The sequence below is a fragment of the Superficieibacter sp. 1612_C1 genome (genome assembly GCF_015234305.1).
Taxonomy (GTDB): Bacteria; Pseudomonadota; Gammaproteobacteria; order Enterobacterales; family Enterobacteriaceae; genus Superficieibacter.
Genome location: NZ_JADGMI010000006.1, coordinates 438,434 through 490,815, shown reverse-complemented (window position 1 = coordinate 490,815; position 52,382 = coordinate 438,434). Strand labels below are relative to the sequence as shown.

Annotated in this window: 41 protein-coding genes and 10 pseudogenes; 26 read left to right on the top strand and 25 right to left on the bottom strand. The window is 48.3% G+C overall.

Features of this window, described 5'->3' with window-relative positions:
- Together INT84_RS24485 and INT84_RS21460 are read left to right on the top strand one after the other, a co-directional pair.
- The coding region (locus INT84_RS24485; RefSeq protein WP_131023897.1) for an IS3 family transposase at positions 1 to 109 on the top strand (109 nt) is incomplete at its 5' end.
- Positions 110 to 264: 155 nt separating this feature from the next.
- Positions 265 to 561 carry a hypothetical protein gene (locus tag INT84_RS21460; protein WP_053090088.1) on the top strand — a complete coding sequence of 99 codons (297 nt, stop codon included), beginning with the start codon at positions 265 to 267 and terminating at the stop codon, positions 559 to 561.
- Between the two features lie 641 nt (positions 562 to 1,202).
- Here the strand turns inward: INT84_RS21460 and INT84_RS21455 are convergent.
- Together INT84_RS21455 and INT84_RS21450 are read right to left on the bottom strand one after the other, a co-directional pair.
- Positions 1,203 to 1,430: a YgdI/YgdR family lipoprotein gene (locus tag INT84_RS21455; RefSeq protein WP_049006220.1), complete on the bottom strand. Its 228-nt coding sequence runs from the start codon at positions 1,428 to 1,430 to the stop codon at positions 1,203 to 1,205.
- Between the two features lie 15 nt (positions 1,431 to 1,445).
- Positions 1,446 to 1,679 carry a YgdI/YgdR family lipoprotein gene (locus INT84_RS21450; RefSeq protein WP_049006222.1) on the bottom strand — a complete coding sequence of 78 codons (234 nt, stop codon included), beginning with the start codon at positions 1,677 to 1,679 and terminating at the stop codon, positions 1,446 to 1,448.
- Positions 1,680 to 5,113: 3,434 nt separating this feature from the next.
- On the opposite strand from INT84_RS21450, the gene INT84_RS21445 reads away from it, so the two are divergent.
- Positions 5,114 to 5,272, top strand: a complete 159-nt coding sequence (locus INT84_RS21445; RefSeq protein ID WP_158414358.1) for a hypothetical protein — start codon at positions 5,114 to 5,116, stop codon at positions 5,270 to 5,272.
- A gap of 530 nt (positions 5,273 to 5,802) precedes the next feature.
- Here INT84_RS21445 and INT84_RS21440 read toward each other — a convergent pair.
- Positions 5,803 to 6,045 (bottom strand): hypothetical protein, encoded by a 243-nt coding sequence (locus INT84_RS21440; RefSeq protein WP_053090089.1) that lies wholly within the window; start codon positions 6,043 to 6,045, stop codon positions 5,803 to 5,805.
- A gap of 1,040 nt (positions 6,046 to 7,085) precedes the next feature.
- On the opposite strand from INT84_RS21440, the gene INT84_RS21435 reads away from it, so the two are divergent.
- Both INT84_RS21435 and INT84_RS21430 read left to right on the top strand, forming a co-directional pair.
- Positions 7,086 to 8,314 (top strand): IS3 family transposase gene (locus INT84_RS21435; RefSeq protein ID WP_194208366.1). Its coding sequence is split into 2 segments (ribosomal slippage): positions 7,086 to 7,401 and positions 7,401 to 8,314, totalling 1,230 coding nucleotides; the frame shifts between segments, so codons are not numbered across the junction.
- 191 nt (positions 8,315 to 8,505) lie between these two features.
- Positions 8,506 to 8,838, top strand: a complete 333-nt coding sequence (locus INT84_RS21430) for a four-helix bundle copper-binding protein (RefSeq protein WP_075212340.1) — start codon at positions 8,506 to 8,508, stop codon at positions 8,836 to 8,838.
- Between the two features lie 100 nt (positions 8,839 to 8,938).
- Here INT84_RS21430 and INT84_RS21425 read toward each other — a convergent pair.
- Positions 8,939 to 9,546, bottom strand: a pseudogene (locus INT84_RS21425) (hypothetical protein).
- Between the two features lie 888 nt (positions 9,547 to 10,434).
- On the opposite strand from INT84_RS21425, the gene INT84_RS21420 reads away from it, so the two are divergent.
- From INT84_RS21420 to INT84_RS21410, 3 genes and pseudogenes are all read left to right on the top strand, one after another.
- Positions 10,435 to 10,599 carry a hypothetical protein gene (locus tag INT84_RS21420; protein WP_158414359.1) on the top strand — a complete coding sequence of 55 codons (165 nt, stop codon included), beginning with the start codon at positions 10,435 to 10,437 and terminating at the stop codon, positions 10,597 to 10,599.
- A 94-nt stretch (positions 10,600 to 10,693) separates the two neighbouring features.
- Entirely contained in the window at positions 10,694 to 10,918 is a 225-nt protein-coding gene (locus tag INT84_RS21415) for a hypothetical protein (RefSeq protein ID WP_103678308.1), read from the top strand.
- 635 nt (positions 10,919 to 11,553) lie between these two features.
- Positions 11,554 to 12,749, top strand: a pseudogene (locus tag INT84_RS21410) (IS256 family transposase).
- A gap of 277 nt (positions 12,750 to 13,026) precedes the next feature.
- Here INT84_RS21410 and INT84_RS21405 read toward each other — a convergent pair.
- Positions 13,027 to 13,239: a hypothetical protein gene (locus INT84_RS21405; protein ID WP_151200467.1), complete on the bottom strand. Its 213-nt coding sequence runs from the start codon at positions 13,237 to 13,239 to the stop codon at positions 13,027 to 13,029.
- A gap of 706 nt (positions 13,240 to 13,945) precedes the next feature.
- On the opposite strand from INT84_RS21405, the gene INT84_RS21400 reads away from it, so the two are divergent.
- The gene (locus INT84_RS21400; protein WP_151200468.1) at positions 13,946 to 14,146 is read left to right on the top strand and encodes a hypothetical protein; all 201 of its coding nucleotides are present in this window, start codon (positions 13,946 to 13,948) and stop codon (positions 14,144 to 14,146) included.
- A gap of 310 nt (positions 14,147 to 14,456) precedes the next feature.
- Here the strand turns inward: INT84_RS21400 and INT84_RS21395 are convergent, their stop codons facing one another.
- Entirely contained in the window at positions 14,457 to 14,849 is a 393-nt protein-coding gene (locus tag INT84_RS21395) for a hypothetical protein (protein WP_151200469.1), read from the bottom strand.
- A gap of 374 nt (positions 14,850 to 15,223) precedes the next feature.
- Between INT84_RS21395 and INT84_RS24480 the strand changes: the two are divergent.
- Positions 15,224 to 15,543 (top strand): annotated as a pseudogene (locus tag INT84_RS24480) (transposase); the annotation flags it as partial.
- On the opposite strand, the gene INT84_RS21390 reads toward INT84_RS24480, so the two are convergent.
- The 10 genes from INT84_RS21390 to INT84_RS21345 form a co-directional block, all read right to left on the bottom strand.
- A protein-coding gene (locus INT84_RS21390) for an IS3 family transposase (protein ID WP_148245229.1) occupies positions 15,540 to 16,687 on the bottom strand; the annotation gives its coding sequence in 2 pieces (ribosomal slippage) (positions 15,540 to 16,450 and positions 16,450 to 16,687; 1,149 coding nt in all). The pseudogene INT84_RS24480 and the gene INT84_RS21390 overlap by 4 nt on opposite strands.
- Before the next feature lie 60 nt (positions 16,688 to 16,747).
- Entirely contained in the window at positions 16,748 to 16,999 is a 252-nt protein-coding gene (locus INT84_RS21385; RefSeq protein WP_192830758.1) for an FAD-dependent oxidoreductase, read from the bottom strand.
- 266 nt (positions 17,000 to 17,265) lie between these two features.
- Entirely contained in the window at positions 17,266 to 18,444 is a 1,179-nt protein-coding gene (locus INT84_RS21380) for a YgeY family selenium metabolism-linked hydrolase (RefSeq protein WP_151200461.1), read from the bottom strand.
- A 27-nt stretch (positions 18,445 to 18,471) separates the two neighbouring features.
- Positions 18,472 to 19,671 carry a diaminopropionate ammonia-lyase gene (locus INT84_RS21375; RefSeq protein ID WP_049005930.1) on the bottom strand — a complete coding sequence of 400 codons (1,200 nt, stop codon included), beginning with the start codon at positions 19,669 to 19,671 and terminating at the stop codon, positions 18,472 to 18,474.
- 24 nt (positions 19,672 to 19,695) lie between these two features.
- Positions 19,696 to 20,427, bottom strand: coding sequence for an amino acid ABC transporter ATP-binding protein (locus INT84_RS21370; protein ID WP_151200462.1), 732 nt, complete (start codon positions 20,425 to 20,427; stop codon positions 19,696 to 19,698).
- 8 nt (positions 20,428 to 20,435) lie between these two features.
- The gene (locus tag INT84_RS21365) at positions 20,436 to 21,092 is read right to left on the bottom strand and encodes an amino acid ABC transporter permease (protein WP_204372501.1); all 657 of its coding nucleotides are present in this window, start codon (positions 21,090 to 21,092) and stop codon (positions 20,436 to 20,438) included.
- 23 nt (positions 21,093 to 21,115) lie between these two features.
- Complete coding sequence (locus tag INT84_RS21360) at positions 21,116 to 21,892, bottom strand: ABC transporter substrate-binding protein (RefSeq protein WP_049005923.1); 777 nt, start codon at positions 21,890 to 21,892, stop codon at positions 21,116 to 21,118.
- A 32-nt stretch (positions 21,893 to 21,924) separates the two neighbouring features.
- Positions 21,925 to 22,875 carry an N-carbamoyl-D-amino-acid hydrolase gene (locus INT84_RS21355; protein ID WP_049005921.1) on the bottom strand — a complete coding sequence of 317 codons (951 nt, stop codon included), beginning with the start codon at positions 22,873 to 22,875 and terminating at the stop codon, positions 21,925 to 21,927.
- 17 nt (positions 22,876 to 22,892) lie between these two features.
- Positions 22,893 to 23,771 (bottom strand): MurR/RpiR family transcriptional regulator, encoded by an 879-nt coding sequence (locus INT84_RS21350; protein ID WP_049005919.1) that lies wholly within the window; start codon positions 23,769 to 23,771, stop codon positions 22,893 to 22,895.
- A 261-nt stretch (positions 23,772 to 24,032) separates the two neighbouring features.
- Complete coding sequence (locus INT84_RS21345) at positions 24,033 to 25,001, bottom strand: IS5 family transposase (RefSeq protein ID WP_194208365.1); 969 nt, start codon at positions 24,999 to 25,001, stop codon at positions 24,033 to 24,035.
- A 98-nt stretch (positions 25,002 to 25,099) separates the two neighbouring features.
- Between INT84_RS21345 and INT84_RS21340 the strand changes: the two are divergent.
- Positions 25,100 to 25,455: pseudogene (locus INT84_RS21340) on the top strand (IS3 family transposase); the annotation flags it as partial.
- 754 nt (positions 25,456 to 26,209) lie between these two features.
- On the opposite strand, the gene INT84_RS21335 reads toward INT84_RS21340, so the two are convergent.
- The 8 genes and pseudogenes from INT84_RS21335 to INT84_RS21300 form a co-directional block, all read right to left on the bottom strand.
- Positions 26,210 to 27,085 (bottom strand): ankyrin repeat domain-containing protein, encoded by an 876-nt coding sequence (locus INT84_RS21335; RefSeq protein WP_194208364.1) that lies wholly within the window; start codon positions 27,083 to 27,085, stop codon positions 26,210 to 26,212.
- A gap of 707 nt (positions 27,086 to 27,792) precedes the next feature.
- Positions 27,793 to 29,031, bottom strand: a complete 1,239-nt coding sequence (locus tag INT84_RS21330; protein ID WP_194208363.1) for an ankyrin repeat domain-containing protein — start codon at positions 29,029 to 29,031, stop codon at positions 27,793 to 27,795.
- Positions 29,032 to 30,275: 1,244 nt separating this feature from the next.
- Positions 30,276 to 30,596, bottom strand: coding sequence for a helix-turn-helix transcriptional regulator (locus INT84_RS21325; RefSeq protein ID WP_158414361.1), 321 nt, complete (start codon positions 30,594 to 30,596; stop codon positions 30,276 to 30,278).
- 182 nt (positions 30,597 to 30,778) lie between these two features.
- Positions 30,779 to 31,315 carry a sugar O-acetyltransferase gene (locus tag INT84_RS21320; protein ID WP_204372503.1) on the bottom strand — a complete coding sequence of 179 codons (537 nt, stop codon included), beginning with the start codon at positions 31,313 to 31,315 and terminating at the stop codon, positions 30,779 to 30,781.
- 67 nt (positions 31,316 to 31,382) lie between these two features.
- Positions 31,383 to 31,556: pseudogene (locus INT84_RS24275) on the bottom strand (integrase core domain-containing protein); the annotation flags it as partial.
- 463 nt (positions 31,557 to 32,019) lie between these two features.
- Positions 32,020 to 32,721 (bottom strand): oligogalacturonate-specific porin KdgM family protein, encoded by a 702-nt coding sequence (locus tag INT84_RS21310; RefSeq protein ID WP_064757824.1) that lies wholly within the window; start codon positions 32,719 to 32,721, stop codon positions 32,020 to 32,022.
- A 420-nt stretch (positions 32,722 to 33,141) separates the two neighbouring features.
- The gene (locus INT84_RS21305) at positions 33,142 to 34,407 is read right to left on the bottom strand and encodes an MFS transporter (RefSeq protein ID WP_049006752.1); all 1,266 of its coding nucleotides are present in this window, start codon (positions 34,405 to 34,407) and stop codon (positions 33,142 to 33,144) included.
- 56 nt (positions 34,408 to 34,463) lie between these two features.
- Complete coding sequence (locus INT84_RS21300) at positions 34,464 to 37,571, bottom strand: beta-galactosidase (RefSeq protein ID WP_194208362.1); 3,108 nt, start codon at positions 37,569 to 37,571, stop codon at positions 34,464 to 34,466.
- 206 nt (positions 37,572 to 37,777) lie between these two features.
- Here INT84_RS21300 and INT84_RS21295 point away from each other — a divergent pair, with 206 nt between their 5' ends.
- Positions 37,778 to 38,848: a LacI family DNA-binding transcriptional regulator gene (locus INT84_RS21295; protein ID WP_194208361.1), complete on the top strand. Its 1,071-nt coding sequence runs from the start codon at positions 37,778 to 37,780 to the stop codon at positions 38,846 to 38,848.
- Positions 38,849 to 39,568: 720 nt separating this feature from the next.
- On the opposite strand, the gene INT84_RS21290 is transcribed toward INT84_RS21295, so the two are convergent.
- Positions 39,569 to 40,861: an integrase arm-type DNA-binding domain-containing protein gene (locus INT84_RS21290; RefSeq protein ID WP_194208360.1), complete on the bottom strand. Its 1,293-nt coding sequence runs from the start codon at positions 40,859 to 40,861 to the stop codon at positions 39,569 to 39,571.
- A 320-nt stretch (positions 40,862 to 41,181) separates the two neighbouring features.
- Here INT84_RS21290 and INT84_RS21285 point away from each other — a divergent pair, with 320 nt between their 5' ends.
- The 14 genes and pseudogenes from INT84_RS21285 to INT84_RS21225 all read left to right on the top strand — a co-directional run.
- Entirely contained in the window at positions 41,182 to 42,057 is an 876-nt protein-coding gene (locus tag INT84_RS21285) for a ParA family protein (RefSeq protein ID WP_006777717.1), read from the top strand.
- The gene (dnaB-PI, locus tag INT84_RS21280; protein ID WP_006777718.1) at positions 42,050 to 43,420 is read left to right on the top strand and encodes an SPI-7-type island replicative DNA helicase; all 1,371 of its coding nucleotides are present in this window, start codon (positions 42,050 to 42,052) and stop codon (positions 43,418 to 43,420) included. The genes INT84_RS21285 and dnaB-PI overlap by 8 nt, the downstream gene beginning before the upstream one ends.
- A pseudogene (locus INT84_RS21275) lies at positions 43,417 to 44,475 on the top strand (ParB family protein); the annotation flags it as partial. The gene dnaB-PI and the pseudogene INT84_RS21275, both read left to right, overlap by 4 nt.
- A 12-nt stretch (positions 44,476 to 44,487) precedes the next feature.
- Positions 44,488 to 44,745, top strand: a pseudogene (locus INT84_RS24270) (AcaB family transcriptional regulator); the annotation flags it as partial.
- Between the two features lies 1 nt (position 44,746).
- On the top strand, positions 44,747 to 45,301 hold the full coding sequence (locus tag INT84_RS21270) for a hypothetical protein (RefSeq protein ID WP_006777724.1): 555 nt from the start codon (positions 44,747 to 44,749) through the stop codon (positions 45,299 to 45,301).
- Between the two features lie 15 nt (positions 45,302 to 45,316).
- Positions 45,317 to 47,338, top strand: a complete 2,022-nt coding sequence (locus tag INT84_RS21265) for a DNA topoisomerase III (protein WP_006777725.1) — start codon at positions 45,317 to 45,319, stop codon at positions 47,336 to 47,338.
- 637 nt (positions 47,339 to 47,975) lie between these two features.
- Positions 47,976 to 48,446 carry an STY4534 family ICE replication protein gene (locus tag INT84_RS21260; RefSeq protein ID WP_006785950.1) on the top strand — a complete coding sequence of 157 codons (471 nt, stop codon included), beginning with the start codon at positions 47,976 to 47,978 and terminating at the stop codon, positions 48,444 to 48,446.
- Between the two features lie 60 nt (positions 48,447 to 48,506).
- On the top strand, positions 48,507 to 49,043 hold the full coding sequence (locus INT84_RS21255; protein ID WP_006785953.1) for a single-stranded DNA-binding protein: 537 nt from the start codon (positions 48,507 to 48,509) through the stop codon (positions 49,041 to 49,043).
- A 133-nt stretch (positions 49,044 to 49,176) separates the two neighbouring features.
- Positions 49,177 to 49,614: a DUF29 domain-containing protein gene (locus tag INT84_RS21250; RefSeq protein WP_006785955.1), complete on the top strand. Its 438-nt coding sequence runs from the start codon at positions 49,177 to 49,179 to the stop codon at positions 49,612 to 49,614.
- Positions 49,615 to 49,752: 138 nt separating this feature from the next.
- Positions 49,753 to 50,418 carry a PilL N-terminal domain-containing protein gene (locus INT84_RS21245; protein WP_006785957.1) on the top strand — a complete coding sequence of 222 codons (666 nt, stop codon included), beginning with the start codon at positions 49,753 to 49,755 and terminating at the stop codon, positions 50,416 to 50,418.
- A 236-nt stretch (positions 50,419 to 50,654) separates the two neighbouring features.
- The gene (locus INT84_RS24265) at positions 50,655 to 51,173 is read left to right on the top strand and encodes a hypothetical protein (protein WP_237764975.1); all 519 of its coding nucleotides are present in this window, start codon (positions 50,655 to 50,657) and stop codon (positions 51,171 to 51,173) included.
- 11 nt (positions 51,174 to 51,184) lie between these two features.
- Positions 51,185 to 51,559: pseudogene (locus INT84_RS21235) on the top strand (TIGR03759 family integrating conjugative element protein); the annotation flags it as partial.
- 218 nt (positions 51,560 to 51,777) lie between these two features.
- Positions 51,778 to 51,990, top strand: a pseudogene (locus tag INT84_RS21230) (conjugative coupling factor TraD, PFGI-1 class); the annotation flags it as partial.
- Positions 51,984 to 52,376: pseudogene (locus tag INT84_RS21225) on the top strand (integrase); the annotation flags it as partial. The pseudogenes INT84_RS21230 and INT84_RS21225, both read left to right, overlap by 7 nt.
- Between the last annotated feature and the right edge of the window lie 6 nt (positions 52,377 to 52,382).

The window sequence follows — 52,382 nt, the reverse complement described above, 5'->3', positions numbered from 1 at the left end:
TGATTACATCGAAATGTTTTATAACAGTAAGCGTCGGCATGGTTCTAGCGATCAGATGTCACCGACAGAATATGAAAACCAGTATTATCAACGGCTCGGAAGTGTCTAGATTATCCGTGGCGATTCACTTTTGCAGGAGCATACTCTGCACCCAAACATGCTCTGGAAGCCTTTGCCGGGGCTTTATATAAAGAGCTACATGAATTTGACATCCAGGTGGCAACCGTCAATTCTGGTCCTATACTAACCGGATTCAATGATCGTATGTTTGAAGCGTGGAAAAACTGGAGAAAAGAAGACCTTCTGGACAGTATATTTGATTATGAGGAAATTTCATTCCCTCATGAGCAGTACCAGCCTCGTCAGGTATCAGAAGTTATTGCGAAAGTGGCGATTGGCGAGATCGACACTTACCGTAACGTTACTCCGTCTGAAATCATCGAAGATACAAAAAAACAGATTGATGAAGCCTGGGGCCGTAAAGTCCATCAGGAAGCAAAACGCGATCCTCTTGTACAGAAAGCATATGATATCAGGCCAGAAACCCCAAACGGAAAATAAATAATGCTTAATTAGTAGCTGAGCTCACAACATTACGGCAGCCTCTGAAGAATATACCACTGTATATCTCTCCGGAGATATACAGTCTCATTCGAATTTGAATTTGAATTTGAATTTGAATTTGAATTTTCTGCCCTTTTTTAATTTTATTGGAGAAGGGCGATGCGGCTTTATCTTAATCATGGAAAAAGCATGAATACATCTGGTTCCGCACCCGTTTATTCCCGGGAGATCAGTTAGATATACTACCGTAAAATGGTTTACCTGCCTGACCTTTTTTTATTTCGCCTGCTTTCAACTTCCATTGATACTTGCCATTACGTAATTGTTGATTATTATTTTAACTTTTGTAATATATAAATTTTGTGGTATACCTATATTTTATTTTTCCAATGACTCTTTAAGGGATAGAGGTGTAATTTATTCCAAGTTATAATAATTTATTTTGCTTTAAATTTGGCTTGGTGTTTTTAATTGAGACTGCTGGCTTTTGATTATGAGAAAAAGGCAATGGAGAGCATATATAATGTTAATATTGTCTGATTGTACTTAATAAGGCAACAGGTATGCTGTAATTTTAACATATTAAAAGGAAAGCCTGAACGTAAAAAAAGCCGCCAGTGGCGGCTTTCATGAGAAAATTAATGCGGTATTTCCGCAACTTCTTTGACATCTGCTTTGTTAATTTGTTGTTTCACACCGTTGGCATCAGTGTAGCCGAGGAGGCCCGTTTCTGATTCACTGGGTTTTCCGTCACTGACTATCGTTCGCCCGTCATTGGTATGTATCGCATAACTGGTACGTGTGCAACCCGTCAGCGCAGACAGTACAATCGTTGCCGCAAAAGCCGTAAGAAAAAATTTTTTCATAGTACTTCTCCTTTACTAATTATCAAGCTCACTCATGTTAGTAATCTTGTCCCGATTGATCTGCTCAGTTCTACCGGTCTGCGCATCCTTATAGGAGACCAGTCCGGTATCATCGTCGATCTGGGGCTTGCCATCAGTCACGATGGTTCGTCCATCTGTAGTTTTAATAGCCTGGTTAGAAGAACAGCCGGAAGTTGTGATTGCAAGGAATGCAACTATAACTGCCGCTAGAGGAGTTGTTTTATTCATGATAGTTCCCTTATGTAACAAGTTTAACAGTAACAGCCAGTAGCGTTAAAAGTATAGGCTATATAATTTCATTAGCCAGCTTTTCAAAAATGCTGATTGCTGATTAAGGGACATTAATGGAAACCCATGGCCACATAGCAAAAGTATATAATACAGAACAAAACTTGATAACTATCTGTCTCGGAACAAAATGCTTCTATGCATGCAGTAAATTACCTGACAGAATATCATCATGTCCAGGGCCAGCCTTCACGATCTGACTGACGCTTTTGTAGCAAGAGGCTTCCCCTGTTAAACCGTTATCAGGTTAAGCAGAAAACAAGCAACTCTGGCTATGTTCGTTTGCCTGGGGTGTCCATGCTGGCTGCATACTGAAGCAGAGGATTATAGGCGGTATGGTAACTTTCGTTACAGCCTGAACTGGAAACTATTCTGTATTGACGAGCATACATAAAATGGTATATTTTCTTTCTGCCGCACAAAGCGTGTTATATAATAATACTGTCAAGTCTACAGACTTGTTAATGAGACATTCTGAACTAACCTGGCCAGCGGGCTTAAGCTTATGCTGGTCTTTTTTTTATCATTAGATTATCGGGAAAGTGTATGGTGCTTTGCCTGTCTGGTTCAGTCCCGGGCCTTTGACGACTGACTCTGTAACTGTATGATTTCTGACTGCCTCCGGCGGTCTTCGAACGCCATAAGCTATTTGAAGCTCACTTTAACGGCCTAGTTTAACATTCTCGCTGTTATGCCAGATTTCTTAAGGACGTATTGATTACGTTGCTTAATATTTGTTGTGTAAAGACCGTATCAGTTCCTGTAAAACTTCGGCTAAGGAAGGATGCCGCGGCATCCGGTCTTTTAAATATCAAGAGCATATGTTCTACAAATAAAAAGCGGCTGCTCATAAATCGCGTGGTAAGTTACAAATATAGTATAAATTACAATTAATTACGTTTTTTTTGTGTCGATTGAGGAGATGCCAGGTAAATGGTCTTACGATTTCTTAAATGACTGAACAGAATTGGGCTGTGTTGTGGAGCGGAGGGGGACTTCAGTCAGACTTTAATTATTCAACGTCGCGGATTCTCAGACATCATCGTGATGTGGATGGCAACACATTTTTTGTTATCGTTTCTCAATTAACCTTTTGTGCGCTCAGAAGGGTGTTTTTTAACTTCACGAGGGCAACTACGGTAAAACAGTCTAAAGTAAAAGAGTGGTGTATCCTACTCAACGGTGGGGCGTAACTGGCTGTTGTTACCTTACCAACCACGCGGTTCATGGTCAGCCAGCCAAAGAATCATCGGGAGGCACCCGACACCACATTCATCTGTAGGATTACAAAACCTTTTGCCTGCCTGGACTTTCTGTTGTGGCGGGCTTTTTTTAAGCGTTACAGCTATATGTTACTAACAGGCTGATATTTTTGTTCTGTCATGATGAATCATGAAGAAAAGGCTCAGTTTACGGAATAAGGTGAATCGCCTGTGGTGAAGGGGCATAGTCAGGAGTCAGCCGAGTGGAAAAATCTTACACTTAGTTTTCGGTCGCTGACCGGTCCTTACCGGGAGGCGCGAAGCATAACTCCTCTGGTCAGATTCCTGATCCATATCGTGTCCGGCCTTCCTGCGATAACGTTCTTAACGATGTTCAGATAAACTTGCCCTGTATGAAAAGAGCACCGTCATCCTCATATCAAAGACTCACCGGAAGACAGCATTCACATCTCCAGGAAGGCAACTTTATTAACATTCTGTGCGTTTGAACTGGCTTTTTTGCCTGTACACAGCAAAACGCGAAAAAACGTCTAAGCTTGAATAAAGGTGAATCCCCTTGCGCGGAGGGGCGAACCGGTTATTAATTTGGAGTTATTTGCTATCGTTCGCAGGCCTGCTTGCTGGAGAAGGAACATGGGAGGCAATTGACACCATATTTCAAATGATCCTTTATTTAGATAGAGGTTCCGGATGACCATGGCTCTGCTGAGTTTATCCGGGACCACGAGCGGGTGCAGACTTTGATTTTCACTCAAAGCCTGCCGGTGCAACAGTCATCCCCATTTATGACTTTAATAAAACAGTGGTGACGGCAGGGAAAGACCTGCATTATCATTTATGATTTGGTCGGTTTCTTTCCAGGCGGTCGACTTTTATTGTCCTCTGGATGCATCTGAGAGCGATCACCTTTAAATTAAGCATATAATTACAATGAATCACCCGCATTGCAGGATAGTGTCAGTTTGTTTTTGCGTTCATTCCTGACTATATTAAGGATGGTGGCGGTTTTATCAAGCTCATACTGCTCCACGATTTCCTGGTGTAAGTTATCCTGTGGTAATTTCTGTGACCGGACCGCTGTTAATGTTTCCATTATACGAAAATCACGAAACACTCTAAAATAATAAAGTGGTGAATCCCCCTGAGCGGAGGGGCGAACCAGGAATGGCTCATCTGCTGTAGTATGCATTGCGAGAATCGCGGGTTATGCGTACTGGCGCAGGCTCACCGGGAGGCACCCGGCACCACACCTCCTTCGCGAACCTCTCTTTATTGACATTTTGTGCTTTTGGACTGACATTTTTGCCCATATACAGGAAAGAAGCGGTAAAATTGTCTATGTTTAAAAAGTGGTGAATTCTCCTGGGCGGAGGAGCGTAATCAGCAGCCCGTTTACGAGGGTTAACCGTCATCAATACGCAAGTTTCAGATGCTGATCTGGACTTACCGGGAGGCACCCGGCACCATAAACGTTTCGCTTTAGCTTCTTTTCTCGTGCTTCTTTGATGCCTGCTTGCCCGAGCAGGCTTTTTTTATCCCATAATGCTTCCCCTGAACCGCACCGATAAAATGACATTTATAGATATTAATAATGTTATCTGACTGATAGTATCCACGGTCTGGTATAATGAGAAAGTTTATTATGCTGACGTTTCGCGTCGCCCTGTTCGTTTCAGGAGCGGTTGTGATGATCTGCCTACAGACATAGCTGTTTAATTACAGGAAATTAAAGCAGCATTGATGAAGAGTATAACTATACCGGGTTGTGAAAACGGACTGTCCCCGGGACAGTCCCTTATAAGAAAGTTGGTTGCACAGAACTGAATAATATCGAAGGTGCCAATGACGGGGTGAAATTTTTCCACTTACATTTCCACCGACAGTCTAATATTGATTCACCGTTTTACTCAGGATTAACTTCAGCGGTATTAATGGTCTTTCGTGTCTGTTTCAGTCGATAGTTTTGTCCTTTTATTTTAATCGTATACGAGTGATGAAAGATCCGAACCAGCGTCCTCGATGTTAGTGCAGCAACCCCGTCAATACCTCGTCCCATACACCACGGTGGTATAAACCGGAGATGAATTATATACCGATCACCGGCAGTCTGTGTAATAAACGAAGAGCGATAAACATGCTGGTGATTATTACATGCTGCCGACACCCGACTGGATGATAAATCACTACCGAGATAATACCCTTATCTATAACAAGCAGCACGTTAAAGCGAAAGGCAACCTGCAACTGGCGAACGATACCATTAATATCCAGCGTGATGCCACAATGCCCGATGAGAAATACATCAGATAACCAGCAAATGCTAAAGGATTATTGAGCAGTCTGAGCCTCGCGATATTGTTCCTGGCAGCCGCAGCGGCTCAACGACATCTGTACATCGAATGGCCGACAGACTCCAGAGACATGGCTGATACTTTCTCCTTTAACCTACCTCCGATGCTGAAAAGTATTATTGACGTCTCCGAAATAAAATCAATATTGTTAAAAAAGAAGTAAATCTCTTGAAAAGCTAAAATACATCCATTTCTTTAAGAAATTAAAATTCCTGACGGTTTGCAAAAAATTTCGTTGCTACTTCGTCAAGAAAGCTGAGGGTAAATCATTGCGTCTCGTTCACCTGAACTCGTTTTCCGCTGACATATCTAAAACAAAACCTGGTCGTCATATATTTCTTGCAATCTTTTGCAGATGTATATTTCAGCCCTACTACTTTCTATAAACCTTAACAGGACAAAGAATATTACACGGACAGCCAGCAGGCCAGGCGACTAGCTCAAATCGTATTTACGGAGGCACCTGATTATACCACGCTGTCAACATGATTACGGTTGCGGTTTTAGTTCATCAGGATGGTCAGTATTGGATTTTTGCTCAGATATTGACGTGAAGTGTTGAATGATGCCGCACCCCCACCAGTTGATGATTAGTGCGACTAAGGAGCTGATCACCCATGGTGTCTGAGAGCCATCGAAATACTGCTCTGCAAAATATTTACCCATGGTGAAGCAAGTAAAGATGGTTGTACCAATAAACCATCCCAGAAAAAGATTAGTTTTTAATGTCATAATATTTCCTCATCGTTTTGATCCGTTACTATCTCTCTAATGATCACGAAAATCAATCGTCATGTTACATCAGTTTATGATTTTTATATAAACACAGCTTGCACAACTTCGAAGTTTTTTAGCCGTAAAAGCTGAAGGCCGTTGAGCCCATGCACATTTGTGGTTTAACCGGAGCCTGCCAACTTAACAGGAAGGCAAACCTATGATTGAAAGACACCACAAAATAGTAACATATTGAGAGACTATGACCTTCCCCGGTATTTGATAAAATCGTCAGTTAGTAGTGTCGGTTTGAACAGACTATCTGCTGTAAAGCCAGGAGGAAGCAAAGTTGCTCTTACGGTCATCACTAAACACTACGCAACCTGCCGTTCGGGCTATGCCTTAGGCAACCGCAGTTTTGTATTGACACCCTTTTGCTTGAAGTACCAGTTAATGCTGGTGATGATTCTACCCGTGAAAACATCCGGCACGTTGGCATGCTCCACTTATATTCCACTCCTAAGGGCTCAGTACTGTCAGAACTCCTTTCAGGGAAGAGCATTCGGACGTGCGGGGCACAACACCGCTTATGGGTCTGCCATGGGATATCCATTACCTCCGCTATGGGAGTGATTAAGTAAAAGTATGGATAAAAAAGCCTGCTTATCCAGACAGGCGAAAGAGTTTGTAACCTTAGACATAAGCGTGGTGCCGGGTGCCTCCCGGTGGGTTTATGCCAGTACATATAACCCGCGAGCGATAACAAATAACACAAGTTGATAACTGGTTCGCCCCTCCGCACAGGGGGATTCGCCACGTCTGTATTTTTACCAGAAAAATTCACTCTGTCAAAGGCATCAGCAGTTGCCTTTTGCACAGCGCTAATTACTGAAACCAGCCACAATCTTGATTTATGCTGGTTTTATATGAAATTTATATCCAGTTATATGTTACGTCTTGTCAAGTGTTAGACTGGCCCCATGAATCTCCAGACAGCTGGTATCACTTAAATAAGTGATAGTCTTAATACTAGTTTTAAACTGGTCGTTGGAGTCCGGATGATTGACGTTTTAGGTCCAGAGAAGCGCAGACGGCGTACCGTTCAGGAAAAAATCGCCATTGTTCAGCAGAGTTTTGAACCCGGTATGACTGTTTCAGTCGTCGCCCGTCAACATGGCATTGCAGCCAGCCAGTTGTTTCTCTGGCGCAAGCAATATCAGGAGGGCAGTCTCGCTGCCGTGGCAGCGGGTGAACAGGTGGTTCCAGCCTCTGAGCTTGCCTCAGCAATGAAGCAGATCAAAGAGCTTCAGCGCCTGCTGGGCAAGAAAACAATGGAAGTTGAACTTCTTAAAGAAGCTGTCGATATTGGCCGCCAAAAAAAGTGGATAGCGCATGTACCCTTGTTGCCAGAGGATGGCGAATAAGCTTCGTCAGCCGCTGCCTTCGGGTCTCACGTGCGCAGCTTCATACCCGGTTAAGACGCCCGGACAACTGGCAGGATCGTCGCCGCAAACGTCAGCCGGATGATACTGATGCCCTGTCGCGGATACATGCTGTTATCGGCGATCTGCCTACGTATGGTTATCGCCGGGTGTGGGCTCTGCTACGCCGTCAGTCGGAAGCCGAAGACCTTGCTGTAATGAATGCCAAACGAGTGTACCGGATCATGCGTCAGAATGCGCTGCTGCTCGAACAGAAACCTGCAATACCGCCCTTGAAACGGGCGCATACAGGAAAAGTGGCCGTCGGGGAAAGTAACCAGCGGTGGTGCTCTGACGGGTTCGAGTTCCGCTGTGACAATGGCGAAAAACTGCGGGTCACGTTCGCGCTGGACTGCTGCGATCGGGAAGCGTTGCACTGGGCAGCCAGTACCGGTGGATATGACAGCGAAACGGTTCAGGACGTCATGCTGGGTGCGGTGGAGCGACGCTTCGGCAGCACCCTACCAGCCTTCCCCGTTGAGTGGCTGACAGACAACGGTTCAGCGTACCGTTCTCGTCAGACGCGTCAGTTCGCGAGAATGGTAGGACTGGAGCCTAAACATACGGCGGTACGCAGTCCGGAAAGCAACGGGATGGCAGAGAGTTTCGTGAAAACGATGAAGCGGGATTATATCAGCATCATGCCGAAACCAGACGGATTAACGGCAGCAAAAAATCTTGCGGAAGCGTTCGAGCACTATAACGAATGGCATCCGCATAGTGCACTGGGGTATCGCTCGCCACGGGAATATCTGCGGCGGCGTACCAGTAACGGGTTAAGTGATAAAAAGTGTATGGAAATATAGGGGCCAATCCAAGTGTATTTCTTCTATCGGTTAAATCCGCAGCCATTAGTTGTCATTAGCGCACAGGGGAATCACAAAAATGCTTTGTGAATCAATTAGATGAAGTGCTGGAAAGGTTATTAACTAATTCCAGAGTTGCATAAACAATTATTTCTTCCATGCTTAATACGTAACCTAGCTAAGGAGAAATCATGTTAGACGAATATAAAAAATGCATTGAGACTTGCTACCTGTGTGCAGTTGCATGTGATAATTGTGCGGCTTCATGTCTCGAAGAAGAGAGCCTTGAAATGATGCGCACGTGCATAAAACTGGATATACAGTGTGCAAATATCTGCCGTTTTGCAGCTCAATCCATGACGCTTAATAGTGATAGCACGTATGTCCAGGAACTCTGCCGACTTTGCGCCGATGTTTGTCAGAAGTGCGGTGATGAGTGCGCAACGCATGAACATGAGCATTGCCAGGACTGCTCCAGAGCTTGTCATCGCTGCGCTGAACAATGCAGAAAGATGGCCGCCTGAGAGAAATTGAAATTACCAAACCCGCTTAGGCGGGTTTTTATGTTGTGCCAGATATCCCAGCCGCTCGGGTGTGAAAGTCGCCTTGTCCCGCCTGATGGTATCACGTACTGCTATTTAGCAGGCGTTTCTTTTCATCCTTCATAACATCCAGAGATACTTCAAAAAGACCCAGCATAAAAATAGTCTCGTAAAGCTCCTCGATTAAATCGGTGTATCGCGTATCATGCAAAAATAATGGAGCGATAAATCTATGATGCTCTACCGAATCGGCGATAAGATAAGTTGTCACAACTAACAGGGACATCCATACTGGTAACCGAACAGACCGGAATTTAATGATAATCTTTTTACGCAAAATGTTCGAAAAAATAACTGGCAGGATCAATATTGAAATTAGCAGCACTGAAATAGCTCTAAAAATAAGTCTGGGTTCATCAGGAAAATAGTTTCTTCCCCAACTGGTACTTCTTCCTAAAAGAACGATCCACCATACCATAGCCAGAACACTTTTTCCTCGTGTGGCATCGATTTTATATACCAGGCAGTAAAAATGGCACAAAACAGGAGCCAAACTGCCTGGCCGTTTTCAATCAAGACAACCACTTCACCATGTTTCAAAGGAACATGCAGTTCTACCAGAAATGGAAAAAGAAGTGAAATGGTAAAAAGGGAAAATGCCGATATGGAAAATTGAGTTTTCATTTTCATACTTAGTGGTTACCCTAAAAAATAATTATATACATTCCATGCCAGTAATCTTTAACTTTGGATGCCAGATTTAGTTTTTACAGACTGAATGCCATAAATATAAGATGTTTTACCCCTTCACGGCAAGGTCTGTTGTAGCGACAATACTCTTAAGTATGGGTTTGAACTTACTACTGAACCTGCGTAAGCAGTTCCGCTTTGTTTATGGTAATGCTGTCCGCAAGGCATTTAGTGTCGTAAAAAAGACACGGCGCGTAGTGCCTTTCGGAGGAGCTTTCGACGTACAGCAGCATGCCCATTGCTGAAAGTCTGTGTTGTAAGGTATTGTGGGCCAAAGTTCAGAAATGGCGGAGTTAACAAACCTGAAGCTTCCGGATGTCAGATCCCTTACACGATACAACGTCCTGACTCCCCATCCAGAGAGGCGCTCAATGATAATGAGGCACTTCATTCAGTCTCCCCTGCAAAGTACCAGGCAGCCTTTTTCAGAATATCCCGAGCTTTTTTAGCAGGATGCTTCAATTGCTGCCTGAGCTTCAGGCATTCATTTTTGGCCTCCAGTATATCTGGGAAGTATTGTTCTCTGTTATGGGATTTGATAGTCCATAGCCATTTGCAGAGTTAGTGTACAAAACTACCAGGAAGAACGGAAATTTCTGTAACGGTACAGCCTCCTTCTGTCATTTGACGGACGCCTTTTTCCTTAAATGCACATGCAAACCCTGGGTTGCTCATACATACCCTCTGAGCTGAAACTTAAATGTTGGAGTGTCTGCCGGAAAGGAGCAGGCCAGTGGAGTTACTGATATAGAAATCATAAGGCAGTCTGTTACGCCAGAACTTACTGGTATGAGCTAAGCTTTAGAAAACCACACTAACAGGAGGGTGATGATGAACATAGAACCACTTGAGACCAACGTGGGCGATGGGCTGGCTGAAATACATGAAGCCGGGAAGCTAATACCTGAAGATAAAGTGGAGGAACTTGCGGAAAAGGCGAAAAAAGAAGCTGAGGAAGCTACTGCTGAATATCGTAAAAAGCATAATAAATAGCACTTTTACACTTCTTCAATGGCGAGACTGACTTCCTCGCCATTCTTTCGGTTAAGTGATTAGCTATAGAATACTTTATTAAAGGAAGGAAAGAATGATGAAAATGACCAGATTAAAAAAATTTTCAAAAAAATATAAATGGATGATATGCCTTATCTGGACTATCACTGGTTTGGTTCTATGGACACTGGCTGGCTATTCAGCATCAATTGAAAACACAGCTTTACCAGGCTCTGTTTACTTTCGTGCAGCAGGAATATGCTGGTTGATGTTTCATGCAATGCCCGTAACTGTTGCAGCCATAATTTTCAGACTCTGAAACCGGCGTGATTTTGCCTCATTCAGGCTTTGATTTTCCTGAATCAAGCTGTTATGAAATCATTGGAGAGCATAAAACACTGTCAGGCCGGGTGTATAGCATAACGCTAACTCAGCAGATACAGGCGCAGAACAATAATTTCAGGAGTCACTGCGAATCAGATGCGTCGGTTGGTGGATTTCCCACTGTAGTACTGGTTTTGAAAGCGCCCTGAGCAATACAGTCAGCAAAATTACAAGCAAAAGGGAGTCGTTGTGTCAGTCAACTAAGATCAGCGCAATTGCAGGAAGAACATTTCTTCAGACAATTATTTTAAAATGACATACTTCACAGAGAATTTATATGACAACAAATGTGCAAGCAATAAAAAATAGGCCAGAATAATCTGAATTCACTTCCGTGCTATAGAATAATTATTCACAATGCTGATTTTTATTTGTAAGTTATAAATGCACTAAATAACTGCATGGAACAGTGGATCGTATATGGACGTCCAGTGGTGAACAAGCACTGACGTGATACGGTTAGCTTTCACATATATGGCGTTTTTGAGGGGGAATTTACGAGACTGTAATTTAAATTGTGTATCTGCCTGTTTTTGATATGTTCACTCCAGCAATGAAGACAGGCAAATGATGGACGAAAAGAAACTAAAAGCACTGGCGACTGAACTGGCTAAAGGCCTTAAAACTGAAGCCGATCTCAATTAGTTTTCCCGTATGCTGACGAAGCTAACCGTCGAAACGGTGCTCAATGCGGAGCTGACTGACCATCTCGGGCATGAGAAAAATGCCCCTAAAACAGGCTCAAACACCCGCAATGGCTACTCGTCAAGGTGTTGTGCGATGACGGCGCGATAGAGCTGAACACGCCGCGTGACCGTGAAAACAACTTTGAACTTCAGCTAATTAAGAAGAACCAGACGCGTATCACGCAGATGGACAGCCAGATTTTATCGCAGTATGCCAAAGGCATGACCACTCGCGAAATCGTTGCCACCCTCAAAGAAATGTACGACGCCGATGTGTCACCCACGCTGATATCTAAAGTCACGGATGCCGTAAAAGAGCAGGTTACGGAGTGGCAAAACCGGCAACTGGATGCATTATATCCCATTGTTTATATGGACTGCATTGTCGTCAAAGTCCGCCAGAATGGCGGCCTAATAGACAAAGCCGCCTTCTTCGCACTGGGTATCAACACCGAAGGGCAAAAAGAGCTGCTGGGTATATGGCTGGCCTAAAATGAAAGCGCAAGGTTCTGGCTGAATGTGCTGACGGAGCTAAAAAACCGTGGTCTTCAGGACATACTGATTGTCTGCGTGGACGGCCTGAAAGGCTTCCCGGATACAATAAACAGCATCTACCCGCAGACCCAAATCCAGTTGTGCCTCATCCATATGGTGCGCAACAGCCTGAAATACGTGTCGTGGAAGGACTACAAAGCCGTCACCAGCGGACTGAAGGCGGTTGTCCTGGCCAAAGACGCGGCGCTGATGGCGCTGGATGCATTCGCAGATGCATGGGACGACAAATATCCCCAAATCAGCAAAAGCTGGCGTGCGCACCGGGAAAATCTGAACACGTTCTTTGGCTATCCGCCGGATATCCGTAAGGCCATCTACACCACAAACGCAATCGAATCGCTGAACAGCGTGATCCGGACGGCGATTAAGAAACGCAAAGTGTTTCCGACGGATGACTCGGTCCGAAAGGTTGTTTATCTGGCGATAAAGGATGCGCCGAAAAAATGGAGTATGCCGATCCAGAACTGGCGGTTAGCAATGAGTCGATTTATTATCGCGTTCGATGATCGCTTACCTTTAATATAGTGGCAGTTACACAGAATTACTGACAGGCTCGTTTATGCAGTTCTTTCATCAGTAATGCGAATTTCCAGCGAGGCCTTTACCAGGCTCCCTCTAAATGGAGTATATACAGTGTTAACGTTTCTACTACCGTTTAGGTTTTGTTACTATTCTTCAGCGTAGCATGAATCAGGATATCCTGAGGCTGTAGCGATGCCATATGCTCTCATATGGCACAAGGAGTTGGTTACCTTATTGGGAGCATAACAGGTGATAGATAAAAGATCGATCTAAAAGTTACCTAAGAATCATTGTTAATAATATTAGCTATATGCTCAGGAGTTTCTTTAACATAAATCAAAACTCCGTTAACAAGATATAAAAAACTAGCACCATTGTCGCTCTCATTTAAGTAACTGATGTTGTTTGAATTGACAAAAATACTTTTTCCATTAAAGTGAGTTGTGCCAACATTTGGAATTGAAATTTTCAGGGCTGTGAGTCTAATAATCATAATTATGTCTCTTTATTAGTAAGGTAGTGTTATAAGAAATTTCCATAACAAAGTATCACTTATCTCCGGCAGCGATGTAGCATGGTACGTCTTTTGACGTCGAACATTAGGCAATTCGACGAGTCTAATAAGGAAGATTTTGGATACCATTACTTCACCTCTGTCCATGGCCGGGCAGGCGGTTTTACTTCAATATGGCTTTCCACTTCAGGCTCACCGTTCTATTCGATGCCATTGTCATGATACTTTTTGGCATCGCTTACTCAAATACCCAGAACGGCAGGCACCCGGATAGTATAGTATTTACGCCCATATTGCCAGACAACCTTTATTGCTTAACCCATTATTTGTAGGACGCAACAGATATTCCCATGGCGAACAGGATGCCTTTCGTTATAGTTTTCGAAGGATTCTGTAAGGTTCATTACTGCCATTAACCCGTCTGTTTTAGACATAATACTTTTGTAGTTGCGCTCCATCATTTTGACGATGCCCGATGTTATTCCGTTATACTCATGAATGCGCACCGCTGTTTTTTCAACCCAGGTCTCAACATCCGGACGAGCTGCGGCGTTTAATACGACTGATAGCACGAACCGTTATCTGTCAGCCACTCGACCGGCTATGCCGGAAAGTGCCGCTCCAGTTCGCCTTGCATGACGTTCTCTGAGGGTTTACTGTCGAGTCCACTCGTACTGGACGCCCAGTGCAGCGCTTCACTATCGAAGCAGGCCTGCGTGAACCTGGCACGCTGTTTTTTACCATTATCGCAGCGGAACTCGAACCCATCGGAGCACCACCACTGATTGCTTTACTTCACACCCACTTTTTCGGCATGCGCCCCGTTTCGATAGAAAGGGCAGATATACTCTCAGGCAGCAGCGCACTTTGGCACATGATGTGGTAAACACGTTTCGCGTTCATTGCCTCTGCACCTTTAAATTTTGATTGCCTGCGCACCAGTGACCACATCCGACAATATGAGGCCGTGTATAGATTGCAACATCAGGTGATAGCCGCAACCGCTTCAACAGCGCAGAAGAAATTCAAAATTATGCAGGTAGCCGAACGGCTAAATTTCCACTACAACCGTTCAACGGGTAGTGCAACAATTAGCCTGATAGCGCCATATTGCGTATGGATTATGACGTAACTTTCACGATTTGAAACCAATAAAAAAGAGGTTATCATTGACTCCTTTGCCTTATCTTAACACTTCAAGCCACGCCAGCAACTGACGAAGCTGATTTCCTGTCATTGCCGGCATCTTTGATGCAGCGCCGAGAACCTGCGTTAGCTCTGCTAACCCCAACTGGTGAGGCTGGATGAACCGACTGACCCGCTTCGACGTTGCGTAGCGCGAGCGCTAACGGCATAATGTGATTGTACTGCATTTCCTGCTCTCTGTTGGGAGTGTTGAGTAAGGCGGGGGCTGGCTTCTTTGTGACCATCTCTTCATTATCTGCCTTCTCTGCTGTCTGAAGTAAGTTCTTCGGCAGTTGATGGCGCTGTATTACAGTTCCGGCAAACGTCGCCATCTGCGTATAGCCTGGATAAAAGCCCATACTAAGAAAGCTGGTGACCGGTTTTTCTTCCTTCTTTCTTATCAAAAATTTTCTCCGAACTAGGCACCTATTGACGCCGCGTGACTCCAGCAATGATCGCAATGCACAAACCCAGGCCCGTCCAGTCAGTTTTCTGCTGTGATGCTGTGGATCTCTTTATCTTCGTTCAGGGTACCGTGATTTCATCCCGGCTGGGTAAGCGTTCATAAACTTGGTATTCGGTGCTAAAAACTTGGTTCGAGTGTTACTAAGACCCGGCATCGCGTTGCGGCAGAAAGTTCATTTTCCAGTACGGTTGCGAGGATCACCGGCATACTCAGACTATTTAGTCGGGATATGGTTTGCTCCCAATTGCGTGCAACCCGGGGATGCTCGCCCGTCTGACGGTGAACACCGCAGAGGCGAAAGCAAAGGAGCAGAAGCCGATTTACCGAACCGTATCGTAATCGATAGCGGAAACTGCGCTGGATGAACAGAAGGCGAATGGGTTCATCAGTATCCGATGATCATCCAGTCGTGGCGGCGTAAATGGGAAAATTGTCAGCATACTTCCGCTATTCGTCTGATATCCGTAAAGTGTTTTACATCACCAACGCCATTGGGGGAGCTGACCATCGGCTCTGTAAACTGACAAAATCAAAGTTTCCTTCCCTAATGAAAACAGTTGCTTGAAGTTGCTTTATCTGGGCTGATGAATGTACAGGGGAAATGGGCAATTGAATCGCCACGGATAATCTAGACACTTCCGAGCCGTTGATAATACTGGTTTTCATATTCTGTCGGTGACATCTGATCGCTAGAACCATGCCGACGCTTACTGTTATAAAACATTTCGATGTAATCAAAAATATCGCTGCGGGCTTCCTCCCGCGTTCCGTAGATCTTTTTCTTTATCCGTTCGCGTTTCAACAACTGGAAAAAGCTTTCTGCAACCGCATTATCGTGGCAGTTACCGCGACGGCTCATGCTGCCCTCCAGTCCGTGTGATTTCAGGAACGACTGCCACTCATGGCTTGTGTACTGACTGCCCTGATCCGAATGAACCAGCACCTGTTTTTGGGGATTACGCCGCCATACAGCCATCAGCAGTGCGTTCAGGACAATGTCCTTTGTCATCCGGGATTGCATGGACCAGCCGATAATTTTGCGTGAGAACAGATCAACAACCACGGCAAGATACAGCCAGCCTTCGTGGGTCCTGATATAGGTTATGTCGGTTACCCAACGCTCATCCGGAGCATCCGGATTGAACTGTCGCTGGAGCCTGTTGGGCGACACGATACTGGCCTCGCCTTTACGTGCCCGCGGGCTCCGGTATCCGACCTGAGCCTTTATCCCGACACGTTTCATCAGTCGCCAGACTCTGTTGACTCCGCACTGTTGCCCGCTGTCCCGCAGATCCAGATGGATCTTGCGATAACCATAGACGCATCCCGATTCCAGCCAGAACTGTTTAATCTGTCCTGTCAGTCTCAGGTCTGCCTGATGGCGTTGTGAATGCGGCTGCTGAAGCCAGGCGTAAAAGCCACTGGGATGAACATCCAGCACCCGACAGAGCAGGCGAACAGGCCAGCAACGGGCGTTGTCACGGATAAAGGCGTACCTCAGTCGGACAGTTTTGCGAAGTACGCCGCGGCTTTTTTTAATATGTCCCGTTCGTCAGTAACCCGCTTCAGCTCTTTCTGGAGACGGCGGATCTCGGCCTGAGCATCTGACTGTTCTTTATGAGTGGAGGAATCCGGACCGTACTTCTTTATCCAGGCGTAAAGGCTGTGGGTGGTGATATCGAGACGTGTTGCAACGCTGGAAACAGAATAACCACGATCAACAACCTGTTTGACTGCTTCAATTTTAAACTCTTCGGGATAACGCTTACCGCTCATGGGCACCTCTCTTTAAGCCATCTTAAATGACTCTGAGGTGTCTGTTAAACCCGTGGCGATTCAGCTGGCATTAACACGCTTACCTCCTTTAGAGATGAAATTGTCGGTAAGAGCGACAATAAAGCTTTCGGTGTCGGTGACAAAACGCCACTGTGGCAGCAAAATACCATGGCTAAATTTTCCTGCCAGTGTTGGCTCTAAATCAGCAATTTCGGAACCATTCAGTATTTGGCTTTCAAAGCTTAATCTGCCACGCAGTTCATTATGGACACGCTCGCTTTCGATACCAGCTCGCGAATCAAAAACCTGCATAATTGGGCGATTAACAATGAGCGACTTAATAATATGCCCGCTTCAGGCCCGGAGTGGGAGACGGTCTGCTTCGGGCAGGCGCTGATAACAACACAGGAGCTTTCTCAGCGCACGTTGTAATCTTTAATCACGCATTGGCGGCACATTGGGTCATAATTTTGGCTGCATATCAGTCCCATAACCGCCAGGTCCTGCACCTGGAAGATTTACTGTACGGCAAATCTTCGGACCTGGCTTTCCTGTATCATACAAATCAATATTCAGATTTAACGGGTTAGCGCTTTTGCCAGCGCGTAGTAGCCCTGGGCGGCACCCAGCAATTGTTCCACTTCGATATATTCATCGATCACATGAGCTAAATTTTCCCGGGATGGCCCGAAGCCCAGCGTCGGGATCTTCGCTTCACCAGCATAATGACTGCCGTTGGTGCAGAAGGAGTAGGTGGTTACCTGTGGCGTCAGGCCAGTGGCGCGTAGAGCGGTCAGGGCAGTTTGCACCAGCGGGCTGGTCTCATCCATGATCCAACCAGGGAAAAAACGCACTGCCTGAATTTGTTCACCAGTCCAGCAGGTTTCCTGCCCATCGGCAAAACTTACTTTTGCCTTAAAGCGCGGGTCTTGTGCGGCGCAGTTTTCAAGCAATATCTGCAATGGCGCAAGCACGGATGCAGGGGTTTCTCCGGTGAGCAGACGGCGGTCTGCGGTAGCCCGGCAATAGTCAGGAACCACTGAAGCGCCGGGCCAGGGCGAGGATTTAACATCCGTAACTTCCAGAATCCCTTTACCTAACTGTGGATGTTGTTCCACGGCCATTTTCTGCAATGCATTCAGTAAGGTGGCCATGCTATAGACCGCATTGATACCCGTTTCCGGGTTGGCGGAATGAGCCGGTTTGCCGAAGGTTTCGAGTACGATCTCTGCGCGCCCGCGCTGACCGATTTTCAGGTTCAGTTCGGAGGCTTCGCCAATGATCACGACATCCGGTTTCACTTTCTGGCTGATTAACCGGCTGGCGACGCCTTCAAAACACTCTTCATGCACGACGCAGGATACATACAAATTTCCGGCAAACTGGCGGTTGCTATCGTAGGCGAAATCGCTAACGGCGGTAAGCATTGCGGCAACTGCCCCTTTCATATCGGAAGTGCCGCGACCATATATTTTGCCATCGATAATGTCTGCGGCGTATGGGGAGTGTTGCCACTGGGCCGCGTTTACCGGCACGGTATCGATGTGCCCATCAAACAGAATATGCTTGCCCGGCAGATTGCCTCTCATCATGCCGATGATATTGCCGTAGCGATCAATGGTTATCTCGTCGTAATTAAGTTCGGTCATGATATCGTGAATTTCATCCACGACGTCTTTCTCCTCCCCGGAATAACTTTGCTTCTGGATTAAACGCTGGCAGCAGGTGATGACAGGATTTTGGTGTTGTTGATTCATTATTGTTCTCTGAAGGTTAAATGATGACTACAGGGAAAGTGCGTGCTGACCGCCCCAGACAATGTTGCGATAGCCTGTTTTGTCGGTATCGCCTTCGGTGCTGATCAGCAGAACGCGGGCGTTGTGATCCAGGCTGAGCATTTGGGCGATTGACGCATAGCCCGGTTGCATCAGTAGCCCCAGCGCGCCAGCACCGACCGCGCCGGATTCTCCGCTGGTTATCGGCATATCGCCCGGACATGGCGCGGCTAACATGCGCATTCCTAGTGCTGCGACCTCATCTGCACAAGAGAGAAAGGCGTTGCTGTGATCCCGAAGAATAGGCCATGCGATCGTATTGACTTCGCCGCAGGCCAGACCGGCCATAATGGTATCCAGCGCGCCGCTGACGGCAACGGTCTGCCCGTCGTCGCGTTGGGCTGAACGGTAGAGACAATCCGCCTGGCTGGATTCAACAATAATCACCCTGGGCGCTTGTTCGCCCCAGCGGGCAATGGCAGCCGCCTGAATAGCGCCAGCAAATGCGCCAACGCCGGCCTGAACAAAAAGATGGGTGGGTAGTACAGTGAGCTGTTCGGCGATTTCAGTAATCAGCGTGCTATAGCCCTGCATGATCCACATAGGGATCGCTTCATAACCAGGCCAGGCCGTATCCTGCATGATGATCCAACCCGCTTCTGCCGCCTGTTTTGCGGTAAGACGCACGGCATCGTCATAGTTCATTGGCACAATCTGCGCCGTTGCGCCTTCCGCACGGATCGCCTGTAGACGTTCGGCGGTGGTTCCTGCGGGCATATTGATGACCGCTTTTTGTCCCAACAGGCGTGCCATCCATGCCACGCCGCGCCCATGGTTACCATCCGTAGTGGTCGCAAATGTCTGAGTGAGCGCAGGGTGCTGGCGCAAAGCTGTTTGTAGTTGTGGAAAGGTGAGCGGTTGCTCCGTTAACTCCAGTTGCTGCGCAAGGTAGCTTGCCATCGCCCAGGACGCGCCCAGTGCCTTGAAGGCGTTGAGGCCAAAACGGCGTGACTCATCTTTTACTTGTATCGTTTTTACCCCTAGCGCACTGGCAAGCGCCGGGAGAGCCGTTAACGGTGTAGGGTGATAACCGGGAATGGATTGATGAAACGCGATAACGTTTTTCAGCTCCGATGTCGTGAAGGCCGACAGCGTATCACCAGATGCCGGACGCGATGGGTTAATTACTGCACAAATAAGGTCTGCCATTATCTCTCTCCCTGGGGTCAGTGGTTAATTTGCATGACGATATACGCGGCGTAAAAAATCGCGGGTTCGCTGCTGTTGCGGCGCGGTAAAAATCTGTTCTGCGGTTCCTTCCTCGACCACTACACCCTGATCCATAAACAGCACGTGATCGCCAAACTCACGGGCAAACGCCATTTCATGTGTGACGACCAACATCGTCATGCCCTCTTTGGCTAAATCGGTCATGACTGACAGCACCTCATCAACCAGCTCAGGGTCGAGTGCGGAGGTCGGTTCGTCAAAAAGCATGACATCTGGATTCATGGCGAGCGCCCGCGCAATAGCCGCCCGTTGTTGTTGCCCGCCAGAGAGTTCTTTGGGGTAGCTGTTCACCTTTTCTGCAAGACCGACGCGATCCAACAGGCCTAGCGCCAGCTGCCGGGCTTCGACGACGGGTATTTTTTTGACGATGACCGGCCCGGACATGACGTTCTCCAGCACGGTTTTATGGGGGAAAAGATTAAATCGCTGGAACACCATACCGATATTCTGACGCAGCTGGCGTAAAGATCGTTTATCTCTTACCTCGTGACCGTTGACGATAATGTTCCCATCCTGAATTGGCTCCAGATGGTTAATACAGCGGAGCACGGTGCTTTTCCCTGAGCCGCTTGGCCCGATCAGCACGACTTTTTCACCAGGGGGAACCAGTAAAGAAAATTGTTTTAGCACCTCGTGATCGCCAAAGCGCTTTGTGACCTGGTGCATTTCAAGCATGTAATGACTCATGAGCGGGCCATCCTTTTTTCCAGTCTGGCTGCCAAAATCATGAATACCGAGTTCATGATCAGGTACAGCACCGCGATAGTGGTATAAACCTCGAATGAACGAAATGTCGATGAGTTAATGCGATCCGCCACATGAAAGAGTTCCGATATCGTAACTAAAGAGACGATAGAGGAGTTCTTTATGGTCATAATGAATTGATTAACCAGTGCCGGAATACATAACTTAATGGCCTGTGGCGCAATAATATGCCAGAGCGCTTGCGGCCCGTTCATGCCTAAAGACTCCGCTGCCTCCGCTTGTCCTTTATCTACGGCTAAAATAGAACCGCGAATGATTTCAGTAATATAGGATCCGGTATATAATCCCAGCCCCATAATACCGGCGGTCATACTACTCATTGGCAGACCAATGCCCGGAAAGCCGAAATAAAGAATAAAAAGCTGAACCATAAAAGGTGTGCCGCGGAAAAACCAGACATACAGGAACGCCAGCAGGTTCAGAAACTTATTGGTGGAAAGACGGCATAATGAACCAATAATCCCGGTGGTCACTCCCAGTAATAGAGCCAGCAGGGATACTTCCAGAGTCATTAAACAGCCCTGAAGCAATAATGGCATTTTGCTCAGCACAACTTCATAATTCAGCATCATCATTAGGATTTACCCTGGAAATAAAATTATTGTCCAATAATCCACTTTTTGTAGAGGGTTTCAGCTTCACCATTCGCTTTCTGTTCAGCAATGACCTCATTAATAACGGATAATAACGAAGTGTTACTTTTCGCTACGGCAATACCCAGTTCCGCTTCAGTAAATGGCTTACCAACAATTTTCACCTGCGGGAAGACCTTGTTTAGCTCAAGTTGGTTTAATAAATCATTAATTGTTGCATCAAGGCGGCCATTAGCGAGATCCATTGTCTGCTGGGCGGTATCCTGATAGGTCTTAATCGTGAATGGAACATTTTGATTAATCTGGTGTGCAATTTGTTCGCTGGCCGCGCCGCTTTTAACCCCCACCGTCAGCCCTTTTAAAGAGGCTGCATCTGTCACTGTCTTATTATCAGAGCGGGTGACAAATACCATGCCCGTTTTTAAATATGGTTCTGAAAAATCAGCGGCTTTTTTTCTGGCGTCGGTAATATACATGGCGGCAATAACCATATCGGCATGACCGCTTTGTACCGATGGAATCAATGCGGTAAATTGCATATCTTCAACTTTTAGTTCGACACCGATTTTTTTGGCTACCGCTCTGGCAATATCAATGTCGTAACCGACTAATTGGTTATTGTCGTCATAATATTCGAAGGGCTTGTAATTACCGGTGGCTACGATTAGCGAACCGCGTTGTTTTAACTTTGTCAGCCCATCATCAGCATTTACCGTTCGGGATAGCATTGCCAGTATGATGAATGAGAAAGAGAACAGAAGAATCTTTTTTAAATGAAACATAAAATGCCTCGCAGTTTTAATGAGTAGATAGTTTACGACCGTAACGAACCATCAGCGTTTAATGTCTCGCCCTTATATTGGGTAATTTCTTTATAAGCATGAGGCTGCCGATGGAGATCGAAATTAAAGGTAGTGCGTTTATAAATTTGGCAAAAATCAAGATCACAATGGGCGACTACCACTTCGTCGCCTTTTGTGATGCAAGCGGCGACAACCTCGCCAGATGGCGCGACGATGCAGCTCCCGCCAATTTGCTCAATGCCTTCTTCACAACCGGCTTTAGCGACACCGACTACCCAGCAGCCGTTATGGTAGGCGCCGGCCTGTAATGACAGTGTGTTGTGAAACAGCGACAGATCGTCATGCTGCGGCGCCGGGGCATTGTGTACTGGCGTGTTGTAGCCGATGAATATCATCTCGGCCCCCTGCAACCCCATAACGCGATACGTTTCCGGCCAGCGACGATCATTACAAAGCGCCATGCCCATTACCCCATTAAAGGCGGACCATACAGGAAAGCGATCGCCCGGTTCAAAATAGCGCTTTTCCAGGTGCTGGAAACGTCGCCACGGCTCATGTTCGCTATGACCTGGCAGATGAACCTTACGATATTTTCCGATAATGTCAGCGTTCTTATCAACCAGCACTGCACTGTTATAATAATGTGCAACGCCATTTTTAATCTCTTTTTCGGCATATCCAAGATAGAAACCAATCTTTAACTCTTTAGCCAGAGAGAATAATGGATTAGTTTCCTTACCTGGCATGTCTTTCTCAAACCACTGGTCAATCTCTTCCTCTTTTTCCATATACCAACGTGGGAAAAATGTTGTTAATGCCAGTTCCGGATAGATGATAATATCAGCGGCAAGCGCTTTGGCTTCTCGCATCATTTTCATCATGCGGTTTATGACTAACGGACGAGAGTCTTCGCGATTCACTGGTCCTAATTGACCAATGGCAACGTTTATATACCTTGACATTGTTTTTCCTGTAAGTCTTAATCAATAAGATCGCTCATTACTTGATGATTTTGCTCTATTATCTGCAATGTACGTCGGGCTTGTTCCGGGTAAGCAAAGCTAATTTCGTTAGTCAGATAATTCACCATGCTCAGACCGGCAATGTAAGAATTAAATGACGTAATGCTTTCATTCCTGCAACTAATCACGACTTCATATTCTGAAGTGACTGGTGATAATGTCTGATCGCTAAAGGCTACGATGCGGACGTTGCTTTTTCTGGCAATTTTTACAATGTTAGAGAGTAATTTGGTTCGGCGAGGGAAATCCATTAATATAATAACATCCTGTGGCTGCATGTTAGCAAGCTTTTCCGCAAGGTGGCCATCTCCTTTATTTAACAAAGTGACATGTGATCTGACGTTAGATAATAATGCATGGGCATAGCACGCAAGGGTATAACCATTGCGAAACCCTGCAATCCAGACATGTGAAGCAGAGCCGACAATCCCCACACAAGTTTCCAGAGATTTTTGCTGCCCGGAATGCAACAGCTGGTTTAAGTTCTCCTGTTCCTGGCAAATATGTTTTTCGAATCTGGATGTCGCGTCCAGACCCCGGTTTTCAGCTCTGGCCATTTGCGCCAGCGGTGAATTTATATTCTCGCGATGTGGCAACACGCTTTGCCGAAACTCATTAAAATTATCGAACCCCAGCTGGCGAAAACAACGGGCGGCGGTGGATTTTGAGACCCCTGCCTTTACTGCCAGTTCGGTTGCGCTGTAATAGCCAAGATGATCTTGTTGTTCTAATAATGCTGAAACAAATTTTTTCTCCGAGGGGGACAACGTACTATAACGCTTGCGAATGATAGTTTCCAACGAATGGCTATTTTCAGGTGCATCATTTCTCTTCATTCTATTTCCCCGGACGCTGGTATTGTTGTTTCAGTTGTCATTATGATTTAAAACGTTTGTGCCAGAAATAAGCAAACGGTGTGCCATAATATTTTTTGTTTTATTTTTCATATGGTTGTTGTTTTTTAGTAGCAAACGGGAGTGAAGTGGCGCACCAGGTTAATGCAGGATGCACCAAAAAAGTCGGGTAGTTTGCACCGGTGTGCGGCTTTGTTGAATAAATCAGATTCGGGGCGAATGTCCCTGTAGCAGGGCAGATTGTCAGGCAATGCGCACGCTTTCTGGCATTCCTGCCTTTGTCATCCTGTTCAGCGCTCGAACCATGGCCAGAGCCTCTGCCACCTGCCCATCATAATCACGCAGCGTCAGTGATCCCCCGAACAGCTGTTTTATCCGATACATCGCCGTTTCCGCTATCGAGCGACGGTTGTAATCTGTTGTCCACTTCCACCGTGCATTGCTCCCGCTCAGACGCTGATTCGCAACGGCACGGTTGCGGTCTGCATACTCTCCGGGCCAGTAGCCCGCTCCTTTTCGGGGAGGGATAAGCGCGCTGATATTCTTACGCCGCAGTTCATCATGACACAGACGCTTATCGTAAGCTCCGTCCGCCGCTGCTGCTCTGATTTTTCTGTGAGTCTGCCGGATAAGACCCGGGAAGGCTTCTGAGTCCGTTACGTTGTTCAGTGACAGGTCCGCACAGATGACTTCATGTGTTTTACCATCAACAGCAAGATGCAGCTTTCGCCAGACACGGCGGCGCTCTTTGCCATGCTTTTTAACTTTCCATTCGCCTTCACCAAAGACCTTCAGCCCGGTTGAGTCAATCACCAGATGCGCGATTTCACCCCGGGTGGGCGCTTTAAAACTGACATTGACCGACTTTGCCCGTTTGCTGACGCTGCTGTAGTCCGGGCAGCGTAGTGGGACACCCATCAGGGAAAAAATGGAATCAATAAAGCCCTGTGCCGCTCGCAGGGTCAGCCGGAATACGCGTTTAATCACCAGAACGGTTGTGATAGCAAGGTCTGAATAGCGCTGAGGTCGTCCGCGTGATGCGGGCGTTGCTGACTCATACCAGGCCTGAATCGCCTCTTCATCCAGCCAGAAGGTGATGGAGCCACGATTAATCAGGGCCTTGTTGTAGTTGCACCAGCTGGTGATTTTGAACTTCTGCTTTGCCACGGAACTGCCTGCATTATCAGGATCATGCGTGATCTGATCCTTCAACTCAGCAAAAGTTCGATTTATTCAACAAAGCCCTGGTGATCTACAAACCTATTGCTGACAGGTTGCAGCTACGGCTGAATTCGTCGGACTACAACATCGGTAGCCTTTGTTCTGCTCTGGGAATACACCGCAGCAGTTACCGGTATTGGCGAAAACGACGCGATATTGTTAATCCGGCGCGGGTCGGGCTGTACAGCGAAATACGACGGGCGTGGAACCAGAGCCGGGGCTCTGCTGGGATGCGGACTATGGCTGAAATGCTGACCCAAAATGGCGTCCCGATGAGTCCCTACCGTGCCGGGCGTCTGATGAAATATCTGAACCTGAGCAGTTGTCAGCCCGGCAAACATCAGTACAAAATTCTCGTCAGGAGCATACCTGCCTGCCGAATTTGCTTGAGCGCCAGTTCGCTGTGCCCGAGCCTGACCGGGTATGGTACGAAGATATTACGTATAGTGTGCCCGGAGTTCAGGGCGGGCATGGAAGCTCAAATGAACTACGAGTCTGTTGCAATATTGAACCGGTAACTCATGACGAGAAGCCCAACAATCCCACCGGTGTGACGGTGGAAAACCTGAGCGGCAATGACCTGCGGCATGCCCGCAGGGTGATGTAATCCGCTGACAGCGGGGATTGAGGCGAGATCACTAAGCCAAGATGATCCTCATGGTTAAGTGCTGAAAGGCTGAAGAACATGAATCCGTTAATCCGCCTCCGGGGGTTGAAAATGTCACTATGGCCTATGTGAGCTGACAGGCCGTGCAGGAGTAACCGACGGTGATACGTAAGCACTGTCGGACAAAGATGTTTTGATAGATATGCAAAACATCGGGACAGCAATCCCCATCACACCCAGGCTGCTGACTCCTGCCAATTTGCGGCAATCAAGGATAAAGAGTGCGACGGGCAGCCTCCTAAGCATGTCTGAGTCCAGACTGATGAACCGGGGAAGGTCAGTTGCGAATGTTAAGGAGGCATGGCTCCGATGACGCGCTGGCTGGCGGAGCTTCCGTAGTAGTCCGTGATGGGGAAAGCCCATTACATGGCGAAAGGAAGCAGTTTACATGTTTTGCGACGTGATTAACTGGCCTAACGAGGTGAAGACCTTTGATAATCAGCGAAATGCAACGCAAGGTTGCCACATGGGCAACAGCCGCTCCGTGCCGACGGATTGGTACTCGGGCTGTGCTTCGGGTAAAGCTTCAGGGCTAAATATTTTTGTATTGGATGATTTCATCGTAAAGATCGCGATCTTTCAGTAAATCTGTATCTACTGTTATATTGCAGTCGATAAGAAATTTTATGAGAGATTTACTTGCGTATTTTACAATTGGTAACTCAGCGTGGCCAAGACAAAATGTTACATGGCTGAGATCTGTGATTTTCATGGCAATTGTAATGATTTCTTTAGTCTCGTTTTCATCGATAAATAATCTGCATTGGTTGCCTATACCAAAGTCTATTCCTTGTTGATTCAGTTCATACATCAACTCTATACTGGCATAAGTTAAATGTTTAAAAATGACGGGTGAACGGTCTTTTAAATGAACAGAACAAGCCAGCGCGATATCGTACTGGCTTGATTGCAGAAAATCAAAAGCAGTCTGGCCATTATGATCTCTGTGATTTATATCACAGCCTGCTTCAATTAATAAAATATAGATATCAGCGAGCAAGGGGTTGAAAAGGAGTGTACGCCCATGATTATCGAGTGAATGGATATCAAGACCTGATGCGATAAGTAGTGTCATTACTTCTGGTGTGACAGAAAAGTTCGGAAAGGCTAACTGACCAGACTGATTTCTGTGATTGATATTAATTCCATTGCGAATAAGGAGTTCAATGATATTTTTATCATTGCTATGGAATAATGCATTTTCTGCCTTATTATCGAGATGGTGAATGTTTATTCCTGCATCAACAATGGCCTGCGCCGCCTTGAGAGTGCGACAGTGAAATAATGCATTTTGTCCATGCTCATTGAGCGTATTGATATCTACACCCATTTTTAGTGAACGAATAACATCCTTTTTTGATTTGGCTGTAAACAGACTGTCATTGTTTTTATTATTATTGTCTTTCATTATATATCTCCTGTATTTATAATGAAAATAACAATAGCCAATGATTTTTTATTTTTCCAATTTATTTTTAATTATTTTTTGTATAAAGGTACAATATAGGTTTGAAATTAGTGCCATAAATATCAGGTGGAATGATAAAGTTAATTTAAGATTGTAGGGTGGTTATTGTATTTGTTTTTCAGGATAAATAAGTCAGTTCTTGCTGCTGTTCATATAACAAAAGATGTAGGCTCTGTTGGGGCGTTATGGACTATATCGTCAATGCCTGATTATATGGCTAAAATATTTTCAGGTTGGTGTGTAATGTATGGTTGCCATATATTTTTTCTCTCCTCTGAAAATTGTTGTTAAGATTAACAATGAAGATAATGAATACAAGTAATATGTTACTTGTTAATGTTTATTTTTTATGTGATGTAAAAAACGGCTTATCCCTTGGTTATTCTTTCCTCCTGTGGTGGATTGCAAAATCAGTATTTAAGTTCATTTAGCAGGGGCGGGCGTTATCCTGTGCTATATAAACTGTAGTGTTTTTTATTTTGTCAGAACGCCTGAAACACTATTCACACAACCTTTATTATACGTAGCATATCAGGGGGCGCTGACAGCTTTATCACGCTGTACAGTGTCCCTGTTGAGTGCCGGAGCATAAAGTCTTTATGTATGCCTCCTGTGGTTGAAAAAAACTGCAAACGAGAAGGTAGTCCTCACAGCCTTCTTTTACCGTTAGCGTGTTTTTTATCCGGTTTAATAATGGTTTTGAGTTCTTTATTTTCCCTGAGTGCAAGATAGGAAAGGATTTCAGTGCGAACTTCTGGTTCTTCAATATCATTAACGTTTACCTTAATATTATTCCTTATAAACCACTTAATAATTTCCTTGTGTTTTAAACTGACAAGCGGAGTGTCATACCATGAGCAAAGCGTAATGTGGCTGATATCAGTGACTTTCTGTACTTCAGTAATGAATTTTTTAATGTCTTTGTTAGCGTATCTTACAACGCAACGCTCATTGATTTTGTAATCGATATTCTGGCTTTGCAATATTTTGATCAACTCAAGGCAGCCAAAAGTGAGACGATTAAAAATTAATGGTCTGGCTTTAATCAGGTGAATGTAATGCATAAGCACGCTGAGACACTGATCAAGTTGACGGTTGCTGAATAACATGGTCTGTATGTATTCAAAGACGGTCTCCCCATTGTTATTAACCCGGTTTATATCACAGCCATTTTTTATTAAAATTTCTGTGATTGATTTTTTATAAGGGTAAAAAATTAAGCTATTTCCATAGTAGTCCAGTATGTCAGGATCAAGGCCTGCGGCGAAATAAACATTCAGTAATTCAGGGGTAATGCCGGTAATGTTAACAGAATTATGACCACATACGTCCCTGAGGTTAACATTTATACCTCGTTGAATGAGCAGGTGTACAACGTCAGGCTCACAGGTGTAAAAAAGAGCATTTCTTCCAAAGCTGTCAGTGTGATTAATATCGATACCGCTGTCGATTAGTTCTCTGGCTGAGCTTTCGCTGGCCGCAAAGAAAAGAGCATTTTTATCTTCAAGGTCAGTATGGTTTATGCTGATTCCATGTTTTACCAGTAACCGGGCAGATTCAGCGTCATTGGTGTAAAAGAGCGCATTTCTGCCCAGCGTGTCTGTATGGCTGATATCAATCCCGTTCTCAGTCAGTACCTTCATAGTTTCTGGGCAGGGTGCATAAAAAAGTGCATTCCTGTTGAACGTGTCAGTATGGTTAATGTTTATTCCGGCACTAATCATTGCTTTCATAAGCTCAGGGTATCTGCAATGAAACAAAGCATTCTGGTTCGATGAACTGAGCGTATTTATATCCACCCCTGCCTTTAATAGTTTTTTGAGTTCTGCGGGCGATTTTATTTTGAAGAGGTTCAGCGTGTTTTTATTTTGTGATTTCTGGTTCATGTTTTATCTCCTTTCTTATAATGTCAAATAACAATAATCAATGAATTTTTGTTTTTCAAATTTATTTTTAATTATTTTAAATGCGAATGATGAAATTCTATTGCATATTAATATGAGAGATAACTTTCTGACATAAAGATAAGAGAGTAATAATTGAAAAATAACGTCTGAATCGATGGCGGATTTATATTCGAATGGATCATGATTTAGTATGCGTTCTCCGATAGCAGTTTGATATACGACAATAATGTCAGGGAAGCTTAGATGCTGATCCCACATAGTCTGCAGAAGAACGTGCGCAGTATTACCGTATCAGCAGAATAAACAGCATGACAGGCAGGTGGCACCGGGCCTGCTTTTCTTTTCTGACCAAAGGGAAGAAAAGCAAGGGCAATCCGGAGAAGCAAGCGCAGCGGCTTCGCAGGGTTAGCCCTTGCTTCAGTTATAAGCGTTAAAAAAGCTGATACTGCAGATGTTGTTACATAATAATACATTGCTTCGTTTGCATCTCTGTTAAACGCTTCTCCTGCGATACAGGCGAAGCTCTGGTATTACTGCTTCGGTTGCACAGGCGAAGCGCTGAAATTTTGGAGCTGAGATTTCTTTGTATGAAAATGGGGATGTCTGATTAATTCAGTTTCTCTGTTGTTGCATTAATGCTGTGGTGATAGATTATATTCTGTGTATCCTATATCCTGGGTTTTATCAGGGGTCAGTGATATTTTTAAGCCAGATAAGCGAGTGAGAAATATCAAACAGGTTGCGGGTGAAAACTCAGTTTTCATAGTTTGACTAAATATAAGATTTATAAATATTAAATGGATGTGAAGAGATGTGTAAGATATATATTTTGTTTTTACCGGAAGTAACGGGGGGAGTTCTGTGAATTTATGATTGATAAAAATGATGAGTGTTACTGATTTCTGCATGTAGTTATGTAAAATAACATAACAAAAATAAATGTTAAGCGCTGATGACTTATAGCGGAGAGTTTACTGATATCAACAATGCGCCATGTGCAGATTAAAAAATCTGAGACGCATATTCATGTCTCACTGCTTTACGATTCATAATCTCCGGTACCAGTTACTCAGCTATTGACGTTATCATGACTCCAGAAGTTTGGATATTTCGTCATGTAGATCAGAACAGGAGGGTTAATCCTGTGCTAAGGACGACGGGGCCGCACTTTTCAGTGAACCTGATTTACACGCTTTTCGAAAGGTGCCCGGGGCTGTGCCTGATCAGCGCCGAAAAGCCTCACTGAACGCGCTTTCGGACCGATAACCCACCTGAGCGGCAGCCTCTGACACAGAAGCACCATTAGCAAGGGTTCGTTTTACCAGTTGCATTCGCCAGTTCGTCAGGTAGGTGATGGGGGGCACCCCCATCACCTCACGAAAACCAACTGCAAAATCGGTACGGGACATGCCTGCTGTACGTGCAAGCTCATCAAGCGTCCATTTACTTGCGGGTGCACGGTGTATGCTGTTCAGTGCAGCTGTCAGACGGCTGTCACCGAAGACCCTGAGCCAGCCGGCATTTTCTTCTGCCGCAAGTTCCATGTAGGTTCGCAGGATCTGGACGAACAGAAGCTGGGTCAGTGCGGATACTGTGTAGTGGACAAGCAAAATTGGCCACGGTTTTATAATGTTCCCTGTATCTGTACTCCGACTCATCTGGCGTCAGATTGCCGTTGTACCAGTGTGGTCTGACTGTGTTGTAGTAGCTTCACAAAAAACTTGATTTATTCCCATAAATCAAGTTTTTTGTTTTTGAAGTAAAACTGTCGATCTTTATCACCGATCTCACGTAATATCTTACAAGGTATACCGACAGCAACTACATTAGCTGGTATACTATCAGTTACGACACTTCCTGCTCCTATAACTGAATTATCTCCAATTGTTACACCTGGAAGAATTTGGACTCCCGAACCGATCCAAACATTTTTACCAATATATACAGGAAGGTTATAAACATAATTATTTTCTCTTAAGATAGGCAATATAGGATGACCAGAAGTTGCAATAACGACATTAGGTGCAATCATGCAATTGTCACCTATATAAATTTCAGCATCATCAACAAACGTTAAATTAAAATTACAATACACACCACTTCCCATGTGTACATTATGACATCCCCTATTAGCATGTAAAGGCGGCTCAATATGACAATTATCCCCAATTTCAGCAAATATTTCTTTTAGCATTTTCTGTCTTTTTACTTGTTCAGATGGTCGCGTGGCGTTAAAATCATAAAGTTTTTCTAAATAAGTCATTTGCTGCCCCATTAATTCTGGGTCATCATAGTGATAAATCAAACCACTTTTTTTCTTTCTTTGTTATTCATAAAAAACTCCTGTAGATATATTTATATTCTGATTTACTATTTAGGTATGACACTAACCCTTCACTGACTCGCCGCCGCAGATATTCCCGTGGCGAACGATATCCCAGTGCACTATGCGGATGCCATTCGTTGTAATGTTCGAAGGCCTCCGCAAGGTTCTTTACCGCTGTTAGCCAGACAATAGCGCACTGGGTCTGAGATAGAGGGGACTTATGCCCCTCTTTTGGTGATGGCACGTCAACAGGCTGGACAGAAACGCCAGCCTCGGTGGCAACATCCTCAAGTGTTATTTGACGACTGGACATCTATCACTCCAAGAGAATGTTCTCCCTTAAAACAATACTGAATTGTACAAATATGGTTATCAGAAACAAATAATTTCTTTCGGACTACATTAACAGAAATACTCTCCTTAATCCGTGATAAGCTATCATAGATAAGGCTAAAATTTATTGCCAGTTTTCGGAAAATCGCGTTTAACTCTCATCATAATGTCTTGCGCTATACATTCCTGTTACCAATATTGACGTTTATCCCGTGGGTTTAGCCGGGGAACCAGAAAAGGGATGCTGCATATTATCTATGGTATCCCTTTAGTGATAAAATCCTGTTACACAAGCCTCATGCTAAAAGTCAGAAGTTATATCTGACACCCAGACGAATTCGGTAGTTTTCATTATTCTCTGCAATCGATCGATCCATATAAGCTAATGATACGTAAGGCTGGAAATGGTCAAAGCCTGTATATGTCAGCACGTTATCAACCTCAACGTGGTGTCCCTTACCGTTACCTGCGTGGAAGTCATTCAGATGTTTAAAGTAGGCCGGTTCCAGATAGTAATTCCAGTCTTTATTGATGATGTAACTGATACCCAGATGCGATTCGAGGGTGTCCGCTGGCTTTTTGCGGCTGTAGTTGTTTTCTGAGTCATAGTTGCGATGGTTATATCTGGCCCGGAGCGTGACGCTTAAATCTTTTTCCACGGTATATTTAAAGTCGAAGTAACCCGCTCCGCCAGAACCGTCTGTATTCTCGTTCACCAAGGCTCCGCCGTAGATCGTGAGTGCCTGATAAGAAACTAAAGGATACCAGCCTTCCAGTTCATTCCAGCTATGTTTAAGCTGTTCAAATGCCTCTAAGTTATAGGCGTTCGTCAGCATGATCCCTGCAGTATTTTCAAAATCATATCCACCACGGAAAGCAAGCTCATGGCGATTATAAGCCGTTTCATACCCATCACGCGCTTCTATCCATGCCCCGGCGCTGAAAACCGAAGGTGAGAATACTGCAAAGGATAAAAGTAAAACATTAATACCTGTTCTTATTTTTTTCATGTCAGTCCTCAGAGAATAAGATGTTTGTTGAAAATGAAAAATAATGTATCAATCATGAATAGCGAGCGCCATGCATGTTTCCTCTCTCCCATTTTTATTAATAAAGCATGGAAGAGTAATGTGAAGTAATATTCATATCAAAAAAGTGAAAAAGAAATATACTTATTACATCAGTAATCTAACACATAGATTTAACATTTGTTACCCCTGTATAATAAATAATGATATAACACACTCTTTGCAAGAAAAGCTTATGCGCGGGGCATTTTATATGAATTATAGGGTTCTGAAAATCGCACTGACTCACTTCACATCATAATCACCTCCATTAAAAGTACCACTGAGTCAAGGAATATTCATTTCACCTGACCAACAGAGATTAATCATTAAAAAAGGCCGGGATAACCCCGACCTGTCATTTTATGCCGTACGGTGTGCTACATCCACGTCAGCCGGCGCCAGAGTGTTGGTCAGCGCAAAGAAAGAGATGACGGTAAACACTGCCGTAATGATGCCGAGAGTCAGATACGCCTGATGGAAGCCAACGGTATCATACATCCGTCCAACCCAAACAGAGAGTACAACGCCTGAAAGCTGTTTCGATAAATTAAAGCCAATCAGGAACAACGTTGCAGAGAGTTTAGGGTTAAATGCTGAGGAGATATATTTAAAGGTGCCGACCAGAAGGAACGGAAGTTCAAACATATGGAGCGTTTTCAGGATAATTACTTCTATGGCTGATGTGGCAAAAGAAGACCCTAAAATACGGGCTGACATAATAATCCCTGCGGTCAGCAGGGCGTTCTTGGCACCAATGCGGTTCACGATGGCAGGGGCGAAGAACATAATCGTTGCGTTGAGTAATTCTCCACCGGTAGTGATGAAGCCGAAGACTTCAGTCCCGCGCTGTGGGCTGGAGAAAAAACCTTTAAAGAAGTTAGCGAACTGCTGGTCGAAAACGTCATATACGCTGGCGACACCCACAACGTAAATAATAAAGCCCCAGAAACGCGGCATCCGCAGCAGTTCGGCGGCGGTACGCATTGAGAAGGCCTGGCGGTTAGCGCCCAGCGCGTCGATAACCTCGGCGCTATGGCTACCCTCCGGTTTTGATATCCACAGTAGTATACCGAGGATCAGGGCGAAACCGGAGGCGATCCAGAAGGTAATATTAGGATCGATACCAAACAAAATACCGGTGATCGACGCGCATAGTGCCCAACCGACGCAGCCGGAGACGCGAACTTTACCGTATTCAAAACGGTTGGCGCGACTGACTCGCTCAATATAGGCTTCTACCGCTCCGGAACCACTGGAGAAGACGATCCCCAGATAGATCCCTCCTGTCAGTGCACCCGCGATGATATTTATCTGCAATAGTGGTGAGAAAACGAAAATAAAGAAGGGTGCAAACAGAATTAATAAAACCGTGATAGTCCACAGCAGGTGTTTGCGAAGCCCAAGCTTGTCTGAAATCAGCCCAAATACAGGCTGGAAGATTATTGCGAAAAACGAAATGGAGGAGAAAACGATCCCCGTTTCGGTTTTGGTTAAATGGTTAACTTCTGCCAGCCATACAGGGAAAAAGGGGAAGTAGGCCGACATAATGAAATAATAGAAGAAAAAGAACAGCATAAAATAAATAAAGTTATGCCGTTCCCGTGGTGCGAGTTCAGAGAGTTTCATCGTGAATATTCCATATTATTATGCCTGTAAGGTTGGGGGCTTATGCCCCCCGATTATTATTGGAAATGAATCGTTAACTGATATTGCCATTGTGTCTCAAGCAACAGCCATTGCTGCAGTACGCTTGGCGTCCAGGAGTCATCGCCGCCGATACCCATATGTTGAGCATCGAGGGTGATCCAGACGCCGTTTTCCGGCTTCATCCAGTGCCAGTGGTCGGTATCCATTAACTGCCTGGTACCATAGGGTTGTAGTGAGAAGTGGAAGCCGCCCGCCACGTGCCAGCGCCCCCAGTCCAGCGCTTTGGTGTCGCAGCGCAGGCCGTTTTCCGTCGGGAAAATGTACGGCGTGGTCATCTCTTCCAGCGGCAGCTGCCAGCGGGAGAAACAGGCGCTGGTGCGGCGGTCAGGATAGTTTTCATGCGGACCGTAGCCGAGCCACGAGACCGGTTCATGCTGGTCAGGTACCTGAAAATTCAACCCGATGCGCGGCAGCGGCGGCAGGATGCCTGCACGTTCGCCATCGACCGCCAGATGCAGCTTACCTTCTCCATCAAACGTCATCCGCCAGTGGCTGACTATCACCACTTCGTTGCCGCGCAGATAATGCCAGCGGCTATCAATGACCACTTCATGAGCCAGACGCTGGGCGTCACACTCTACGCAACGGGCACTAAGGTCGTAGAGCCCGGCGCTTTTCCAGCGTTCGACCCAGGCGTTAGGATCGATGCGCTCCACTTCGCTGACGCCAATATCGTTATCCAGCGGTGCGCGCACAAACTGATCGCGCATCGGCGTCAGCAACTGCTCAACACCATCCACCTGCCAGTGGGTTAAAAGACCGCTTTTCCGGTCGACCGTCCATTGCTGTGAGCCGCTGCGCACGGTCCAGGTCACGTCGCTGCTGTCCAGCACTGGCGCAGTACCGGCAGGTGCAGGGCGGTGCAGAGCCAGCGGCGCGGCGAGCGGGAACTGCTGCCAGGCGACGCGATGTCCGGCATCGGACCAGGCGGTAGCCTGCGGTTGAATAACTTCCAGAGTCAGCCATACTTCTTCAGCTCCGGCAGGCAGCACCAGTTCATTGCACAGCGTCAACTCGCTCTGCCCTTCAGCACCAAGCTCGAGCTTCATGCAGCCCCCGGCAAAGGTTTCCCCGGCGGCCTGAACCTGCCAGCGCAGCTCTTCGTTATCGGTGGCACGGAACAGATATTCGCTGCTGATGCTGATATGCAGCGGGCTTTGCGCCAGCAGGGTAAACTGGAAAAACTGCTGTGCATGTTTGGCTTCAATTAATGAAGGATGCGCGCGGCGGTCCGGGAAGACCAGACCGTTCATGCAGAACTGGCGATCGTTCGGTTTATCACCAAAATCACCGCCGTAGGCCCAGCCAACGCTGCCGTCGTCGAAGATTTTGGTGATGGCCTGATCCGCCCAGTCCCAGACAAATCCGCCCTGCAGGCGCGGATAGTCGCGAAACGCCTGCCAGTAATCAGAAAAATTGCCGAGGCTGTTGCCCATCGCGTGGGCATACTCGCAGAGGATCAGTGGGCGCTGTTCGCCCGGCATGCTGATCCATTTTTTTATTCCCCATTTCGGCACCGCTGGAATCAGCTGGTCGCGCTCAACGCGGGCGTACATCGGGCAGATAATGTCGGTAGTGGTACTGTCGGCGCCACCGCCTTCATACTGCACCGGGCGCGATGGGTCGTTGCGCTTGAGCCAGTGATACATCGCTTCATGGTTGCTGCCGCCGCCGGATTCATTCCCCAGCGACCAGATAATAATCGACGGGTGATTGCGGTTGCTTTGCAGCATCCGGCAGACGCGAGCGCTGAAGGCTGGTAGCCATGAAGGATCATCGGAGAGGCGATTCATCGGCACCATACCGTGGGTTTCAATATTGGCTTCGTCAACGATGTACAGGCCGTAGCGGTTGCACAGCTCGTACCAGCGCGGGGCGTTAGGGTAGTGTGAGCAGCGTGCGGCATTAAAGTTGTTCTGCTTCATCAGCAGGATATCCTGTAACATATCCTCTTCGGTCACTACCTGGCCGCGCTGGTGGTGATGCTCGTGGCGGTTAACGCCGCGGATCAGCAGCGGTTTGCCGTTCAGCAGCAGCAGGCCATTTTTGATTTCGACGCGACGAAAACCGATATCCCAGGCTTCAGCTTCGATCAGCTCATCATCACGCCACAGTGACACTACCGCACGGTAGCAGTCTGGCGTTTCTGCGCTCCACAGCGCCGGATTTTCTACTGGCAGACGAATCGCCGCCCGCTCGGCATAGTTTCCGCGCTCATCAATAATCGGTGAGTCCGGCAGTTGCTGGTGGCTGGCGACCAGGCGGGCGTCATCCCACAGTTCGACCTTCACCGCCAGCTCTTCCAGTTGCTGTACTGGTGCGGCAATGCTTAAATTAACCAGTAGCTCGGCATCGCGACAGAGCGCATCCAGTTGCGGCGTGAGCTGAACGTCGCACAGGTGAAATGTCGGTTTATTCAGCAGCCAGACCGAGCGGAAGATCCCGCTCATGCGCCACATATCCTGATCTTCAAGCCAGGTTCCCGCGCTCCAGCGCATCACCATCACGCAGAGACGGTTATCACCCGCCTGAAGGTATGGCGTGAGATCGAAGGCGGCGGGCAGGCGGCTGTCCTGCGAATAGCCGACCCATTCGCCATTGCACCACAAATGGAACGCGGAGTTGACGCCATCAAAGATAATCTGCGTCTGGCCGTCAGCCTGCCAGCGTTCATCGACGTGAAAAGTCAGTGAGTAGCAGCCGGTTGGGTTCTCCTCAGGGACGCGCGGCGGCGTTGTGTCGATCGGGTAGCGCACGTTGGTATAGATGGGGGCGTCATAGCCTTCCATTTGCCAGTTTGACGGCACCGGCGTACTGCGGCTATCCGGCAGATCGCCTTCCAGCCAGCGGGCATCCACGTCAAACGGGCTGTGGGCATAAGAGAACTGCCACTGGCCGTCAAGCAGACGGCGGCTTGCCGAAGGCTGGTTATCCCGCGCTTTATTGGTATCGCGCCAGCTGGCGAATGTGGGGTGGGCCGGTAAACGGTTAAGGTGAATGATAGTCTGGTTTTGCCAGTCTTCCCGGGCGAGCACTTCATGAAACTTTGCCCCAGCAGCGGAGATAAAATCGTGTTGTTGCATACGCATACCTGACAGGTAAGTGGAAAAATGTCATTCGCTAGACAGTATGGATTTGTTATCAGTTATTTTTCTCGTGTCCGCAATACTGGCGAAAACGAAATCCACTGGCGATCACGAAACGTCATAAAAAGGGCTGGGTTTTGTCGTCCTTTAAACATAAAATGTTAGCGAACGACATTGGTGTTTTGGGACAAAAGGAGTATGTGATGCAACGCCGTCTGGCAACGTTAGAAGATGTGGCCCGGGAGGCCGGAGTGTCTCAGCAGACGGTCTCCCGGGTGCTGAATAAACCGGATGTGGTGTCCGAACGAACCCGCGATAAAGTCATTCGCGCGATGCAGGCGCTGCACTATGTGCCGAACCGTTCTGCGCAGCTGCTGGCGGGTAAATCCGCATCGTCGATTGGCCTGATTACTGCCTCGCTAACGCTGCACGCACCTTCGCAAATCGCTGCGGCGGTGAAAAGCTATGCTGGTTTGCATCAGATGGAGGTCTCGATTGCAATGCCGGCGCAGGTCGATTATCCGTCGCTGCAGGCACGGCTCAATGAGTTTCGCGCCCAGCATATTCGTGGCACGATTATCAGCCTGCCACTGGAAAGCAGTCTTGCGGAGCAACTGGTAGAGGAGAACCCGGACATTGCCTGCCTGTTTCTTGATGTTTCACCTGAGACTGATGTGTGCTGCGTGCGCTTCGATCACCGCGACGGTTGCGGTGCCTGCGTACGGCACCTTTGGGAATCCGGGCACCGCGAGTTCGGGTTACTTGCCGGGCCGGAAAGTTCGGTTTCCGCGCGCATGCGGCTGAGCAGCTGGCGCGAGGCTCTGCACTGGCTGGGGGTCAGCAATGCGGTAACGGTATTTGGTGACTGGAGCGCCGCCAGTGGCTGGAATAAGACGTTTGAACTACTGCATCAGCATCCACGTATTAGTGCAATCGTGGTGGCGAACGATCAGATGGCGCTCGGGGTGCTTAGCGCGCTGGCGCAGCTTAATCGTACCGGCAGCCAGGCTGTCTCGGTCACCGGTTATGACGACACGGCGGACAGCTTTTACTTTCAGCCGCCGTTAACCACCGTTGCCCAGGATTTTAATGTATTGGGTAAGCGGGCGGTAGAGTTGCTGATCCAGTTGATGGCAACTCCGCAGAAAAAAATCAGCGAGTTGTTGCCTACACGTTTGATCATCCGTGAGTCAACCAGACCCTGTAAAACAGAAGCCGGGGATGAGAAAACGCAGTTAATTACACAATTAAAAGCACTGGTGGAAAAGTTGTGAGACATCCTTATTTAGTCAGCATATAGTATCCGTAAGACTAAAATGGTGTCGGAGTATGCCTGAATATCAGTCAGCCGCCATTGATTAACTCTTCAGGTGGAAAACTGGAAAATGATGAGTATAGTACTGGAAAATCGTGTTTCGCTCACATAAGCTTTATTTTAATTCGGAATTGAGGCTCCAGCTCGCCTTAAAATTTATTGTTATGATAAAGCACTAACATTAATACCTGTTTTGAAGGCATGCATACTGCTCAGGTGGTATTGGTCATTAAGGTACCGGAGGAACATAGTGATGTGGTTATTAATTCTTGTTTATCGTTTTGTTTATATGCATGTCTGTTGACGCATGTTAAGCATTGTTGTTTTTATATAAAAAATAATAATGTTTTCTTCTGGGTGATAAGTTGAATTTAAAAACTAGCTGACACTGACGTCTTGTTTTGCTATTCATTTATTTGGGCAACTTTAGCATAACAAATATTTATGAACAGGTTAAGAGAGTTTATGTTTGAAATTCACTTAAAGCAACGGGCAGGATGTGAATTTATTATTTCCTGAAAAGGATCAATGTTACTAAATCCATCATTCACATGTGATAAGATGAAATAAGAACCAGCTTCCCTGTATATTGAGGTACAGGAAAGGCTACCTTCAGGCAACCTTTCTTCCATTTACTCGTATACGGGGCGCTTATAAGATGTGGCGGCAACGATTAAAGTTAGCTGCTCACCGGGCTTGTGGTTTCCGCGCAGGAAAACTCAAATGGCCTGACCATTCCGTCCCGGTTTGCATCCAGGTAATCAGCCCACCACTGCAGCATCAGCCGACGTTGCTCCAGATGCTTTGCCTTGTGAATATATGCCGCGCGGACCTGATTTCGCTCCTGATGGCTCATCTGCCTTTCAATTGCATCTTCAGACCATTTCCCTGACTCCACGAGACAACTGCAGGCCATTGTTCTGAAGCCGTGACCACAAATATCTGATTTCGTATCATAACCCATCGTTCTCAGGGCTTTGTTCACTGTATTTTCACTCATTGGTTTATGAATGCTGTGACAGCCCACAAAAATCAGCCCCTGACCGTCAGTTGCATCGTAGCTTAGTGTTTTCAGCTCCTCCAGTATCTGCATGGCCTGTCGACTGAGAGGAACATAGTGTGGTGTTTTCATTTTTGAACCACGACCGGAAAACCTGACGTTAATAATTTCTTCCCGTTCAGGTGGGATAAGCCAGAGCGCATTTTTAAAATCAATTTCAGGCCAGCGGGCAAAACGAAGCTCACTTGAACGAATGAACACCAGTAAGGTCAGTCTGATGGCCAGTACGGTAAGCCTGCGGCCCTTATAGCCTTCAATACGGCTCAGCAGGTCAGGGATAGCCTCAAGCTCCAGGGCTGGCCTGTGGGTACGTTCAGGTGCTGATATGGCCCCCTCCAGATCCAGAGCAGTATTGTGACTGATAAGCGCTTCCTGGACTGCGTAGCGCATAATGGCAGTGAGCCGTTGCTTCAGACGGGAAGCCGTTTCCAGATGTCCCGCTGTTTCAACAGTTCTGATGGGGACAAGAAGATCCCGTGTCGACAACCGGGTTATGTCACATTGTCCGATAGAAGGGAATACATGGCTAATCAGGCTGCTTAACACGCGATCACTGTGTGCTTCAGACCAGCGTTCACTGAGTGAAAGTTTCTGATGCCATTCCCTGGCAATATGTTCAAAACGGATAATCCCGGCCGTTTCGTTTCTGGCATGTTTCTTCTGCTGAACAGGGTCAATACCGTCGCTCAGGAGTTTTCTGGCCTCATCGCGTTTTTTACGGGCTTCTGAAAGAGAAACAAGAGGGTAGACGCCGACGGAGAAAACTTTTTGTTTTCCACTGAAACGGTATGCCAGTTGCCAGTACTTTGAACCATTGGGATGCACGAGGAGATAAAGCCCCTGTCCGTCTGTGAGTTTGACGGGTTTCTCTGAGGGACGGGCATTTTTTACTTTAATATCAGTGAGTGGCATCGAAATCCCCTCCGATTGTTGGTAAAAAAATAATCGAACTGACTTTACCAACAGTTTTACCAGCAAACAGATGTGGCTGCGAGTGGTTTTCAGTGTAACTGGGTAGACGTGGTGTAAGTGGGAACTTATTGATGGGGAAAGTAAAAACGGACGTCCGTAGACGTCCGTATAAGAATAGGTGGTGCCCGGACTCGGAATCGAACCAAGGACACGGGGATTTTCAATCCCATTGCCGGAAAGTTAAATTTTTTGCCTTTGTGTTACAGAGATGTGAATAATCGCTAACGCATACATCCAAACCATTGTTTTGGATGTGCAAAATGACAATACTTCCCGTTATCTCTCCCAAAGGTGGAGAAGGCAAATCCACGTTTGCTGCTTACCTTGCCGGTTTTCTTGCCGATGCTGGCCTGAATACCCTTCTTGTGGATGCAGACTATTCCCAGCCCACAGCCAGCAGTATCTTCGCGCTGGAGCATGAATCCCCATTCGGTCTCTATGAATTGTTGATGCAGATGGTCAGTGACCATACGCAATGCATTTCGCAGACCGCCATAAAAAATCTCGATGTCATCTACTCAAACGACCCGGACGAACTGTTGCCGACCGCGATGCTCCACGCTGCAGATGGCCGTCTTCGCCTGCGTAACATACTTCAGCATCCTTTCTTTAACCGTTATGACGCCATTATTGTGGATTCTAAAGGCGCAACAGGCGTTATGACTGAGCTTTCCCTCCTGTCCTCTACCGGTAATGTGATGGGCGTTGTTAAACCCATCCTTCCGGATGTCCGTGAATTTATCCGCGGCTCCCTTCACATGCTTACCCGCCTGAAAACCTATGAAAATTACGGTATCCGCCTTCCTGATATTTCCATTCTCGTCAACTGTATCGAAAACACTCTGCTTGACCGTGAAGCAATGGACGGTCTTGCCGCCATCATTAACGAAAAACATTACGACGCCTCTGCGCTGGGCAACCGTGACGTTTATCGTTTACTCAATACCCGTATCGAGGCGCTGGATATTTTCAAACTGGGGCACGTCAAGCAGCAGCCCGTGCATCGTCTGGAATACAAAACACGCCGCAAAGGTCCGGCCGCAGCCGTCACCATGCACGACCTCGCGTGTGAACTGTTCCCTGAGTGGCAGAGCCATTTCAGTGACGTTCTGACCCGGGAGGTGCGTCATGTCTGAGATGATGATGCCCTGCTCTTATGAGGCTGAGCAGGCCGTACTGGGCGGACTGATGCTTGATAACGACCGGTGGGATGAGGTGATACTGCAAATCTCCCCGGAAGATTTGTTTTCCCGGCCGCACCGTATGGTCTTCCGCGTCATGGCCGAGCTGGCCGGAGAAGGGCTACCGCTCGATCTCATCACTATTACGGAACGGCTGGAGAACAAAGGCGACCTTGAACAGTGTGGCGGCTTTGCTTATCTGGCTGAAATGAGTAAAAACACGCCGTCTGCAGCCAATATCCTTGCTTACGCCGGCGTGGTGGCGGAGAAAAGCCGCCTGCGGCAGCTGATGACAGTGGGTAACAGTCTTCTTTCCGATGTGCAGGCCCCGAAAGCCAGCTCGGCCGGCATCCTTGAGTCGGCCGAAGGTAAGCTGTTTAACATTGCCGAACAGGGAGCCATGCAGCTCAACAGTGAGACCGGCGTTAACGAGGCGCTGGATAAACTGCTGACGCATCTGGAAAGTATGTCCGCCAGTGACGGCCTCACCGGCACACCGACCGGTTTCAGTGAACTGGACGCGATGACCTGTGGTCTCCAGCCCGGCGATCTGGCCCTGCTGGCCGCCCGTCCTTCCATGGGAAAAACGTCGCTGGCCATGGCCGCCTGCACCGCGGCCGTGGGCGCAAAACCTGACGATCACGTCTTTGTGTTCAGTCTTGAAATGCCCTCAGAGCAGCTGATGATGCGCCTGCTGGCGATGGAAGGCCGGGTGGAACTGTCCCGGCTTCGCAGCGGCAACATGGATGATGAAGACTGGGCTCGCGTGTCAGCGGCTACCGGTCGCATTATTGAATGGAAAAACCGTCTGATCATTGATGATACCAGCTACCAGACCCCGGCTACACTGCGCGCCCGCGCCCGTCGCTATGTCCGCAAATACGGCAGACCCTCTCTCATCATGCTGGACTATCTGCAGCTTGTCCGCTCCCCCGAGCAGGAAAACCGCACGCAGGAAATAGCGGAAATTTCCCGCTCGCTTAAGGCGCTCGGTAAAGAGCTGGGCTGTCCGGTACTGGCGCTTTCCCAGCTCAACCGCCTGGTGGAGCAGCGGGCCGATAAACGCCCTAATAATGGTGACCTGCGTGACTCTGGTGCGCTTGAGCAGGATGCAGACCTCATCATGTTTATTTACCGGGATGAGGTTTATAACCCCGGCACTCCTGATGCCGGGGTGGCTGAGATCATTGTCGGCAAGCAGCGGCAGGGGCCAACCGGCACGGTGAAAGTCAAATTTGACGGGCGTTATACCCTCTTTTCGGAGTTTCAGGAAGGCAGCTATGACTTCGGTTACCGCAGCGGGAGGAAACAGGCATGAGCCGTAAAAGTTCTAATGTGGGGGCTGCCATGCTGCAGCCCGGACGCCAGTCGCAGGCGGCCGGCAATATCAGCGTCATGCCGGCGGCTGAAATGCCCATGGTCCTGACGCTCGACCAGTTAAGCCCGAATCCTGATAATCCGCGAACATCACGCAATCCGCGTTATGACGATATCAAGGCTTCCATCCGTTCGCGCGGGCTGGACACCGTACCCAAAGTCACCCGTGACCCGGATGGTGAGCCCGATATGTACATCTTCAGCGACGGTGGTAATACACGTTATCAGATCCTGTCAGAACTGTGGCAGGAGACCGGAGAAGACCGTTTTTTCCGTGTCCATGTGTTGTTCAAGCCGTGGCCGGGACGGCTGCAGTGTGTTATCGGCCATCTGGCAGAGAATGAAGTGCGCGGGGAACTGAGTTTTATTGAAAAAGCGCAGGGGATCCACAAAGCCCGCTCTATATATGAAGAGCAGTTAGGAAAGCCAGTCTCTTTACGACAGTTGTCAGAGCTTCTGACCCGTGAAGGTCTGCCGGTACATAATTCAACTATCAGCCGTATGGAAGATGCACTGAAATATCTTTTTCCGTGGATCCCAGACCTGCTTGAGTCCGGGCTCGGCAGGCCTCAGATAACGGCGCTGCTGGCGCTCCGGCATGATGCTGAACGCGTGTGGGATGAGTTTTGCCTGATTTCAGACACAGGCGACAAATCCTTCAGCGACGTTTTTGGCCAGTGTTGTGGCCGTTTCAACTCACCGGAACTGTGGTCTCTTGAGATGTTTCGCGATGAATTAATTGGTGATTTACTGCATGCGCTGCCCCATCCGGAGCTGGATTATGACCGCTGGATGATGGAACTGGATCCTAAAGAACGTAACCGCAGACATCACTTCGGCGATCCAGAACCGGTGTCCATCCCTCCCGTAAACAGCCTCGTCACCGCTGACTCTGCAGGTCAGGCCACACCGGCGCAGAAGTCTGTTGAGGTCGCGCAGCCTTTCTCCAGTCCACGTCGTGAAATCTCAGGAGAGCCGGTAACGCCCGCCCCGGATAAAGCATTCCAGGCGGCTCATTACGGTCTCATATCCCGCAACCGTCGCGATGAACTACTGAGCCATTGCGCTCACTTAATCAGAAAAGTATATGGTGTGCTACGCCTTTATCGAACCGTCAAGGTTAACCGTGCTGACATAGCAATCCAGACTAAAGAAGCACAACAGGCAATAGAAAAACTGGGCATGCCCGATACTGACATTCTTACTGGTAAGAAACGCTCTTCCTTTTCTCCACCTCTGAGAAAAGCCGTTCAGGAGGAGAAATAATATGATTCGCCCTGTGTTCCTCCTCACCTCCTTCTTTTTACTGAGCGGATGCGCAACAACGGACTGGGCTGCGATTAATAAACAGGTCAGCGATACCGCTGCGAACCTGACAAAAACGTTAGGCGGCAACGACAGCGGAGAAAGTGGCGGGATGCCGCTGATGAGCCCGGCGGGGCAACAGGCCATGCAGTCCGTCGATAAAACGTTCTCCGTGCCGGTCGATGTGGATACCGCGGCGGCCCGCCTGAAGCGCCATTACAAATTTATCTCCACACAGGAGCTTGAGGCACTGCGGCAGGCCGCAAATGACGGGGACTGGAAAGCGGCGGCAGAAGATGATGCGCATCCCGTCTGGGACGCCATGCCGGGCAGCTACTACAAAATGGGCTCCGACTGGAACGGACGTGATCACCTGGATATCGAAATCGAGAAAAACGGGTCCGGCAGCAGGCTCTATGTTGTCTATCGCTCATCATCATCACAGCGTCTGGCCGGGTCCGGCGTCACGAAGCTGATGAATGATGTCCGCGCTGTTGCGGCGGGTGAAAAACGCTGATGCGGGAGGCAACACATGCAACTCTTTCTGTGTGAAAAACCCTCCCAGGCAAAGGATATTGCCCGCGTGCTGGGTATCAGCAAGCGTGAGCAGGGATTTATCAGCGGCGGTAACATCGTTGTGACCTGGGCGGTCGGCCATTTACTCGAAACTGCCAGCCCTGAAGCCTATGGCGAGCAGTATGGCAGGCCATGGCGTGCCGATGTTCTGCCTGTGCTGCCTGAGGCCTGGAAAATGGTCGTTAAAGAGCAGACAAAATCGCAGTTCACCGTTATCAGTAAGCTGCTCAAAAAGGCGTCTGAAGTGGTCATCGCAACCGATGCCGACCGCGAGGGCGAGGTGATCGCTCGTGAGCTGATGGAATACTGCCGCTACAGTGGCGCGGTACGCCGGCTCTGGTTGTCAGCCCTGGATGAGGCCAGTGTGAAGGAAGCACTTAGCAGTATTCTTCCGGGGGAAAAAACAGCCCTGCTGTATGATGCCGGCAAGGGCAGGAGCCAGGCGGACTGGCTCATTGGCATGAACCTGACGCGTCTTTATACCCTTAAGGCCCGTGACTCAGGGGTGTCAGAAGTGCTGTCCGTCGGGCGGGTACAGACGCCGACGCTTGCTATGGTGGTTAACAGGGATAATGAAATCACATCCTTCGTGCCAAAGCCCTGGTGGCAGGTACATGCGCTTATTGAAAAAGAGGGCGTCCGGTTCCGGGCAGTCTGGGTGCCCGTTGAGCAGTACTGTGATGAGGAAAAGCGTTGCATCAATCCCCAGGCCGCCCGGGCGGTGGGGCAGTTGTGTCAGCAGCAGGGCAGGGCTGTGGTACTGGAGGTAACACAGAAGCGGGAAAAAACGGCGGCCCCCCTCTGTTTTGACCTGGGCACCCTTCAGCAGGTCTGCTCCCGAAAGTTCGGCATGGGCGCAAATGATGTGCTCGCCATTGCCCAATCCCTCTACGAAACCCACAAAGCGACCACCTACCCCCGGACAGATTGCGGTTTCCTTCCAACTTCGATGCAGCAGGAAATACCCGACGTTCTGGCGGCAGTGGCAAAATCCGATCCCGCTGTGGCCCCGGTACTGAATCAGCTGGACAGGAAGTTTGTCTCGCGTGTCTGGAATGACAAGAAAATCACCGCGCACCATGCCATCATTCCCACCCGACAGGCATTTGATTTGTCGCGCCTCAGCGCCGATGAGCTGAAGGTCTACCATCTGATTCGCCAGCATTATTTCGCCCAGTTCCTTCCGCTGCAGGAATCTGACGTGACGGAGGCGTCTTTCAATATCGGTGGTCAGCTGTTCCGTACACGCGGGAAAGTCGGTGTGGTGACGGGCTGGAAGTCATTGTTCCAGGCTGAAAAAGATGACGATGAAGAGGACGTCGACGGTGACAGTATGGCGCTGCCGGCGCTGGCAAAAGGGGATATTTGCGCTGTCACCGGTTCTGAGGTTAAAGATATGAAAACCAGTCCGCCTAAACCGTTCACGGAGGGGACGTTGATTGCTGCCATGAAGAACGCGGCCAGTTTCGTCAGTGACCCGAAGCTCAAGAAAGTGCTGCGTGATAACGCAGGTCTGGGCACAGAGGCGACGCGTGCGGCAGTACTCGAAACCCTCTTCAAACGACACTATCTGGAGAAAAAAGGGAAGCACATCCACTCAACGCAGATGGCCCGGGAGCTGATTGCGGCCCTGCCGGAAACGCTGACGAGCCCGGGCATGACCGCATTATGGGAGCAGGCACTGGATGATATTTCGCAGGGGAAAATGTCGCTTGCGGTCTTTATGCAAAAGCAGCTGCAGTGGACCCGTCACCTTGTCGAAAAAGGCCGCCAGGACAGTGTGAAAATCACCGCTCCCGTCACGCCCCCTTGTCCGTTATGCAAAGGGCCCACACGTAAACGCAAAGGTAAGAAAGGAGATTTTTGGGGTTGCGTGCGTTACCCAGACTGCAAAGGTATTATTAACACCAACGGGAAAAAGACCACAAAGCGCAAAAAAGCAGCATCAGGGACAAAAACAGAATCATCCGCACAGTGATGAGTTATTTCACTGTACAACCCCGGGCCGGGTTCTGCTAATGTGACTACGCTTCGATATGTACCCCTTTGCCGGAGGCAGCCAGCTTAACTTTAACGGGATTAATCTGGCAACCGGCACGACGGTCTGCCATCGCACATCTGGCAGGAACTGTAAGACGCATGCGCTCCGTGAAAATCGCGTCGGGAACGGATCCCCGGAGTAGTGAGATACATTAAGGTCTGGTACAGCCCCCACGGCGTTGCATATGCAGCGCCGTTTTCATTTCTGGTTTTATGGGTTGACACCAGGCTTGTTTGGTTTAAAAATCAACAGTGCTTACCGCTGTTTTTCACAGCCAGCTAAAGTTTCAGCAGTCTGAGAGAAACGCCTTAGGGTGACTGCCAGCTAACGTTTCACCGGTCTGAGAGAAACACCTTCGGGTGACCGGAAAATCCTCGCAGCCTGAGAGAGGATACCTTCGGGTGGTAAATCCGTTTAACCTCTGGAAACGGATATCACTGCACAGTGATTGAGGTCCTTTCAACATACCAGACTCTCAGGATTCAACCGATCCTGACCCCCGACGGGAAACCACTCCCGTCAGGGCAGATGGTTTCTCCGCCGTACCTTTTTTTACCTCCATGGAGAAAACATCATGTCTGCAAACAATACTTCTGCATCTGCAAAATCTGAGTACTTCAACCTGACTATCAAAGGCATCGGGTATCTCAGCAACATCCGCCAGGTTAACCATCAGAATGGCTCGTTCCTCAGCTGCGTAATAAATGCACTGAGTGGTCCGACTGATAATCCGGCCTACGTCCGTTTTGACATTTCTGTCGCAGGTAAAGAGGCAACCAGCCTTATCGCCCGCTGCCAGAAAGCCGTCGATGAAGACAAGAAAGTCCTGTTGGGCTTTAACCTGAGTAACCCGTCCACGGACATATTTACGCTGAACAAAGGCGACCATGCCGGCGAACAGCGCGTCAGTCTGAAAGCCCGCCTGATAAAGGTGGACTGGATCAAAATAGGCCAGGAAATGGTTTACAAGACTGAAAAATCTGACTCCGTGCCGCCGCAGAATGGCTCTGCCGCACAACAAAACTACGCAGAAAACTCATTCTGATGCGCACCTGACACACCCCGTTCGCGGGGTGTTTCTTTATTCCTTACAGGAGAAATGATTATGTCCTCACGCGGCGTTAACAAGGTTATCCTTGTCGGAAACCTCGGCCAGGATCCTGAAGTTCGTTATATTCCCAACGGCAGTGCAGTTGCCACCCTTTCTCTGGCCACGTCTGAGAGCTGGCGCGATAAGCAGTCCGGCGAACAGAAAGAAGTGACCGAATGGCACAGGGTGGTTATTTTCGGCAAGCTGGCAGAAATTGCGGGTGAATATCTGCGCAAAGGCTCCCAGGTTTACATCGAGGGTCAGCTGCGCACACGCAAATGGACCGATCAGGCCGGCCAGGAGAAATACACCACAGAGGTGGTGGTCAATATTGGTGGCACCATGCAGATGCTTGGCGGCCGCCAGTCCGGCAGCGGACAGAATACGTCTTCCCGGAATGACTGGGGGCAGCCTCAGCAACCTTCAGGACCGACTCACAGTGGCCAGGCCTCCGGCAGCAGTGCCGGTGCGCCACCGATGGACTTCGATGACGATATACCGTTCATTGGATTCGGGTATGACTGTTCCAGAGTGGCAATTCACGCCCTCTGAATTAATGGAGCTTTGACTGTTATGACTGTCTCTGACAAACTTCAGGAAGCAACTTTTTATGTTGCATCTTATGTTATCCCCGGAGCATATCTGTTCTGGCGGTTTCTTCACTTTTTGACTAACGGAGGCTTGTATGGGAGCACGTTACGATTCAGACGTTGTTGCCTGGGCCAGTGAACAGGCAGCTTTACTGCGTGCCGGAAAGCTCAGTCAGATTGATATTGAGAACATCGCCGAGGAGATTGAAGACGTGGGCAAAAGTGAAAAGCGTGAGCTGGCCAGCCGTATGGCTGTCTTACTGGCCCACCTTCTTAAATGGAAGTTTCAGCCAACCCATCGAGGTAAAAGCTGGGAGTTAACCATTAAAGGTCAGCGTGATTTGATTGTACGACGTCTGAACAAGACGCCGAGCCTGAAAAGCGCGTTTTCTGATCCTGAATGGCTTGCGGATGTGTGGTTTGACGCCCGCGCCGATGCTTCCAAAGAAACCGGCATAGGTCTGGATATCTTTCCTGAAGACAGCATCTGGACAACAGATACTATTCTCAGTAACGAGTTTTACCCGGACTGATTACTGTCTGTTTCACCGCAACGCCATCCTTTCGGGTGGCGTTTTTTTTCATCAACGGAAAATCAGTTGTTAATTGAGTGAAACCGGACCGATTCCGCACAGTGAGGGCTGTTTTATCACTGTACAGGAAAATTCCGGATGAAACGTAACACCTCTCACAACGTATTTTCACCAGGCAGGCTTGCCACTGTTCTTCCCCTGCTGCTCCTTGCGGGCTGTGTTTCCCAGCCGCAAAAGTTGCAACAGCGTGCGCCTGCCGACCCGACACCCGGCACCACCGTCACCCGCAACGTTCAGCCGGTCTCTCCGGACGAGTATGCGCGGACGCCGGAAGTGGTGCGCTACGATCGTTATCTGCTGGTCAGCACCGATCCGCAGGCGGCCCAGCGTGACCCTCTCTCCCAGATTATTGATATCCGTATCCCGTCATCCCTGCATCCTACCGTGGCGGATGCGCTGCGTTACGCCCTGCGCCAGTCCGGTTATTCCCTGTGCGCGACAGGCTCCGCCAACGGCGTGCTTTACCGCCAGGCATTGCCGGCGGTTCAGTACCAGCTGGGCCCGATGCGCCTGCGTACTGCCCTGCAGGTCCTGGCCGGTCCGGCCTGGCAGCTTGAGGTGGATGATGTACAGCGTGTGGTCTGCCACAGCCTGCGCGACGGCTACCAGCTGCCGGTCTCCCAGCTTCCGCCGCCGGTCAGCAGCTGGTCCACGCCTGCGCCGTCCGCCGTGTCACAACCGGCCATCAGCGCCCCTCAGTCAGTACCCGTTAAACCTGTCAGCGGAGGGTTTCTGAGAAAATGAGCGAACAGCAACCATTCCATACTGACCCCGCTCCGGCTCGTAAAAGATTCAGCTGGCGTCCCCGCTGCCGCCTCATCTGGGGCGCTGCCAGCGGTGTGGCGCTGGCCGGCATTCTGGCGCTGGGCTACACCGCCTTCAGTCTGGGCATATCGAACCTTGATGAACGCCTTGCACGCCTTGAATCTCAGGGCAGTACAGCGGCCACTGTTGAGACAGTCGCGGCCCTGCAGTCAGATGTGACCACGCTCAAAACCGGCCTGCAGGATACCCGGAAAAAACTTGGTGAGATGCAGCAGGAGCTGAGCGCTGCTGCGAAACAGGCCGGCAGCGACGACGCCGTGCGTCAGTCATTGCGAACCCTTCAGGACGCCCAGCAGGGGCTGGAAACCCGCCTGAGTGCGCTGACTGAGCAGCTGACAGCGCTGAAATCACAGCCGGCACCCGCACCCGCCGCACCTGTCGCCGCACCGGTCAAAAAAAACGCGCCTGCTGCAAAAAAGCCCCGTCCCGCTGACACACGTCGTGCTGCTCCGTCCCTTCGCGTGGCTCGCAATGCGCCTTTTGTGCTGACGGGCGTGGAGAAGCGGGGGGCAGAGTCCTGGGCTGCCATCGCGCCCCGGGGCTACAGCAGCCTGTCGCAGGTGGCCCTGGTCGGAGAGGGCGAAACCGTTGCCGGCTGGACGCTGGTCAGTGCCGGTTATGGTGAGGCGACGTTTCGGGTTAACGGCCGCCTGACCGTGCTCAGAGCAGAATAACGGAGCGAATGATGAAACTGAAACACACCTTTTTAGCCGCCATGCTGCTGAGTCCCCTGACCCTGGCCGCGACCACATCAGGACAGACGGATGTCAGCCGACAGGAATCAACACAACGGGCGGACTCCGCACAGCAAAACCTGCAGCAGCAGGCCGGTCAGTGGGGACTCAGTGCCGACGATTATCAGCGTTATCAGCAGCTGATGAAGGGACCCCGGGGTACCCAGTCGCCGGGTCTCGATCCGCTTTCCACCCTCGGTATCGAGGCGCAGACGCCGGCAGAGCGCCGTAAGTTTGCTGAAAAGTGGGTGAAGGAAGAGTTTGCCCGCACCCAGAAAGAGCTTGATTTCCAGCGTGAGGTGAACGCGGCCTGGCAGCGCCTGTACCGTCACTGCCGTCTCCACAGAAACCGCGGCGAACAATTACCTGCTGTCATTGCGGGCTGTATGGATCATTTTTTTCATCCTGTCGAATGTTCTGTATGTGCTCTGGCGCTTACTGGCGGATGCCCTGCGTTACCACTCCCTTTCCTGCAGGGAAGCCGGTGCCGGGAGGGGAACGTATATCCGTATAGCCGACGGTAAAATTATAAAGGAGGCAGACGATGAGTAACCGTTACGTCATTGAGGCCCTGCTGCGTCCGGCCGTTGAGCTGAATACCGCCGTGGTATCGGGCATGGCGGCGTATGTCTGTGTGCAGGCACCCTGGGCTGTCGCTCTGGCTCCGTCTGTCAGCTATGTCACCGCAGCCGGGTTTGCGGCGCTGGCCGTCACCCGCACGCATCAGGGGATGAAGATTATTCGCTACCGCCGGAATCCACCATGCATTATATTCGAATACGCCCGACGCAGCTTGCTGCCTCTTTTGTTAAAGCTGACCGGGTAGCGCACATGATAAGCGTGCTGATTGATCATGACCCCGCAGCAACCAGCCTCACGGGACCTGCGACATATTATGATCTGGGCGACTCTTTCTGTACTAATCCCTTCTGGAGCAGTTGCCCGCACCGTATGGCATGCATCGGATGTGATTTTAATCTGCCAAAGAGAAGTGCAAGAGGACTGTTACTGGAAAGTAAGGCATCGGTAAAACATTATCTTGAAGAAGTGCCACTGACGCCCGATGAGAAAGAAGTAATAGAAGGTGATGTGGAAAAACTGAACGCCGCTCTTATGAAAACAGATATCCCACGTATTCTGTAGCAGGCC

Bases quoted from the DNA above. Each gene is read 5' to 3' on its own strand.
- INT84_RS21330 (WP_194208363.1), bottom strand. From the start codon at position 29,031: ATGAACCAGAAATCACAAAATAAAAACACGCTGAACCTCTTCAAAATA.
- INT84_RS21360 (WP_049005923.1), bottom strand. From the start codon at position 21,892: ATGTTTCATTTAAAAAAGATTCTTCTGTTCTCTTTCTCATTCATCATA.
- INT84_RS21300 (WP_194208362.1), bottom strand. From the start codon at position 37,571: ATGCAACAACACGATTTTATCTCCGCTGCTGGGGCAAAGTTTCATGAA.
- INT84_RS21455 (WP_049006220.1), bottom strand. From the start codon at position 1,430: ATGAAAAAATTTTTTCTTACGGCTTTTGCGGCAACGATTGTACTGTCT.
- INT84_RS21255 (WP_006785953.1), top strand. From the start codon at position 48,507: ATGTCCTCACGCGGCGTTAACAAGGTTATCCTTGTCGGAAACCTCGGC.
- INT84_RS21415 (WP_103678308.1), top strand. From the start codon at position 10,694: ATGATGAAAATGACCAGATTAAAAAAATTTTCAAAAAAATATAAATGG.
- INT84_RS21385 (WP_192830758.1), bottom strand. From the start codon at position 16,999: ATGCAGGTTTTTGATTCGCGAGCTGGTATCGAAAGCGAGCGTGTCCAT.
- INT84_RS21405 (WP_151200467.1), bottom strand. From the start codon at position 13,239: ATGATTATTAGACTCACAGCCCTGAAAATTTCAATTCCAAATGTTGGC.
- INT84_RS21450 (WP_049006222.1), bottom strand. From the start codon at position 1,679: ATGAATAAAACAACTCCTCTAGCGGCAGTTATAGTTGCATTCCTTGCA.
- INT84_RS21305 (WP_049006752.1), bottom strand. From the start codon at position 34,407: ATGAAACTCTCTGAACTCGCACCACGGGAACGGCATAACTTTATTTAT.
- INT84_RS21355 (WP_049005921.1), bottom strand. From the start codon at position 22,875: ATGTCAAGGTATATAAACGTTGCCATTGGTCAATTAGGACCAGTGAAT.
- INT84_RS21290 (WP_194208360.1), bottom strand. From the start codon at position 40,861: ATGCCACTCACTGATATTAAAGTAAAAAATGCCCGTCCCTCAGAGAAA.
- INT84_RS21270 (WP_006777724.1), top strand. From the start codon at position 44,747: ATGATTCGCCCTGTGTTCCTCCTCACCTCCTTCTTTTTACTGAGCGGA.
- INT84_RS21285 (WP_006777717.1), top strand. From the start codon at position 41,182: ATGACAATACTTCCCGTTATCTCTCCCAAAGGTGGAGAAGGCAAATCC.
- INT84_RS21370 (WP_151200462.1), bottom strand. From the start codon at position 20,427: ATGCTTGAAATGCACCAGGTCACAAAGCGCTTTGGCGATCACGAGGTG.
- INT84_RS21445 (WP_158414358.1), top strand. From the start codon at position 5,114: ATGCTGCCGACACCCGACTGGATGATAAATCACTACCGAGATAATACC.
- INT84_RS21325 (WP_158414361.1), bottom strand. From the start codon at position 30,596: ATGGAACTTGCGGCAGAAGAAAATGCCGGCTGGCTCAGGGTCTTCGGT.
- INT84_RS21335 (WP_194208364.1), bottom strand. From the start codon at position 27,085: ATGAAAGACAATAATAATAAAAACAATGACAGTCTGTTTACAGCCAAA.
- INT84_RS21380 (WP_151200461.1), bottom strand. From the start codon at position 18,444: ATGAATCAACAACACCAAAATCCTGTCATCACCTGCTGCCAGCGTTTA.
- INT84_RS21245 (WP_006785957.1), top strand. From the start codon at position 49,753: ATGAAACGTAACACCTCTCACAACGTATTTTCACCAGGCAGGCTTGCC.
- dnaB-PI (WP_006777718.1), top strand. From the start codon at position 42,050: ATGTCTGAGATGATGATGCCCTGCTCTTATGAGGCTGAGCAGGCCGTA.
- INT84_RS21250 (WP_006785955.1), top strand. From the start codon at position 49,177: ATGGGAGCACGTTACGATTCAGACGTTGTTGCCTGGGCCAGTGAACAG.
- INT84_RS21430 (WP_075212340.1), top strand. From the start codon at position 8,506: ATGTTAGACGAATATAAAAAATGCATTGAGACTTGCTACCTGTGTGCA.
- INT84_RS21375 (WP_049005930.1), bottom strand. From the start codon at position 19,671: ATGGCAGACCTTATTTGTGCAGTAATTAACCCATCGCGTCCGGCATCT.
- INT84_RS21265 (WP_006777725.1), top strand. From the start codon at position 45,317: ATGCAACTCTTTCTGTGTGAAAAACCCTCCCAGGCAAAGGATATTGCC.
- INT84_RS21260 (WP_006785950.1), top strand. From the start codon at position 47,976: ATGTCTGCAAACAATACTTCTGCATCTGCAAAATCTGAGTACTTCAAC.
- INT84_RS21420 (WP_158414359.1), top strand. From the start codon at position 10,435: ATGATGAACATAGAACCACTTGAGACCAACGTGGGCGATGGGCTGGCT.
- INT84_RS21365 (WP_204372501.1), bottom strand. From the start codon at position 21,092: ATGATGATGCTGAATTATGAAGTTGTGCTGAGCAAAATGCCATTATTG.
- INT84_RS21295 (WP_194208361.1), top strand. From the start codon at position 37,778: ATGCAACGCCGTCTGGCAACGTTAGAAGATGTGGCCCGGGAGGCCGGA.
- INT84_RS21460 (WP_053090088.1), top strand. From the start codon at position 265: ATGTTTGAAGCGTGGAAAAACTGGAGAAAAGAAGACCTTCTGGACAGT.
- INT84_RS21440 (WP_053090089.1), bottom strand. From the start codon at position 6,045: ATGACATTAAAAACTAATCTTTTTCTGGGATGGTTTATTGGTACAACC.
- INT84_RS21320 (WP_204372503.1), bottom strand. From the start codon at position 31,315: ATGACTTATTTAGAAAAACTTTATGATTTTAACGCCACGCGACCATCT.
- INT84_RS21310 (WP_064757824.1), bottom strand. From the start codon at position 32,721: ATGAAAAAAATAAGAACAGGTATTAATGTTTTACTTTTATCCTTTGCA.
- INT84_RS21350 (WP_049005919.1), bottom strand. From the start codon at position 23,771: ATGAAGAGAAATGATGCACCTGAAAATAGCCATTCGTTGGAAACTATC.